Origin of the sequence: Corynebacterium sp. c8Ua_99 (genome assembly GCF_039907185.1) — a bacterium.
Lineage (GTDB): Bacteria > Actinomycetota > Actinomycetes > Mycobacteriales > Mycobacteriaceae > Corynebacterium > Corynebacterium jeikeium_D.
Window position 1 is genome coordinate 57,672 of the sequence record NZ_JASBOG010000006.1, and the last position, 57,671, is coordinate 115,342.

Genomic DNA, 57,671 nt, shown 5'->3' on the forward strand with positions numbered 1-57,671 from the left:
GTGGTCTGCAGCACCGGGTTCGAGCGGGGTCATCGCGCCAAGTGGTGCCGGAAAGCTCCCGCCTAGGGCTTCGTAGAACTCCACGGTCGGAGTCTGGTGGTGGACGGCATTGTAGGTACCGTTTTCATAGAGCGTCTGCCCCAGTCCTGGAAGTTCGAGGGAGAAGGCATCGAGCGCAATTTCGTGTAATTCGACGGTGCCACAGGATTCGGACAGCGAGTGCGCGTAGCGCAGACCGCCGAAAGTCACCGTTGTCGTGGCCTCGACGTGAGATGGCAAGTACGGGTTCTGTCCCTCCTCCAAATCAGGGTCTGGATTGATGGTCTGGGCAGGCGGGTCAAAAGTACGCCCAGTATCGGCTTCTACGCCGCTCGGCACATCAACCGCGAGAATGGGAACTTTGCCCAACCGCGCTTCGCGCACCAACCACGCGGCCTCTTCACGCAGCGCGCCGTGACCTCCGAGCCCCACGATGCCGTCGATGATCAATGCGTAGTCTTCACTAATCGACCACAGAATCTTCGATAAATCCGTCTCCCGGTCACACCCCAACGGCAGCACCCGCCCACCTGCGAGTTCAAAAGCTTTCAGCGCCCGTTCATGCGGCTTCGAGCCCAGCAAAACCGCATCCACGCCATGCCCATCCGAGGACAAGTTTCGGCCAGCATAGAGTGCATCGCCACCATTGCCTCCCGATCCGACCAACAGCAGCACGCGACCGCGACCAGGCTCCGGAGATGCCTCTGAGAGCATCCGCTCCGCCACCTCCGACACAGCGGCGGCTGCGTGGCGCATGAGTTCGTCGTCACGCGTTTGTGCGTCCAGATAGGGCTGTTCCGCGGCGCGAATTTCGGCAGCTGTGTAGCAGTACGTCATAAACCCAGCCTACGATTAGCCCCTATGGATGACTACTCCCCGAGCACGCGAGTTTTCGGCCCTCTACTGCGCGCCTTTCCGCAGGCATACCTGCGCTCGTTGCGTCATCCCGAATGGATCCCCCACGGCGTGCAGGACGTTCGCGAAATCCTCGACGGCAAAGTCACTCCTGACCTGGACAGATACAACGGTCGCACACCAATTGTCCTGGTTCACGGCACCTGGATGAACTCGTTCAACTCCTTCGCCATGTTGGGGCCGTTCCTCGCCCGGAATCGCCCCGTATTCTCACTCGATTACGGCTCCGACCCCGCCGCGCTGGTCAGCCGTCTCCGTAGCGTCAAAGCCACCACCGATTTGAGCGATGCGCTCGCTGAAGTCACCGACCTTCTCGACCGCTTCCGTGCCCACCTCTCCCTACCCCGCATCGACCTCATCGGTCATTCCCAGGGCGGTCTACACTGCCGCAGTTACGCCAACGCGAGCATCGATTCGCTTTACGACGACGCCCTCAACCATGGCCTCAACGAAGAAGAAGCCGAGCAGTACGCCTCCGACAACAGCCCCGTGCGGGCAGTCATCTCTCTTGCGGGAAACCACCGAGGCACTACTGCGTGGGGCATGCGCCGAAGGCTCAGTGCCCTTGAGCGATGCGGCCTACCGATGCACAAACTCGTCGACCGCCTTGTCGGCCGTGCCTGCATTCAACAGCTGCTGGACTCTGACTACATTGCGACTCTGAACCGCGCAGCGCGTGGCATTACCCGACGTGGTCCGCACTACCTGAATATCGGCACCCCTTTTGACACCGTGGTTCGCCCGTGGACCGGCGCCTTTTTGCCCGAACAAGAGGGTCACCACATTACGAACGTCAACAATGCCACTGGCGGTGGCGACTGGTCTGATCACCTCGCACTGCTCTACTCCCCCAATACGCTCGAACGCATTCACGAGTTCTTGGAGGAACTGGATGGCGCTGAAGCTGGTGATGTCCCGCATCATCCGCGACAGCGAGTCCTGCCTATGTACGGCGCTCTGCCGACAGGTCTCGGGCGGCGGAGTCTCGGGCGGTGGGGTCTCGGACGGAGGGACCGGATCTAATTCAGCACAGAATTTTAGAACGTATTTCCAGAATTCTATTGACAGTTTTTCAAACAGGTGTACGATTTAGGTTGTAGGGAAAATTTGTAAGCGAAAGTTCTTTGTCTGGTGCACAGAAGTCGGCGGGACTGGTTGACACAGCCTCCACCACGCTTCTCTCCACCACAGAACACAATCTTCAATTCTCCGGCGGACACGTAGTAATCAGGGGGATAACCAATGTCATCGCCGCCCACAGAACTTCCAGCACCAGGTCAAAAGCCCTCATGGGCCAACCAGCAATCCGACGACCCGATTAGCATCGCGGCCCGTGCCATCAACGCCGCAGACCTTCAACTCATCGATATCTGCGCTCCCGGTGACGAGGTCGATGTCAATCACCATCTTGCCCGCATAAGCATTCGAACCGGCCTTAGCCGCGGCAAGTGTTCTACGCTGTGCGAAATTGCGCTGATGTTCGAACGCCTACCAAAAGTCCGGGCTCTCATCGAATCCACCTTCTGTTTCTCGTTAGCCCATCTCCGCGCCATCGCCAATGGCGTTGCCGGGCTGTCACCAGATCGGTTCGACACGGTAGAGCCCCATCTTTTGGAAATGCTCACTCCGACGCGACCTCGACAAGCAATGGTTGGTGTCTACACGCTGTCTCGTCTAATCGGCGACTTGGTTTCTGAGTACAACGACTGCGCCCGCAACGACGGCACCCAACGGGTTCCAGAAGGCGAAGCGGTCGCACTCGCCGACACGGGCGATGGCAAGCACAAAAAGGTCACAGCAATCCTTGAAAACGACCGCGCGACCGAGCTCATGGCAAGAATCCAGGGGATTCGCAACACCGCAATCAATCGCGGTGAACAGTGCACGCAGGCGGAAGCGCTACTACAGCTGGCACAGAATTCGACCAATGCCGAGATTGTCATCAATGTCTACCGCGAGGTCGGCGGTGGGCCAGCATGGATTGATGGCGTCGGCTGGTTGAGCGAGGTAGCCACCGAAGAATGGATTGCTCGCGCAACTCACATCCGTATCTCCGCCGATAGCAAGGTGGATGGTTACCGCCCCACCGAGAGCCAGGTGGCTCGCGTCCGTGGGCGTGACGGTACCTGCCGCTTCCCCGGCTGCGACGTCCCGGCAGCCAAGTGCGACCTGGACCATATTCAGCCGTATAACTACGACAATCCCGAGCAGGGCGGGCCGACTGACACGGAGAATCTGCACTGTCTCTGCCGCCGACACCACAACCTAAAAACGCACGAGGGCTGGAACATCGACAGGTACCCCGACGGAACAGAAGTGTGGACTTCCCGTGATGGAGACACCGCGACTAGCATTCCAGTTGGGCCGCTAAAGAACGTCGGCAAGCAAACTTTTCATCAGCGCGTGACACGGAAGATGAAGACGATTCAGAAACGCAACCTCGATTGGATGTTGTCATTTTGCGACGTACCTGACGAGGTCTGGGAGCTAACAGAGGAGGAAGAAAAACGCATCGAGTCCCTCACGGATGAAGAACTCGATGCGGAGATTGAGCAGTACCGACGAAAGCAGGACGAACTACTCGACGGTGACTGACTTAGCCAGGTTGCGCGGCTTATCGATGTCCTCGTTACCGCACTGGCGAGCGATCTCAGCTGCCAGGAACTGCATCGGAATCGTAGACAACAGCGGCTGGAGCAGCGTGGACGTCTCCGGGATTTCAATCAGGTAGTTCGCAAAAGGAACCACCGACTGATCCCCTTCTTCGGCAATCACGATGGTCTTGGCACCTCGGGCTCGAATCTCCTGGATGTTGGAGACAATCTTGGAGTGCAGCACGGCGCGCCCCTTCGGCGATGGCACTACGACGACGACCGGAAGATCATCCTCGATGAGTGCAATTGGGCCATGCTTGAGCTCGCCTGCCGGGAACCCCTCTGCGTGAATGTAGGCAAGCTCCTTGAGCTTCAGCGCACCCTCAAGTGCGACTGGGAAACCAACGTGTCGGCCGAGGAAGAGCATCGTCGGAATAGCACCGATTTCCTTGGCCGTGTCGATGAACTCATCGCCCTTAGCGACGACCTTGTCAATCAGTGCCGGGATGGTCTCCAGCTCTTCAAACTCGCGAGTGACCTCGTCCGGGTACTTAGTGCCGCGTGCCTGGGCAAGAGCCAAACCGACCAGGTAGTTTGCGGCTACCTGCGCCAGGAACGACTTGGTTGCAGCAACACCAATCTCCGGGCCGGCGTGCGTATAGAGCACGGCGTCAGACTCACGTGGAATCTGTGCACCGTTGGTGTTACAGACAGCCAGCACGCGGGCGCCCTGGCTCTTTGCGTGTCGCACGGCCTCAAGGGTGTCAGCAGTCTCGCCCGACTGCGAAATAGCGACCACCAGCGTCTGGCGGTCCAGCACCGGATCGCGGTAGCGGAACTCGGACGCGACCTCAATCTCGACCGGGATACGAACCCAGTGCTCAATGGCGTACTTGGCCAACAAACCGGAGTGGTATGCGGTACCACAGGCGACGACGAAGACCTTCTCGATGTCACGCAGATCTTGGTCACTCAGGCGGGACTCGTCGAGAACGATGCGGCCGTCAACGAGGTGACCGGCCAACGTATCGCGGACGGCGGCAGCCTGCTCGTGGATTTCCTTCATCATGAAGGAGTCATAGCCACCCTTTTCGGCTGCGGCGAGATCCCAGTCGATGGTGAATGGTCGACCCTGCTGCTCGTTGCCGGCGAAATCCAGGATGCGGTAATCATCTGCGGTGATGATGACGACGTTGTCCTGCCCCAGCTCCACGGCCTCGCGGGTGTGCGCGATGAAAGCCGCAACGTCAGAGCCGAGGAACATTTCGTTTTCGCCCACTCCGACAATCAGCGGAGTGGAGCGACGAGCAGCGATGATGCGATCCGGGTGGTCTGCATGAGTAAACAACAGCGTGAAAGCACCCTCGAGGCGGTTGAGCACGGACAGCGCAGAGGCCTCGAAATCACCAGCGGTAGATCCGCCGTCGGAACCGTCCAGGGCACGTGCGAGCATGTGCGCGGCGACCTCGGAGTCGGTTTCGGACTTCAGCTCAATGCCGGCATCCTCCAGCTCCTGACGTAGCGGAGCAAAGTTCTCGATAATGCCGTTGTGGACGATAGCCACCTTGCCGTCATAGGACTGGTGTGGGTGGGCATTCTCATCAATTGGGCGACCGTGGGTAGCCCAGCGGGTGTGCCCAATTCCGGTGGTTCCAGTGATTTTGTCGCGCCCATCCGCATCAAGGGCAGCCTCGAGGTTGGCGAGTTTACCGGCCTTCTTCTCTACAGTGATATGCCCCTGATCGTCGACAATGGCAACCCCCGCGGAGTCATAGCCACGGTATTCCATGCGTCGTAGCGCATCGACAGCAATATCCAGGGCGGGCTGATGGCCCACATATCCAACGATTCCACACATGCCCTACAGAATAACCCGCGAAGCGGAAAATCGTCATAACGAAATAGACATTCTCGCTCATCCTGGCACTTTTTCAGCAAAGGTATGCACCTTATAGTTAAGCTATTCACTGTGGCTGACAACTTGAAGACTCTGACATCTAATCTTTCCAAGCGTGGACCGCACCGCGTCATGGTCGGTGACCTAGCTTTTACTGGCCTGCCGGGAAAGGTCTACACGCCTGCCGAGGGCAATGGCATCCCCGGTATCGCCTTCGCACACGATTGGCGCACACCGATTGAGGAGTACCACGCCACGCTGCGTCACCTAGCTTCGTGGGGCATCGCGGTCGCTGCTCCGGACACCGAAAATGGCATCGTGGCAGATCACCGTGGTCTCGCCAACGATTTGGAGACAGCGCTCCAGATTCTCGCTGGTGTCCGCCTCGGTGAGGGCAAGGTCGTCGTCCACCCGAAGAAGCTTGGCGTTGCCGGTCACGGCATGGGCGCGGGTGTAGCCGTCCTCGCCGCTGCTGGTCACGACCTCATCTCCGGCGTTGGCTGCGTCTTCCCCGCAACTACCGCGCCTTCCTCCAGCGCCGCTGCAACTAATGTCTCGGCCCCGGGCCTCGTCCTGGCCCCTGGCGAGGATCAGTGGCTCGATCGCGGCAACCCGGCTCGCCTGGCTGTTCAGTGGAAGGGCGATGTCGTTTACCGCGAAGTAGACAAGGCTGACCAGGGCAGCTTCTCGGAAACAACTCTTCTCCGTCGTCTAGCGGGCTTCTCTTCCTCCAAGGTGAAGTACCAGGAGGTCGCGCGCGCCGCACTCACAGGCTTCCTGCTGGCCACGGTCGGTGACGACAAGAAGTACTCAGATTTCGCAGACCCGACCGCCACTATCAAGGGCACAACTAACCGCGACATGGAGTGGCTCATCAAGGAGCTGCCGGAAAACCCGGAGCACTCGCTGATTCCCGGCAAGTAGTCACTAGGCCACGCTTCAGGACACGCCCCGAATCGACTTCACCGTCGGCGTCCCTTTCCCCGCCCGCCCGAACAACCGCGTAACGGTTCCCTTCGGTCGGGCGGTTTTTTGTTGCTTTTCGACGCCCGCCGCCACCTCCCTCTCCTTAATTTCGCGTGCTTTACGACGCTCCTCCAAACCCTGCAATTCTTTCTGTGCCCTCTGTACCGCCGTATCGAACTCCTGCCTAGTCATTGCAGCAGCGTCGTAATAGGCCTGCCCAATCCGGTCATATTTCGCGGCATGCTTACTCCCCATTACCACTCACCTGCCGTTGGCGAATTGACCGCGCCCACAAGCTCCTGGGCGTTGGGCTGCTCAGGGGGCTCGGGCACAGCTGAAGCAGATTCCTGCACTGATGCTGCCGAATCCTGGGCTGGTGCTGGCTGCGGCTCTGCTTGTGGTTCTGGCTGCGGTTCCGCTCGCTGTTCTGCTTGCGTCTCCTGTGGCAGCTCGATTCCCAAGTGCTTTAGTTTCTCAGCTGGAGGAGGCGGTTCAGGAACATTTTCAGGTTCGGGCTCGGGTTCAGGTTCGGGCTTGGGTTCAGGTTCGGGCTTGGGTTCAGGTTCGGGCTTGGGTTCTGGTTCGGGTTCCGGCACACAGTCCTCCGGCGCAGGAGCTGGTGCTGGTGCTGGTGCTGGCGCAGGTGCCTGTTCGCACACTGGCTCTTCCGTCTCCGTGCACATGTCTAAGTTGAGCAGTGAGGACGCGACACTGCCTGCAACCCCGACAGCTCCCGCAATTCCAGCGATACTGGCCGCCCCGGCAGCGCCAATGGCACCTCCAACGGATATTCCAGCAGCAACGCCTGCCTCTATCCCAATATCAACGTTGGCAACGACCCCAATTCCACCAGCGGTAGCACCGTTGCCACCGGTTACAGTAGCTCCTTCGCCACTCCCAGACTCAGCCACCTCTGCACAGGCCGCCGAGGTAGCACCCGAACTGGCTGGAACAGTAGGAGGCTGCGGCGGGGTGGCGACCACCGCGGCCTCAGTGTCACACGCTGCCTGCTCAAGACACTGCTCGATGCAACTATTACGCGCATCGTAGAGCTGACCAGTGGAGTCGACGAGACTGTTACACACCTGCTGGGCCACTTGTGCGGCTTCGGCGCCGACCTCCGGATCGTCGACAAGCGCTTCGCACTGAGAGAGGATGCCGTCGGTTTGCTCAGCCATATCTTCGGCCTGCTTCTCGCAATCCTCAAGGACCTCGTCGACTTTCTTGCCGCACTCGCCGACGCTCTGCGCGCCATTGGCGGACTGCTCATCCTGATTCGCACAGTCCTGCGCAGCTTTATCGCAGCGCTCCTTGGCGGCGTCGGCGGCATCGCCTTTCAAACCGCCCCAATCGAAAGCCATAGCAATAGTTATCGCGGAGGCTATCAACCCCACGGAGTTAGAGAACTTGGACAGGGCGCTGCCCTTCCAGCCGTCAGCGCGTCGCACCTTATCCAAGACTTTGGGCAGATTCTTGCCGATGCCGCCAACCCCGCGCTTGGCTCCAATACGGCTTCCACGGCCAATAACACGCACCAATATCGGAAGAATTCGAGCAACCCATGGCATCAGTCCACTACCTCAATTCCACCGAGGTCGGCGCTCCCGGCGCTGTCACAGCCTGCAAAGACACGCCACTGTTCCCGCACTGCCGGAGCATGATTGCCAAGTCCCGCGTACATCGATTGCCCGTGCTCACGCAGCCTCGCTGCCGCCTGCTGCAGACGGCGCCCCTGGGCGGCAAAACCCTGGCCACAATCTGCTGGGGAAATATCAGGAGCGCTTCCCCACCGCTCATGGCCTTCACGGCCGCGCTGCTCGATCTCTCGGGCAGCCGCTGTCACTGCATCTTCCGAAAAGTGCAGCAAGCCTCCGCCACTGCCTCCAGTAAAACGTGCGGACACGAAAAATCCCCTTCCCCGCGAAAAACAGTTCTTATTACTGTTAGGCGCGAAAAAAGAGGATTCGGTTCCGTCTAAGTACTAGCGCGGGTGCCCCCGGGGGCTAACGAGCGCGGTAGATGCGCTTACACCCCTCAACACCGGTGAAGCTGAATGGGCCGGTGCCAATCAGGGCGTCGTCTCCCAGGTTGGAGTACTCACCCGGATCTTCATGCGTCACCTGAGCGTGGCGGTAGTAGGTCGGATCATCGAGCTTCACGCGTTCAGCCAGTTCACGCGCATTATCTGCGGCGCGTAACTGGGACTCGTAGCCCTCGACCACATTGCCGGTGAGGAACTCAGCAACCGAGCCGGAACCGTAGGAGACAACAGCGACCTTCTTACCAGCCAGGTCCTTCTCGGTATCCAGCAGCGAGAGCAGGCCGAAGTAGGCCGATGCGGTGTAGGAGTTACCGATGATGCGGTTGTACTCGGTGGTTGGGCCGAGCTGGCGGGCCTCGTCCTCCGCGGTGAGCTCCACACCGTTATTGGCCGAAAGCTGCCGGTGCGCCTTGTAGGCCATCTTGGTAAACGGCTGGTGGTAGCTGAAGTAGTCAATCTCGCTGAAGTCCACACCGCCGCGGGCACGGTAGTCCTCGTAAGCACCCTGAACAGCGTCGATGTAAGCACTAATAGAGAGCTTGCCCTCCACCAACGCCTGGCTGCGGTGGTTCGGCCGCCAGAAGTCCATAACTTCGCGGGTAAAGACGCCCGAAGCCGCATCGATAGCCAGGATGCGCGGATTAGCGGTCACCAGCATGGCTACAGCACCTGCGCCCTGGGTCGGCTCCGCAGCGGAGTCCAGGTCATAGCGGGCAATGTCGGAGGCGACAACGATGACCTTCTCCTCCGGATTGCGGGCCACCAGAGCGCACGCGAACTGCAGCGCCGCGGTACCGGAGTAGCAAGCCTGCTTCAGCTCGACAGAGCGCGCGTGCGGGTCAAGACCGACCAACTCATGCACATAGACAGCAGCGGCCTTCGACTGGTCGATACCGGTCTCAGTGGCGAACATGATGGTGCGCACGCCGTCGATACCGTGGCGGTCGACGATCTTCTTCACCGCGGTCGCGGCCATCGTCACCGGATCTTCATCAGAGGCAACCACGCTGGAGCGTTCCTGCCCCAGGCCCTTGTGGTACTTTGCCGGTTCCGCTCCGAGTCGGGGCGCAATATCGGCGAGGTCAATGCAGTACGAACCCGTCGCAAAGGCGATGTCATCAATACCGATCGGGGTCACATTGCTTGTTGTCATCAAAACCGTGCCTTCACTACCTCTACAGATTTTTAAGAAATAACGGGCAACGAAACATCCCCCATGTCATCAGAACGGCCATCAGAGCAGTCATCAGACCACGGGATATTTTGCCCACAAAATGTTAATTGCCTACTACAGAAATCTAGCGCGTTTACCTGAGATTTGTCTTAGGTTTTGCGAATTGTCGCAAACGACTATTCACAAACCACTACTTCGCACGCTCGATAGAAACGTGCGCCTCCATCAGCTCACCCGGGTTCGTCTGTGCCGCGAGCAGGGAAAGCTCACCACACCAGACGATTGCCGCGCAGCACGCTGCTAGACGACGGGCATTCTCGCCCGGCTCACGGTCCTCCTTGCAGCCCAGCGCCGTGAGATTCTTCTCCACGAAGTCCAAGCCCTTGCCGTTGCCCACGGAACCGACGATCAAATGTGGCAGGGTGCAGCTAAAGCGCACGGAGCCGTCGTCAAGCGCCTCTACCTGCGTCAGCCCCTGCGAGCCTTCGACGATATTCGCAGCGTCCTGACCGGTAGCGAGGTAAAAGCCCAGCAGCATATTGGCGTAGTGCGCATTACCGCTGCGCAGCGAACCGGCCATGATGGAGCCGACGAGGTTCTTGCGTTCGTTGAGCTCAGCCAGGCGCTTGGCAGTTGTGCGCAGACGCTCGCGGACAACCGGCTCCGGAATGACGGCCTCGGCGATCACGTACTTACCGCGGCCCAGAATGCCGTTGACTGCGGAAGTCTTCTTATCGGTACAGAAGTTGCCCGAGATCGAGCCATAGCCCAACTCTGGCATCTGTTCCATCAGGTAGGACATCAAACGCTCAGACGCCAGCGTGGCCATGTTGTGGCCCGAGGCGTCACCGGAGAAGAAGTCAAAGCGGACAAAGAGAAGACGCGATGCGATCTGGAAGTGAATATCTACCAGCTTGGCAAAACGCGAGGAGGACTCCACGACCTTCTTCAGCTCGTCATAACGAGACAGGATGTTGTCGCGCGCAATGACGGCATCAGCTGCCGAGTCGAGAGTGAAAATCACCGATCGGGTCATCTTCTCACCGACGAAAGTGCAGGTAATGCCACCTTCGATCATGCGGGAGACCTTCGCACCGCGACCACACGACGGCCACAGCGGGGTCTCGTAAGTCGCCAGCGGAATCTTCACCTCGTCATTCATGACGTTGCCACTAATGCGCACCGGACCAATCCAGCTCAGCGGTACGTGTGCATATTCCAGGTCGTGCGAGCTCTTTTCAGCCATTGTCCTAAGCGACCCTTTCTAGCTGCATGCAGCTTCGGTTCCCAGCTTCTGTAAATTTCAGCTGTCTTAAATTCTACGGTCAAAAAACTGTGGTCAAAGTTGAGCGGCCAGCTTCAGCGGCAACGGCTGGATGCCAGCGGTTTGCCAGCGCGCGGTGATGTCCGCGGCAGTCTCCTCGGCATCGGCATCTTTTGAGACTCCCACCAGCGCGATTCCACAGTCACCACCACCGGAGCCACTGCTCTTGCCCGCGGCCCCCGCGCCATCGGCGATGTCGGCGAGCGCTTTCAGTTTCTCCGTCTCGATGCACACAGCACGCTCACGCTCATAGTCCTGCAGCAGCGTCCGATTCTCACGCAGGCAGGCAAACGCCGCCGTGTGGTCGCCGTCGGCAAGCGCCTGCCAGAGTCTTTCGCTTATCGACGAGACCCCGCGCACAAAATCACGGTCTGCGCCACCGGCCTTCTTCAACTGCGAGTCCGTCTTCACCGGACTGCCCGTCCAGCCGACCAACAGTTGTAGCCCACCGAGGTCGGTGCGGGCGTCAATGCGAAGATTCGGCCACGGTGCCGCCACGGCAGCGACAGGATCAGCCGCCACGAGCTCTGCGAGCGCCGTCGGATTCGGCCGGCGATAGAGCACCACCCCGCCGTGCGCGGAGCACGCGATATCGCCGCCGGAACCAGCTGCACCAGCCAGAAGCGTGGCCACCATCGCAATCTTGTACACGTCCAGTGAATCCAGCTCCAGACCTAGGTGCGTCCCCAGCGCACGAGTTACAGCCACAGCGACAGCCCCGGAGGATCCCAGGCCATACTTCGCACCACTGTCGGCGTCATCGAGGTCTGATTCAATGACGATATTGATGGGACTCTCTGGGATATTTTCCAGCTCACCCGCAGCAATGCGATAGACCAGGGAAATCGTATGGGTCGCGATGTCATCTGGTGCATCGATATCAATGGCACGCCCCTGCGGGCCGTAATAGCTGGAGTACACGCGAGAGACCGGCTGCGATGGTTCGGCACCGTGGCACCGAACCGTCACATAGCGGTTGACTCCTGCGATGACAGCCAGCCCCTCGACATCCATCACCGCATACTCACCAGTGAGGTACAGCTTGCCGCAGCCACGGCCGATGGACTCGCCTTCGATAGGTCCGCCTTTAGCGTTGCTCAACTACTCCCCCAGCTACACCAGGTAAGCGCCAGGGCCGGAACCGGAAACCAGCACGTCAATATCCTCGAACTCTGCGCGGAAACGATCCGCGATGTTCTCGGCATCGCCGCTGCGGCACAGCACCTTCACGTTCGGCCCGGCATCCATGGTGGCGTAACACTCGGTGCCCTCGTCACGCAGCGTAGCGACGAGATCGAGAGCCGCCACTGAATCCGGATTCCAGTAACGCACCGGAGGCAGAGCCCCCAGCATGGTGGCGTGCATGCGCATGGCGTTGGCCTCAGCGAGCTCACCGACCGCAGTGAAGTCCGCAGCGGCAATGGCGGCCTTCATGTCCTCGATATCACGAGGCACCTGCTCCACCCAGGCCGGGAAGAACGGTGATGTCTCGACCGTGCGACGCATGGCGGCACGGCTGTCAATCTTCTTGCGCCCCGGGGCCAAAACCGCCACGACCAGGGAGAGATCCAGGCCGGAATCCGGCAGAGCCACTGCGTGGCTGGAAGCATCGTCATCGCCGGGCAGCCACTCAACGAGGCCGCCGAAAATAGAGCGACAGGCCGAGCCCGAACCGCGACGGGCCAGAGCCGAGAGCTGTTCCGGGGTGTAGTCCAGGCCGTAGGCCTTCGCCGCGGCCAGCGCGAGAGCGCCAAAACCCGACGCGGACGAAGCCAGACCCGCACCCGTCGGAATCTCGTTGGTGCTGGTCACCTCTGCGAAGCTAGTGCTGCCCGCACGCTCGCGGACCAAATCCAAAAACTTCTGGACACGGGAGAGGTCCTTGCCCACCATCTCCTGGCCGTTCAGAGTGCCCGAGTCCGCGGTGACGCTGGGATCGTCGATAAGCGACACCGTGGTCGTCGTCGGAGCGATGCCCAGAGTAAGGGACAGCGAACCTGTGGCCGGTAGCTGCACGGCCTCATCGCGCTTGCCCCAGTATTTAATCAGGGCGATGTTGGGATGAGCGACGGCGGTAGCGGTCGTGGTCACGAGGGATTTACCTCCACAGTCCAAGTAGCAACGGCATTGGCGCCCATCATGGCATGGCTAATCAGTTCCGCGTGATCGGCGGACTCTGCCAGCGCCATCACACAGCCACCGCAACCGGCACCAGTGAGCTTTGCCCCGTGGGCACCTGCCAGTCGGGCGGCAGTGACGAGATCGGTAATGGACTCATGCCCAACACCTAGTTCCTCTAGCGCTTCCTGCGCCGAGTCCATGCGATGTCCCAGACGGGCAAAATCGCCCTTGGCCAGGTTGTGCACCGCGCCATCGGCCAGCTGCCCCAAGTGGTCCAGCAACTCTTGGCCGTGGACTCGGTGGGAATCGACGAAACCACGCACGCGGGCAACGGCCAGCGACGTCGAACCACGCACACCGGTATCCCCCAGCACTAGCCACATCTTCTTGGCCACCTTCAGCGGATGGAACTCACCCTGCTTGAAGTAAACCGGACGCGATGCGCGGGCAACCGTGGCATCCAGGCCAGAGGGGTTACCGTGCGCCAGACGCTCAGCTTCCTGCACCAGGTCAAAGCGCTGACGCTCGGTCAAAGTGCCATCGGCGAGGTCACGCACTGCGTCGATAAGCGCATGTGCCACTGCGGCAGAACCACCCAGCCCTGCGGCGGGCGGGATACCGGAGCGGAGACGAACCAGCAGGTCGCGTTCGGGAATACCGAAGGTGCGCAGGCCAGCGCGGAGTGCAGCGGCGATGGAGGCAAAGCGCTCCGGCAGCTCGTCGATGTCAATGACCTCGCCGTCCATGGAAAACAGGACTGGAGAATCCTCCACGCGGTCAATCCACGCCATCGTGCGCAGCGACGTCACCGGCAGTGCGATAGCCGGCTTGCCGTAGACGACAGAGTGCTCGCCCAACAAAATCGACTTGGCATGGCCTTCACCGAATGCGGCACCCTGTTCATTGGCCAGGGCATAGAACTCCCCGGTCTCCAATTCCTCGGACTTGTCGAGGCCGAAGTCGTCGACGCTGGCGTTTTCTACGCTGGTCACGAAGCTACACATCCTTTTCCGAAACCGACTGCGCGGCAGCCTGCGCCTCCGCTGGGCCATGGATACCCGGCACACCCGCAATGTCGAAACCGTACTTGGAGAACTTCTCCGCCCCGACACCCCAGACGTGGTTAAACCACTCCGTCATCGGTTCGTTCGCACGACGTTCTGCGAGCTCCTGCGGGGTCACGTACACCACTTCATCGACCTCATCGGGGTTGATATCCACCGACTTCGGATCGACGATGCCGGCGTACACGTGGTTGTACTCGTGCTCCGCCAATCCCGAACGATCATCGATGACCTGGTAGATAACAATGCCGATTTCCTCCAACTGGGAGACATCCGCACCGAGCTCTTCCTTCGCACGACGCTCAACGGCATCGGCCACCGGCTCCCCCGGCAGTGGGTGCGAGCAGGTCGCATTCGTCAGTAGCAGTGGTGAGTGATACTTCGACTCCGCACGGCGCTGCAGCAGCATGCGTCCCTGCTCATCGAAGAGGAAAAGAGAAAAAGCACGGTGCAAAATTCCCGGTGGAACGTGTGCTTCAAGCTTGCCGACGGTACCGAGAACCCGACCGTCACGATCGACCACCTCTACCTGGATGTCGGCTTCACCCGGGGCAAAGCGGGCTTTAATGTCCTCTGGCGCGTCATTCATTTCCACACTCCTGACTCTAGACTGCGGCCACAACCGCAGCTAACTCCCCGGCAATCTTGCGGGCCGATTCCGCATCGGCGGCCTCCACCATGACGCGGAAGAGCTCCTCGGTGCCGGACGGGCGCAACAGCACGCGACCGGTGGAACCCAGCTTCTCCTCGGCTGCATCGATGGCGGCCTTGACCTCATCAGACTCCAGAATTGCGGCCTTGTTGGACACCGGCACGTTGATAAGAGTCTGCGGCAGCACCTTCATTACGGAGGCCAGCTCAGCCAGAGACTTACCGGTGCGTGCCATCCGCGCCATGAGGTACAGACCCGTGAGGGTGCCGTCACCAGTGGTCGCATGATCCGGAATGACCACGTGTCCCGACTGCTCACCGCCGAGCGAGTAACCGCCAGCGTTCAAATCAGCCAGCACATAGCGGTCGCCGACCTTGGTGGTACGCAGGGCGATATCGTTTTCCTCCATCGCCAGCTTGAGGCCGAGGTTACTCATCACAGTGGCCACCAGCGTGTTGTGGTGCAGTAGCCCCTCTTCCTTCATGGCGACGGCCAGGATGGCCATGATTTGGTCACCATCGACGATGTTGCCCTGCGAGTCCACAGCCAGGCAGCGGTCGGCATCGCCATCGTGAGCCAGCCCCAGATCCGCGCCGTGCTCCAGCACTGCCGCGCGCAAAACCTCAATGTGGGTGGAACCGCAGTTGTCGTTGATGTTGTAGGAGTTCGGCTTGTCGTGAATAGCGACGACGTCGGCACCGGCGGCCGCGTACGCCATCGGGGCGGCCTGCGAAGCAGCACCATTTGCACAATCCACCACGATGCGAATGCCGTCGAGCTTGGTGCTGACCGCACGGGAGAGGTGGAACAGGTAGCGGTCGAGCCCGTCTGGGGCCTCCTCGATGACACGACCCACTCCGGTGCCCGTGGGGCCGGTCTCCGGCAGGTTGTGGAGAGCGTGTTCGATTTCCTTCTCCACCGCGTCGTCAAGCTTGGTGCCGCCCGCGGCGAAGAACTTGATGCCGTTGTCCGGCATGGGGTTGTGAGAAGCCGAAATCATCACACCCATGTCGGCACCGTAGTCGTCGGTGAGGAAAGCGACAGCCGGAGTGGGCAGCACGCCGACACGCAAAACGTCGACGCCCTGGGAAGCCATGCCGGCAGACAGCGCTGCGGCGAGCATCTCACCGGAGACACGCGGATCGCGGCCAACAATGGCCAGGGGACGACGCCCCGACGGATTCGTGCCGCTAGTCAGCACAGTGGCCGCAGCAGCACCCAGCCGCATTGCCAGCGGTGCGGTCAGAGTCTTATTCGCCAAACCGCGGACGCCATCAGTTCCGAAAAGACGTGCCATTGTTGCTAGACCACTCCTTGGGGGTTTTATGAGTTTTGGTATCGCGGACTATTGCATTGTCAATGCTGTATTACTTTAGCCGGTCGCGCAGGCGAATCCAGACTAGCCACAGGACACAATTGGCTGCGGGTCATAAACCGTAGTCTGAGTTTCACGCGATATTTCCGCGCCCGAGAGGTCCCGAATGACGCGTGTGTCGGAAGTGGTAAAGCCCTGCGCACCCGACGACGGCTGGCAAGAGCTGCCACTGACCTGCATACGCTGCGGTTGCGTGTATGCCCAACGGCCACCATTGATGGACTCGACGTTGACCTTCTTCACACCCTTGATGCGCACAGTGACGTCGGAGCCAGTAGTAACAGCCTCGATGAGAATCGGAGTGTCGGAACTGTTCTTAAACGCTAGGTCGATTGCGCCCTCGTACACCGTCGCCTCACGGCCGGCCGGGTAACGCGAAATGTAGTAACTGTGCGGGGTGTGCGCGACATCCTCCATGCCCGCAAAGTACGAAGCATTGTACAAAGTGGTGGCGAACTGGCTAATGCCACCGCCGACAGCCTTATCCGCATGGCCGTTGAGGATGATGCCCGACTCGACAAAACCCTGCGCAGTACCGCGCGGCCCCGTGTAGCCGTTCAGGCTGAATGTATCGCCCGGCGCCACGAATGCGCCGTTGACCATCTGCGACACCAGGGCAATGTTTGTTCCCGATGCCGAGCTGAAGCCACCGGTGGTGAACTCACCAATGACATCATCGAAGGTGGCACTTTCCGCTTGTTCGGTGGTGTAGGTGGCGGGCTTGTCCTCGTAGACCGCATCGAACTCGCGCTTATCCGTCGAAGTCACACGCTCGGCGAAGTCCTTCATAGTTTCATCCCACTTCACGGCTACGCCATCAACCGAGGGGACCACTTCACGCGCACCACCGCTAAAGCGTATCGACGCATTGCGCTTATCAACCTCGGAAGCAGCCAGCCCCTCCTCGAGGATCTCGCGTGCGCGGTCGACATTGATATCGGCGGCCAATCCACCGTCGCGCGGCACAAAGCTGATGATTTCAGCCATGCGCTCCGGCGGAATTACACCATCTTTGCCATCGCGGCCCTTGGCAACAATGGGGCCCGACACCGCATCGGCGGCCTCTCCTTCAGCTGCCTCACGGACCTGATCCTCACCGATAGCCGGGTCGTGCGCGGTGGTCTCTACATCGATGCCCTCCGGCGACAACCACTTGGCGGCCAAATCCCCGCTGACCGCATTGCGGTCGACATCTTGGCCGATGACCGGTGGAGTTGTTTCCACGCGGCCGTCGACAAGCTTGACCTCACCATCGACGGGAGCAATAGTCAGTTCGCCGACGAGACGGTCGACCTGCGGCTCGAACTTAGAGCTGTCGATATCGCTGACCAAATCCAGCTCACGGGTAGTAAAGAAACTGCGCACCCAGGTAACTGGGTTCGCCGTCTGCTTGCCCGCCTGCGCGACCGTCTTCTCCCAGTCGATGCTCAGCCCCGCGTCCTCGGGCAGAACCTCCGCCGTGCGTTCGCCGGCACGCAACGCCACTGGATGAGTGGAAAGATCACCGAGCTGCTCTTCGAGCTTCGCCTCAGCGTGATTCGCGCTCAGCGTGCTGATATCAATCCCCGCAACGGTCGACCCGCGCGGGACATGGTCCTTATTCAGCACGTAATCGACAGCGTAAAACACACCGAAGAGCGCGAAGATACCGAGGACGATGCCGAGGAAAATCTTTAATCCGCGGTGACTGGAGGAAGACTTTTGTTTGGCCACAGCCACTTACTTTACCGTGGAAACACTACTAACTAGATTTTTATTAGATTCCGCAGGTGTCCGGAATGCGTTTCTTGTTCTTCGCATACTGCTGGAAAGCATCGACCACGGCATTGGCATAGACCTCAGCGCCATCCGGGGTCGGGTGGATAAGGTCCGCGCGCAGCTTGGACACATCGTCACGCACACCATGGCACCAGTCAGCCACATAGACATTGTCGCGCTTCTTTGCCGCGTCGAGGACTTCCTTCTCCGACTGAGGCATCCACACGCGATCACCGTACGGGTTGATTAGGACAATGATGCGGTCGTCACCCAGCGAATCGAGAATCTCATCCAACAGGTGTTCGTCCGATGCCGCAGCCGACTGGTTGATACCAAGACCCAGCACAACGAATGGATCGAGCGTACCCGCCGCCTTCATACTGGCGATAATCTCCGGCGCGGCCGGATAACCACGGGAAACTGCCGCATCGATGTAGATGCCGGGCAGCTTCTCCTCCAACGCGGACGCCGAGGCGAGCATCACAGAGTCGCCGATAGCGGTGATCTGGTCACCACGCGGCATAACGCGCTTGGCCAACTCGGCTTCCTCCGCCTTCTGAGCCTGCGCACGGCGCTCAGCTGCCTCCTGTAGCTGTGCCTCCAAACGCGTCATCTTCGGCGCCGTAGCCATTCCCACAACTGCACCAACCACGACGACCAGCGCCAGCCCTGCTGCAACGCGCGGCTTCCAGGAACCGGCAAACTGCGTGCCCGAAAACTGCGCCATCCAACGGCGGTAACCCATCCGGCGAATTGGCGATTCCACATTCTTGTATGACCAGTTCGCCAAAAGCAGCGATAGCGCAATACCTGCGCAGGCAGCGAGGTTCTCATACTGCATGGCCTCACTGCGCTCCAACAGTTCGCGGATGAGCACGATGACCGGCCAGTGCCACAGGTACAGCGAGAAAGAAATCTTTCCCAGCCAGCACAGTGGCTTGAACTCAAAAATCTGACGCACGGGTGAGACACCGCGAACGACAAGATAGAGAATCGCCGCCGACAGCAACGGCGAACACCAACCCACCGCGGTAAGTCGCCGACGCGGTATCCGACATCATCAGCAAAACCAACGAAAGGAAGATCAGCGGCAGCGAGGCCACTACGAAAGCCTGGGCGGAACTGCCAAAGAAGTCCCGCAGCAGGGGTTCTGTGCGTGGCCAGGAGTCCGCTTCCGCGCGTGACGACGTCGACGTCAACCACAATGCGAGGGCCGCGCCAAACAGGAGTCCAAAGGCGTGAGTATCGGTGCCGTAGTAGACCCGCGTGGGGTCGACCTTCGGATCATAGAGCGAGACCATCCACACGAAAGAAGCAACCGCCCCAATGCCCGCCACTGCTGCCAGCTTGCGAGATGCCAGCTTCAGGGCGAGAAGAGCCACAAAGATCAATGGCCAGAGCAAGTAGAACTGCTCCTCCACCGACAGTGACCAGTAGTGCGCTAACAGCTGCACTCCGGAATCCGCGAAATAGGACTGAGAACCCGCAATCTGCGTCCAGTTATTGACGAAAAAGACCGTGCCGAGAAACTGCGTCGACAAGCCAACAGCGGGATCCCCGCCGACCAGACCTGCGACGGCGATGGAAATAAACAACACGAACATCGCAGCCGGAGCGATGCGGCGCAGTCGACGGAGCCAGAAGTCCTTTAGATCGATGCGCCCAGTGACCGCGCGTTCGCGCACCAGAAGCGAGGTGATAAGAAATCCGGAGAGCACGAAGAAGATATCCACACCGATGTAGCCACCGGGCAGCACATTATCGAAGTAGTGGTAGATCACCACTGTGGCAACGGCCAGACCGCGCAGCCCATCAATGCCTGGTACGCGTCGAATGCGGAAGGGATGCTTCGCCACCGACGACGAGCTAGAGGAGCTCTTCGCGTCGGAGGTCTTGGTGGCTGTGGTGCTCACCGCCATACGGTTTCCTTCTTCCCATCGCACTGCAATCGCACTTTCATCGCACTGCAATCGCACCGCGATAAACGATTCTCGCGGCAGTTTTTAACGGATAAAAGTCTAACGTACGGGGCTTGTCCCAAAAATGCAGCCATGCCTGGTCACTGCGGACTTTAACCAAAAAAGCACCTCGGCTTGCGTGTAATACGCAAACTGAGGTGCTTTTCGAAGCAGTAAAGCTTAACGCTTGGAGTACTGCGGTGCGCGACGGGCCTTGTGCAGACCAGCCTTCTTGCGCTCGACAGCACGAGCGTCGCGGGTGAGGAAGCCAGCCTTCTTGAGAACGCTGCGCTCCTCCGGGTTGAACTCGTTCAGGGCACGAGCAATAGCCAGGCGCAGAGCACCGGCCTGACCGGACGGGCCACCACCGTTGATGTTGGCCTTGATGTCGAACTGGCTCTCGCGCTCGACCAGGACCAGCGGATCCTTGATCTCCTGCTGGTGCAGCTTGTTCGGGAAGTAATCCTCGAGCTCGCGGCCGTTGCAGACAATCTTGCCGGAACCAGCGGTCAGAACGACGCGGGCGACAGCGCGCTTACGACGACCGACAGTCTGAATCGGACGATCCAGGGTCAGCGGTGCAGCCGGAGCAGCCTCAGCCTCGGTCTCGGTAGCAACTGCGTCGCCGATGGAAGAGGTGAACTCTTCAGTGGCAGCAGCAGCGGCAGCCTGAACATCATCGTAGGAAGCCTCGGTGGCCTCTACGTTCTGGTTCTCATTGACGTCCTGTGGGTTGGTCACTGTGCCACCGCCTTGATCTCGTAGTTTTCAGGCTTCTGACCGGCGAACGGGTGCTCGGAACCGGCGAAGACGTGCAGCTTCTTGATGGACGCACGCGAAAGCTTGTTGTGCGGCATCATGCCCTCAATAGCCTCAGCGATAACACGCTCCGGGTGAACCTCGAGGGAACGACCCAGGGTCATCGACTTCAGGCCACCCGGGAAGCCCGAGTGGCGGTAGCGCATCTCACGTTCCCGCTTGTTCGAGGAGACGTGCACCTTATCGGCGTTGATGATGATGACGTGGTCACCGCAGTCGACGTTAGGGGCGAAGTAAGCCTTGCCCTTACCGCGCAGCAAGTCTGCGGCGTGAGTAGCCAGACGGCCGAGAACAACGTCGGTAGCGTCGATGACGTACCACTTGCGCTCGATGTCACCGTCCTTCGGATGGAAAGTAGACAACATGACTCCTTTTAGGGTCCGTGTAGATTTGCCAGCCACCGTGCACACTGTTGTTATTCCCCGGCGGCCGGTGGAGACCCGAGGCAACATTCACGTGTGCGCACACAGTTTGACTACTCTACCTTGAGATGGCACTAGAACAAAAAATGCCAAAGCCAGTCTCAGCCGCAAACTGCTGAGACTGGCCTTTCCCCCCTGGAGTGCTGCTAGCAAGAGTACTTCAAAGGCAGATACCTAACTGAAGATCTCAATTGAGCAATGTCCTCCCCTCCCCCGGTTACATAGCTCAATCAAAAGTGCCTCAAGCAGGAACCAAGCTATCCCCAGCTAGCTGCCGCGCGGCGGTTAATATCCGCCATTCGCTGGCTACCTGCGCTGACCGTATCCGCGATAGTCGTGAGAATCATATTGAGCTCCTCCGCTGCTGTGTCCCATTCACGCTGAGCCTCCTGGTAAGAATCCGAAGAGTCACCCTCCCACGTAGAGACCATCGGCGCGATGCGCTTCTTCAAATCTCCGAGCAGCCCGTTGATGGTGCCAGAAGTGGACCGAATGTCATCGGCAGCACCGTCGATGCCGCCAAAACTGTACCTAATTGGTTGCATTAAGAACCCTTTCCCCAAAAGGTGATGTGTGTTGTGTGATTCAGTGTTGTGGTTGTGCGATTCGATAAAACGTTTAGAGGTTCAGCAACGACGCACCCGCTGCTGCCACCTGCTTGAACGACGACGCCCCCTCGTCCTCGCCCGCATCGAAGCTGCTGGAATTTGCGCGGATGTTATCCGCGATATCCGTCAGCGCATTGGATAGACGCATAGCTGCGTCATCCCAACGAAGCATCAGATCATCGAAGCTGTCTTTAGCCTGGCCCTTCCATTCCCCCGCCAGACCGTCCACGACGCCTCGAATGCGACCCAGCTCGCCCTGTACTTCCGAGTTGACGCCATCGACGTCCCCCGCGGTAGTGGTCATTTGATCTGATTCGGCTGCAAATAGGTTTGCCACTGTTTCCCCCTTATTCGTGTTGAGTGACTGATTAACGACGGCATTTTTACCTCCCCGCGCGAGCCAGCCAGCTTCCCGCGTTAAAAACCCGTCATATTGTTTGGCGCGAAAAACCCCGATTCGGTTCCATTTTGGTTTTCCAACCTTTACCCCTGCCTACCCCCCCCGCCCATCCCCTGGTCACCTTCTCTACGCCCCTTGCGTATTACGGCACCGGCCGAGCGCTTACTACTGCCTGGTCGCATACGGGTCGTACCGGCGCAATAGTCCTTCCTCTGAACTGGCACCCCACACTGACTTGAGTTCCGTCCATCACTTTGTGATGCCAGAGCACTATCGAATTACCTGACGGCAGCCGCTCCTCGACGACTACGACATCGGTGCCCAGTACTTGTCTGCGTTCCGGCGCGGACTTTGTCTCATCCCCGGCAACGGAGCTGCTCAAAGCGGCGGCTAGATGTTCAAGCGCCATGTCCTGCGAAAGCGGGCTAGCGAGCACCAAGACGCGCATATCTCCGCCATCCACCGCAATCAGACGGTCTAACGGACTTGCCGAGTCAAGCTCCCACCCGCCGGGAAACCGAGCTTCCACGCCCGCATTGGTCAGTTTGACTATTGGAGCAGAATCGGGAACCGGTTTCGATGTAGGTGGAGGCTTAGTTACAGGTGGCGTAGTAACAGGAGCAGCCTGTGCGTGCGACGTCTCACGCTGCTTCTGTCTTCCCTCGTTCTCGCTGGCTATGCCGCCACTAACGAGCCATGCAGCGATCCCAACAATCAGAACCACCAGCGTCAACAAACCAACGGCAGCTACTGACACAACTGTGCTTTGCTTCGACGCTGAGTTGACTTCTGCCCTGGCTGCAGGACGCCGCCCCGCGAAATCCTCCGACCGCTCCACTTCACCGACTTCAGCGTCGCCGATGTTTTTCAACCAGGCCGGATTTACGCACTCCCCGAGCCGCGAGGCTGGGCAGTCGAAGACTAGAAATCCACGGTCGCGCAGACGATCGACTAGTAGAGCTCGCCGCGGGTTCGCTAGCCCGGGTGGAACCTCGCCGACGATGAACTCAATATCCTCCTGCCAGCGGGGCGGATACTCGGTGATACCGCGCCCACCACTAACTTCCACATCATCGGGTATCCCCTGGGGCGCATCCGGATACATGGTCAGCTGATAAGCCAGCGCAATGACTGTTTCCACCAATGGTGCGCTGTCGTTCGCTCCGACCAAATGTGTCATCCGACTGGCAATGTGGCCCCCGCTCAGACGAGTGACACAGACACGCGTTTCCTCTACTTCCACCAACACGCTATGAGACACAGTTGCCTCATCGAGTTCCACAACGGCGTCGGCAAGCGTCAGGATGTACGGATTGAGTTCAGCAGCCAATAGCGCGGAGGCCAACCGGCACTGTCGCACAGCACCCCAATAGCTGGGCACAATGACTGTTTGCATGCTCTCGAGAAGCGGTCTAGGGCCATGCACCGCCGGTTCTGCGGTGTCTGCAGGTGCCGCGAGTCCCCACAGGTGCCAGGTGCCGTGGCGCAGCGTCGGGGTCTGGGTGGTGGAGGAAGATTCGACCCGAATCATCAACTGTCCTCCTGGTCACCAGCGGTATCCAACCACCCCAACTGCACAACCTGCGGACTCTGGCCGTGCGCCACCCAATAGCCACGACCCGGCGGCTGTTCGCAGGGTTTTACGCCGAGGATGGGGCCGTCATCACGTGTACCGTCCATGACAAAGACGCTGGCCCCCTGATCCTTAACCGCACCCATGACCGGGTCGTGGAGGGAACGCAACGCCCCGCTGATTCGACGGGCGAAAAAGATATTGAGCCCAATGTCGGCGGCGTGAGCGATGACTTCTGCCAGCGGCTGCAAGGGGTTACCCCGCGAGCCGGCCACGAGGTCATAGTCGTCCACGATGACATTGATGGTTGGACCACTCCACCAATTTCGGGCCTTCAACTGCGCTGGGGTGATATCCGGTTGCGGGAGACGAGCCTTCAGTACCTCTGCCAGCTCTGCCAGCATGGGTGTCGCCACCGCAGCCGAGCCCGCATAACCGGCCAGCCGCTCTTGGGGCACGGCCTCCATTAGCCCACGGCGGTAGTCGATTACGACGAATTTCGAGTCCGACTGCGAGTACCGCAACTGGTGAACGATACCCCTCAACGCGGCGGTTCTGCCACTGCCTGCCGAACCGAATATCAGCAGGTGACGATCCTTTTCTGGGTGGAATATCACCGCGCCCAGACCGGCTTCTTCGAGCCCCACTGCAATCGCACCTCTCGTCGCGGCCGCTGGTCGTGGCAAACGCGCAATATCAATCCGCCGCGGCAACAACTGGAGCTTTGGTGCCTGCTCACCGTGCGGCGCCGTCTCTGCAATCCGCTTGGTGTCCGCAGCACCGGTGAGAGCTACCAACATCGCAAACCCGCCCGGCGCGACTCCGCGTCCTGGGCTCTCCGGCACCAGCTCCGCCGCCTTACGATCAATCATTGAATCCATCGACTCCGCCTGCCGCAGCTCAATCCGAGTACCAATCAGGTCGCGAACGGCAGGTCTCATGTCCGTCCAGCGATAGGCCGTGAGCAGGACATGAATTCCCACCGCCAATCCATCTGCAACCAGCGCCTGCACATCGTCACTCAGCGCCGGAAACTCCGTTTTGAACGCACCCCAGCCGTCAATGACCAACACCGAATCCGGCTGTCCTGCCGCCCGTGCTACTTCCGGAGAGAGCCATCCATTAGTGCGAAAGAGCTGTTCCCGACGACTTACCTCACGACGCAAGAAACCAATCGTACGGCGAATAAGCTCCTCGTCTCCGCGGTGTGCAACCGACGCGACATGCGGCAACTCAGCCAGGTCGCTCAAGCCGCCCGCACCACAGTCGACGATATAAAAATGCAGGTCACGGGCGCTGATGCCGTCGGCAAGCGCGAGGATCGCTGTGCGTGCGGCAGTGGTCTTTCCTGACCGCGGCGCTCCGACGATTGCCATGTGCCCGCCGGTCGTGCGCAGGTCAATACGCAGTGGGTCCTGACGCTGAAACAGCGGCTTGTCCACCAGCCCAATCACACCGGTCAATCGCTGTCGCGGCAGCTGCTCGTCGGGCTGAAGCTCGATGGCCTCCGGTAGTGGCGGCAGCCACACCCGATGCGCACGTGTCGGTACGTGCGACACCGCTGCCACCACGGCACCGAGCACCGTCTGCTCCGATGTCTGCGCAGGCGGGTCCACCATTCCACCATCGCTTAACGACGCACCGAAAGCCTCCCGCGTCCAATTTTCAGCGGTAAATTCAGTGACAGCTGCGACCTGCCCCTGCAGCCTCTGCTCTGCCCCAGCCGTCGCACCGTCAATAGGCTGCGGACGGACCACCGGGCCGGAAACATACGCCGACCGAAACCGCACCGGTTCGGCGGCAGCAGATTTGATATACCCAATGCCCGGGATGGCCGGCAGATGATAGGCGTCCGGAACACCTAGCACGCTGCGGGACTCCGCGACGGAAAAGGTCTTCAACCCAATGCGATAGGAAAGATGGCTTTCCAGCCCGCGCAAGCGGCCTTCCTCCAGACGCTGACTGGCCAGCAGCAAATGCATGTGCAAACTGCGCCCCAACCGACCAATCGCAACGAAGAGCTCAGCAAACTCCGGGCGTGCGGAGAGCAGCTCTGAAAACTCATCCACCACAATCAGCAACGCGGGCATGGGTGGCGCATCTATCTGCCCAGCGCGCCGGGCTTGCTCATAATCGCTGACACCGGCGAAATTCCCTGCAGCGCGCAGCTGCTCTTGGCGCCGCGTCATCTCACCGCGCAGTGCGTCTTCCATGCGGTTGACCAGGATAAGCTCCTGCTCCAAGTTGGTAATCACCGCCGAGACATGAGGCAATTGATCCAGTCCCAGAAACGTCGCCCCGCCTTTGAAGTCCACCAGCACAAAGTTCAACTGATCCGGGCTGTGCGTAGCTGCGAGCCCTACCACGGTCGTTCGGAGGAATTCCGACTTACCCGACCCTGTGGCACCAACGCACAGACCGTGTGGCCCCATGCCGCCCTCAGCACTCTCCTTAAAATCCAGATAGACCGGAGCACCACCGTCATCAGCTCCAACAGGAATGCGCAGACGAGCACTGCCGTAGCGCGGTCGGTAGCGCAGAGTTGTCGGAGGCGGGTACAGCCCGAGCTCCTCCATGACCGGGTCTTCCGAGGTCTTAACAGAATCATCTGCGCTTGTTGGCACTTCAAAACGCGCCAAGCTCCGCCCAAGCACCTCCGCTTCTGCTGGACTCAGCTGATCAGGTACGCCAATCTCCTCCCGTCCGGACGCGGTTTCCGCATGCACAGCAGTAGTGGAAACAACCAGCGCGATGCCATGGTGAACCGCTGCCTCCCACAACGTTGACTGCGCTTCCACGACGGTCAGCAAAACTACCGAGGTCTCCGACCCCGCCGCGTCAAAAATCGGTGTCAGTTCAGTGACATCTAGCTGTCCGTTCGAATCCGTCAGCACAATCAGCACAGCAGCTGGCAGTGTGTCGATAGCCGTGAGCAGCTCAGTCAGCTGCACACACGTCGCCGCCCGCAACCGCGCTGGGCCACAGGCATCAGTAACTGCGGGGTGTCCGTGGTGTGGCGTCCATTTCAGCCATTCCCACTCATCTCCCACAACTGCAATCAGGCAATCCTCCGGATGATGCAGCGCAGCAGCTTGGGCGACCATCGCTCGAGCCAGCCCCTGCGCCGCGGTATCTCCAGTGAGCGCGATAATCTCAAAGGCCGACACATCTATGGCAAAGGGCACTCCCTCAACCTGACGAGCCGATCGAATAACTTCCCGCAGTGCTACGGCGGAAACCGGATCCAGTTTCTCGGGCGCCGGAATTGCCGGTGGTGTTACAGGCGTTGCGGGCTGCTGCGTTGCCACCCCGATGCGCAGCTGCAAGAAATCCGAGTCCCCCTTTCGACGCTCGCACGCCCGCCCCATCGCCCCCAGCTGCCACAGAGTTCCAGGCCGAGGGTGGATAAACTGCGCCGATTCACGCTGCATCCTCGCTGCTTTCGCCACCGCGCGGCGAATACTGGACAAATGCCTCTGATAGTCCTTCCGCGCCGGTGCCATGTCCTTATTTCCCGCCCCGCCCGACACCATCATGCCCACAGTGGAAAACACCATCATCAGCGGAAACATAAACGACATCGGGTTACGTCCCATCCCAGAGACAAACATCAACACCACCATGCCGACCACCGCCACGACCATGATTAACGGCATGAGTGCACGCATCAGCGGCACCGGCTGTGGCTCCGGCGCTTCTGGAGGCGCATCCGGCGCGATTGTGCCTGTCATAGGCTGCGGCCCCGCTTTTCGGGTAGCCGAAATCTCCGCCTGTGCACTAGTCACAAAAATCCCCCCGCTATGTGTCGCCCCTTGTGTTCACTCGACGGCCAATCCCCCGACCAATCGGTGTACGCATAGCTTAAATCACACTCCGGATTCTCGCAGCGCATGACCGAAACTGATAGCGGGGGCACGCGCAGTTACTACTCCGAGTAGCGCTCTAGCGAGTTGTACGACACTCTAGAGGGACTAAAGCATGCAGAATTCATGGGGGAAATACATGCTGGGGGAACTCATTCGCGTGCGCATTGATGCCGCACACATGCCCGAAGACACCAACCGAGCACACGCAGACCTTGCGTTACCGACCAACGTCGCAATCGCCGCACTTGTACCGGATATCCTGCAAATTTTCGATATCGACATTGCGGACTTCCCGCTGGCGCAGTGGCAGCTACGAACCGCCACCGGCACGATTTTGCTTGCCGACGACACTCTGAACGAAGCCGGTATTTCACCAGGTGAGCGTCTCGTGGTTATCAACGATCCAGGACCTGTACCCAAACCTCGACTCTTCGATGCCGCCGATGCCATTACCGACACCACCTATACCGACGGTATCGGGACGGCTGATTTGGTTGTTGGCTGTACCGCAGCCCTCGTGGCCACAGCTTCAATCGCAGCTGCCTCATTGAGCTTGAGCAGTACCGATTCCACACTGGCCGCGGCAATCAGCTTCATCGCGCTGCTGGCAGTAGCCGGTGGACTGCGCCTGGCTCTGTTGCGTAGCGCAAAACCGGCGATTGTCATGTCCCTGGAGCTGCAAGTGCTCATTCTGGGCACCTCTTCGGGGCTCTGCTTCGTTGGCCTCGACCTACACCGCATACTCACCGACTGGCCGCCGACTGCTGCGATTAGTGTCGCGCTTGCCGTCATCGGTTTGATTTTTCTCATTTCCAACACCGGCGACGGCGACAACCGCATCACCGTTACCCTGGGCGCGACGAGTCTCAGTGCTGCAGTTACCTTCGGTATTTACGCTGCGGCTGTCGCACTTTTCCACAACTCGGTTCAATCAGGAGCGCTCACCGCTGCTAGTGCAGTCATCCTGATACTGCTGGCACCTTCCATCGCTATCAAGGCTGCCGGTATTCGCGTACCCAAAGTCCCTGCCGCCGGCGAGAGCTTCGATGACAGCGAAACTCCCGAAATATCCCACAACGCACCTAAGCGAGCGGGGTGGATTCTCGATGGCATCCTCTGCAGTGGCACCGGAAGTCTCAGCATCTTCACCCTGGTGGTACTTTTCTCCGGAGCCTATGCGAACAAGTGGTGGCCTCTAGGCATGGCTGCTGCTGTCATAGTCTTTTGTGCAATTCACTCCCGTGGCCAAGCCCGGAAAGTAGCTTCCACCTGTACTGCTTTAGCTGGTCTTGCCGTCATTGTGGCCGTCGCCTTTCAACAGTGGTTCGAGGGCAATTGGCCAGTCGCCGCTGGCCTGGTCGTCCCCATGCTTGCAGCCACCGCCTTAGCCGCATTTCCCGCGTCACGCATCTCACCTACAACGCGCCGCATAGCTGAGCTAACCGAGGCCTGCAGTATCGCCGTTATTTTGCCCATTGCGGCCATCATTGCCGAATTCCCTGAGTTCGTAAGTGGGTTCTTCCAGTGAAAAACCCACTTTTCATGAATGCCATAAAAACTCGTCTCACCGCCACGGCCGCACTTTCCACAGTGCTTATCTCGACGTTGACGGCGGCCACCGCAGTAGCACCGTCGGGCATCGCACCAATAGCGGCTGCCCAGAACAGCCAGGACTGCGTGGCCACGATGCTGTCGTCGGAAAGCGCACTGCATGAACCGACGGTGATCGAAAAAGCTCTTCGGTTTCGCCAAGCATGGCAACTGACGACGGGTGCGGGGATTACGGTGGCGGTAATCGATACCGGGGTCTCACCCAATGAGCGCCTGGGCGAGGTTCTCGACGGTGGCGATTTTGTCGACGGCAACAGCGGGTTCGTAGACTGCGACGGTCACGGAACTCTAGTAGCCGGCATTATTGCAGGCCGGCCCGGTGCCGATGGTTTCGCGGGACTCGCGCCCGACGCGCACGTGTTGTCGATAAGGCAAACGGCCGATGGCGAAGGCAATTTGGAGTCGCTGGCACAAGCTATCGACAGGGCCGTCGCGGAGGGCGCGCGGGTCATCAATATCTCGCTCACATCGTGTGCCCCGGCAGGCGTAATGCCCCAAGGTGCAACGGATGTTGCCGAGAGCGTCGCTCGCGCGGAAATCTCGGGCGCAGTAGTGGTCGCAGCGGCAGGCAATAAGGGCGATAGCTGTCAGGACGGATCCGTAGCGTGGCCCGCAGTCCTGCCGGAGGTAATCGCAGTATCAGCAGTACAGTTCGACGATGCTGGCCAAGCACAACCCGCGGAGTATGCAATCACAGGACAATGGGTCAATGTTTCCGCTCCCGGCGGCCCCGTACTCGGCCCCGATCCGCGCACCCCTACCGGTCTCATAGACCGCCACGTGTTCGGGTCCGGGGATAACACCCGAGCTCAACAGATTGCCGGCACCAGCTTTGCCACACCAGCCGTGTCGGGCACAGCTGCCCTACTGCTGGCACGAAACCCAGAGCTTTCCCCAGCACAGGTTCGCGACATCATCCTTAATTCCGCGAGCCCAATTAGTTCCGGGCTCGGCCTTGGTCGCGGCATCATTGCACCTTATGACGCTCTGATTTGGACCACGGTGGACACTGCCGCGCAGCACGCAGCCAACCCCGCGGCCGCACCGGCTCCACCGGATCTGCTTTCTTCGCAGGAGCGCAATGCACCGCTCCGGGCGACTGGACTGCTCCTGATATGCGCACTGGGCCTAGGTGCCTGGCTGCTCTCGCGCCCCAGACAGCGGCCCTAGCGCCGCCTGCTTACTCAGCTCAGGGCCTCCGCGCAACGCGGCCAGCACTTCCCAGTCCACTGGTCGCGTGCCACCGCTATCGGCATTGGTTGATGCATTAAACCCGAGGGCAGCCAACGTCGTGCGATCGTGCACAGCAAAGCGCATCCCCTCTGGCGAAATGACGTGTACGGCCCCATTTACGCTTACTGCAATTGAGCTGCGCTTACGACTGCGACCATCCACGAAACCGTCGACGGCCGCACCCGAACCGTCGGCATGTGGGTAATCCACGTGCCGCCCCTCCGGAGCATGCTGCGACCACTGCACCAGAGCTTGCGGCCGTCCTGCTATCCGGCCGGCACACAACCAGCCATCAGCATCGGCAAACGTCAACGGCTTTTCAGGTAGTCCCGGGACTGCTGGTGCATTCGCAACGGGAACTGCCGCCAGCTGCCCCTCACTGGCCTGCAGAACTGGGCTATGCGCAGCTAATAGCTCTCCTAGCACCGGGGAGAGAATCGCGGCACCGTCGTCAAGCACGATAACGCGCCGCTGCCCGACCTCAACCACATTGCCGACTGTGTCGAATGGAGCGGCGAAGTGCGTGGGTGCGCCGCGGTTCGGGATTGCTGGCGCGGCCAGAATCGGAACCTCCGGAATCGTTCTGAGCAACGCAGGGCTGACAGGCCGGACTGCGGCGCGTTCCAACCCCAGCGCTCGAGAAACAGCGGCGTGCTCCGGGTGGTTGACATCCAGCCGCGAGCGGTAGCCCTGCGTAATCAGCCAGAGGTTTTGGCCATCGGCAACGACGGCACTGTCCGAGTGGGTTCGGGTAAGCTGCTGCGGTTCCCCACGGACTTCTTCAAGACGCGCAAGCGACTCTGCAACAATCCACGGCTGCCCGAGGTCTTGCACCGTCCGCTCGCATAAAGACAGTGCCAACTCCGGCGCACCTGCACTGCCCCTCTTGGCAGCTCCCGAGGCACCAGAGCCTGCCGGCGCGGCCGGAACTGCTGGTGCGCCCTCAATCCCGACAGCAAAACTGATGTCCTCTTTGTCCAACTCGCTACTGCGCACCCGCTTCGGCTCAGCAGGATTGCCCAAAATTAACCGCGCCGATGCGAGATTCGCGACTGGATGCAATCGACCATTGACACGTACATGCAGGCCCTCCGACCCCGATACGACAATCAGCTGCTCATTGGAGCTCGAACCGCCCTGCGGCCGCACCAACGACAGCACCGCAGTGCCGGCGGCCAGTAAAACCACCAGCGCACAGCCGATAAACAGTGCTCGCGTACGCGTGCGCAGAGGATCGTGCAGCATTCGCGAATCCGCACGCACAAGCGCATGCTCAATCCGACGAATCAAGAATCGATGACCGCTGACCTGGCTAGGCGTAGTCGGCGTACGTGGCATGAGTTTCCCCCAAAACTATTCCCCCAAATAATCTCTACCCTGCAGAGTAAGCCAGGCCGCGCTACTGTGCGACCAGGGGAATTTTAGTGGGGAACATATTGGGGGGATTTTCACATGCCATTGTCATTGTGGCTGCTCATTACAGCAATAACCATCACTGCAGGCGCGCATGTCCCTGTGCGCGGCCGCAGCCTTCGCGACCGCCTGCGACGCACCGAACCAGGACAACTCATCGGGCTACGTCTCACGCCAGGCCTGCGCAGCCAGCTAAGCGCTGCGGATATCGTCTCGCTTGCCGACGACAGCCCAGTGACCCTGGATGCGCTGTGCTTTTATCACATTGCGCCGGAAGTCCGCGGAGAGCATGCGCACCGCTACTTCCGAGCAGCCGAGCGCTCCGGCACAGCCCCTGAACCCTGGACACATCTGGTGGCAACTCTTCCGGTGGAAGCCTCCGCTGACAAAGCCCTACGCTTCCTCATCCACCGGCTGGGAACCCTTGGTATTCGCGCACGGCGATTGACGGCACCGGAATGTGCTCTGACTGAGAGCTCTGCGGAGGTCGTGCAGCTACGCCGCACTGGACGCTCTCATCATGTGGCGGCGTTGGGACGCAAACCGCACCTGTGGTTAAGCCGACAACGTGACATCGCTATCACTAATGGTCCGGCGCAGGTCATAGGGGCCGGGAGCAGCGGACAAACCATCACAATGTGTCCCGCGAACCTCCCCCGATTGGAGGTCGACTGCGGCAATCAGGACATTTGTGAGCTGCTCATCGGAATGCTCTCGCTCGGCTATCGAGTAGGAATTCGCACGTCCCGTCCACATTTCTATACTGTGGCTCTTGATCTGGGCGCAGTACTTCTCGCTCGAGCTGGAGACGACACCGTCGATGTGGTTGTTGTCGAAGAGTATGAGCCCGACCTGTGTACTGGAATCGCGAGAATCATCGAGGTCAGTCGTACAGGTTCACCCACGGCAGCAGCAGCGGAAATGCCAACTTCGTGCCCTCGACTGGTGATGGGCGAATTCACCTGGACGCTATCTACCGCCCGCACTACCGATGAACTGCAGCCACTGGCTATGCGGGCAACTAGCGGTTCAGGCCCGGAATCAACGCACCCAAATCTGGCAGACCGCCCGGCGCCTGGGAGCCGTCAGGCTCCCCCTGCCCCGCTGGGTCATTCGGAGCGCCATTTTCTTGGCCACCAGGCTGACCGCCTGCTGCAGGAGGCACATCCTCCTTCGGCATCTGTGCACCGGTGACATTGCCATTGTCGATAGTGGCAGCGCCCGCTGGTCCCGAGCACTCCAGAGTAGACGGGCCATAGGCCGCGCAGTTGTAACCGAATGCGCTCAACTGAGAATTCGCTGGCAGCGTCTTCATCTCACCCGCCGGCGGGAACGTAAGGACCTCGTAAGTAACTCCCCCCGGGTTCCAGGACACAGCATTGGCGGGAACCTTGTTCCCCGTGCCGTCATCGACCATCGGAGGATTGGCAAGATTCACCTGGCAGGCCAAGTAGGCGTCACCGCTCAGATCGTTGAGGAAGCAGCGTGTCGTGCCATCCTCCAACTGAAAGAGTCGAGTATTTGGGCCGTCCGCCGGGGTGTAATCCGCATCATTGACCTGGGTGATTGCAGGAGTTTCCGTCGGCGTCTCTGATTTTGTCGGTGTCGTCGACTCCTCAGTCGATTTCGGCGGAGTCGAGGATTTGGTCTTTGCGGAAGAACTGACGGAGCGATTCGAGACTTCCGGCTTAGCCGGCTCGTCGTCTCCACATCCGGCCAGCGCGAAAGTCATCATCACACCGGCTGCGATCGTTGCCATAAATTTATTCATCCGCATGGTGTCCTAACCTACCCGACCATCGCTCCATCCCCTAGTAGCCGAGGGAGGAATTACTTCCGGAGAACTAGCCCGCATCTCGTCGATGCGCTCTGGCGTAATCACATCATTGAAGGCGAAGATAGTTACTTCCCTATCTCGATAAACAGGGGTTACCCCTGGAGCTACCCAGAGCCCTTCACCAGGAAACTCTAAATCCTCCTTGGAATCCCAAATACCCGGGGGTGACAAATAGATGAATCCCACGTTCAGCTTTCGGGCTGAGCGATCGACATCGTTCACCCCATCCGGCCGGTCGGGGTCTGGAAAACCGAGGTAATCAGCGTGCCAATACAGCATTGAGGTGGCAGTCCACTTATTCGCCACTGGCCAGTCATAGTGCGGGAACACTACTGGCAAGTCATTGCGAGCGTACATCCAGCTGGACCCCTCCGGCGGATTGGTAAACGTGCGGTACTTATGTGCCTCCGGCTGCTCGGCCAACCAATCAAATGCCTTCAAGTCAGCCTTGGAAATGATTTGCCATTCCCTAGGGCTCTTGTAGGCGAAATCCGCAGCGCTAGCATTAGACGCCACTCCATAGACCACAAGTACAGCAGAGCTCACCGTCGCTAAGCTCAACCCCAGAACCCGCCCCGTCGATGGCACCTTTGACTCACTAATTCGAGCCGCCCACGCGCAGCCCCACGCAACGGCGATACCCGCAAACGCGGAATACAGGTACGCGGTGACCATCACCAACCGGTGAGGCGTGGAATAGTGAAGATCCGTGTACAGCGCGAGAATATCGCCCGGCACGCCACCAAAATGATTGAGCGCGTGGGTCGTCATCAACACCGAAACAAACCAGGCCGGTACTACCCACACCCGTCGGCGCGAAGTACCTGCGAAAACCAAAACCGCCATCCCGATGAAACCGAGGATGATAATTGGCCAAAACGGCCGGAATTCCTCAGTGTGGCGAGTCAGCATTGTGGCGCCTCGATACCACGCATCGAAACGATCGAGGTCGTCTACTTCGGCGCTAACCGCGCGCACATCCTCGGTCTGAGAAGTTCCCGTAAGCCACTGCGGCAGGAGAACTGCCACTGCTGGCACGAAGGCGGCTGCAATCACCGCGACGTCGTAAAGCCTGGCGCGAACCGCACCCAGTTCAGGATGCGCGGGACGCGGCAGGCGGTAGCACAACCACCAGATTGCACCGAGCATAACGACTGTAGGCACCGATGCCGGATGGAGCTCTCCGATACCGATTATCGAAAGCGCGGCGCTCAAGATGCGCTGAGGTGCGTGCGGGAGCGACGTAACAAAGGCAAAAACGGTAATCGCTAGTGCAATCGAGACCTGGTACGGCCAGGCCCCCACGAAGACCCCGACGGGCATCAATACCGGAAGCGCTGCGGAAACAAGCGCTGCAACCCCCGCGGCAACGGCAGTGGACAGCTTTCGGCGATCAATAATTCTCCAGGTGAGCGCCGCAGCCGCCGTGGGTATGGTCACGGCCGGAATGATAATGCCGAGGTAATTGACTGCCTCGGTGATTGGTAGACGGACAATCAATACCCAAAGCGCACCGAACGCATGCCATGCGGCGGGATAGTAGGACACCGCCTGAGTTTCCACATTCTGGATCTCGCCCATCCTAGTGGCCGAGGCCATGCCGTCTTCCGTAATCGAACGGAGCACACTTGCATGCCAGAGTGTGTCCCAGCCTTGCTGGATGGTCGCCATCCCCTCGGACATTGAAGCGATGCGGCCGATAGCGCTCCACGTGAGAACCGCCGCTGCGATGATGACCCCGATACTTGCGATTAGCCCATAGCCCAACTCGCGCCATCGACTTGCGGCGGGCGGCTGCGTCTCGGCCGACACTGAGCGATCGACACTACCGCGCCGCCGCCGAATCAAAGCGCTGCCGCCACTCCAGCAAAGCGCGAGAAGTAGTGTCACGGCCCAGCAGATAGACGCACTGACCAAGGTGAAGCGCACATCGATAGCGCCGAGCGCCCACCCTGCAGTACCTGCGATACCAAACGTCACCGCAGGACCGAGGGCCAGAGCCCACGGAGTACGAACGCCGCTGGCTCGCACTACAACAGCGCCGGGGATTACGAGCAGCGCAACCAAGCTAACAATTGCCCACACCACTACCGAACACTCCTCCTACGGTCACTTTCTTCAGGGAATATTACCGAGAGCTTGTACATTTAAGCCTCGTCCACATCTGTCCGGGCATCACGACGCTCGCGGGTCTGCTCCGCCCTGGCCGCCAAATCAGCATCGCCGGGGTAATCAACACCTACCAGGCTGAGCCCACGCGCCTCTGCCACCGGGACCAACGGGGAACGCTTCTCTTCACTCAACAACTGTTCAGTGAATCCAACCGCACGTCGCCCCTCACCGACACTAAGGCAGGCCCCAACCAGTGAGCGCACCATAGACCAGCAGAACGCGTCGGCAGTCACATGGGCCTCGTACAGCTCTGGTTCTTCCCGCGTAGATACGTCGAACCACTGGAACTGCTGTAAATCTCTAGTGGTCGTCGCATGCGGCTTGTGTCGGCAAAAAGCGGCAAAGTCATTGAGCCCCAGTAGGGCATCAGCCGCCACCTGCATGCGGTTGATGTCCACTGACCGCCGCCAGTGGGCCGTATCGCGAGCACGGGTAGGAAGCGGGCCACTGACGCAACTAGTGACACGGTAGACATAGTGCCGACGTAACGCGGAAAAACGGGCATCGAAACCCGGGGGCGCAAACGAGGTGCCCCTAAGCGTCACGTCCGCGGGCAATAGTCGCGCTACACGACGAACCAAATTACCCGGATCCCCTGCGATAGAACGTGTGTCTAAACAGGAGACAGGAACATCTGCGTGAGCCACCTGCCCGGAGGCATGGACACCAGCATCTGTACGACCGGCCACAGTCAGTTGCACTGGAGTGCGCAACACCTTCTCCAGAGTGGATTCCAACGTCGCCTGCACAGTCCGCACCGGTTCTCCCGTGGGCTTATCGCGCTGAGCAGCCCAACCGTGGAAATCTGTCCCGTCATAAGCAATGTCAAAACGCAACCGAACCAGGTCGGAGTCGGTGCTCCCCATAGCGGCACGATCGGGAGAATCGCACGGGGCATCCGGAGTCGTTGGAGTAAGTGATGTCACGGTTAACAGATTGTAGCCGGGACCCCGGATTAGAGAATCAGCAGTTTCCACCGCAGGGTCTCCGTATAGCTCTCAATGTTGGTGCGAAATCCGTCGGTGTAACCGGAGGCAGAACTGGGGACGGGCGCTATGCACCGTCGTTAAGCACAAAGAACCCCCGGGAGAGCGTTCAGATATGAACTGCTCAACGGGGGTTCAAAGCTGTGAAGGCCAGAAGCCGTCGGCGAGGGGAATTACTCCTCCTCTGCAGCCTCAGCCTCAGTAGCCTCAGCCTCTTCGGCCTTTGCCTCTTCAGCCTGCTTGGAAGCAGCGGCGCGAGTTGCGCGAGTTGCCTCAGCAGTTGCGGTCTCTTCCTCAACCAGAGCGATCAGAGAAATCGGGGCATTGTCGCCCTTGCGGTTACCCAGCTTGATGATGCGGGTGTAGCCGCCGTCGCGATCAGCGAACTGCGGACCGATCTCGTCGAACAGCTTCTTAACTGCGTAGTTGTCGTTAAGCAGCTTTGCAACGTTGCGGCGATCTGCGAGAGTGCCGCGCTTTGCCTTGGTGATCAGCTTCTCAACGTACGGACGCAGCAGCTTGGCCTTGGTGTCGGTGGTCTTAATTTTGCCGTGCTCGATGAGCTGCTTCGCGAGGTTGGCCAGAATCTTCTTCTGGTGCGAAGCGGAGCCGCCGAGACGGGAACCCTGCTTAGGGGTAGGCATAGGTATCTCCTCGTTTTAATGAAGTCGCGTCGGTGAACTACTCGTCGTAGCCAGCGCTTGCGCCATCAGTCCAGTCAGCGTCATCGCCCGAGGCAGCGTCCAAATCAGCGACAGCAGCCGGGTCGAAGTTGTTCGGGGAATCCTTCAGAGCGAGGCCAAGCTCAGCGAGCTTCTCCTTGACCTCATTGATGGACTTGTCACCGAAGTTGCGGATATCCAGCAGATCCGACTCGGTACGAGCAGCGAGCTCACCGACAGTGTGGATCTCCTCACGCTTGAGGCAGTTGTAGGAGCGCATAGAGAAGTCCAGATCCTCAATCGGAGTCTGGTACGCAGCGACATCCTCAGCCTCGCGCGGGCTCGGGCCAATCTCGATGCCCTCAGCAGCCTCGTTCAGCTCACGTGCCAGACCGAACAGCTCAACCAGAGTCTTGCCTGCCGACGCCATCGCGTCGCGGGCGGTGATCGAGTTCTTGGTCTCGACATCGATGATCAGCTTGTCAAAGTCGGTGCGCTGCTCAACACGAGTAGCCTCCACCTTGTAGCTGACCTTCAGAACTGGCGAGTAAATCTGGTCCATCGGAATGCGGCCGATTTCGCCACCGGAGTTCGGGGTCGCCGGCACGTAGCCACGACCACGCTCAACAATCATCTCAATATCCAAGCGACCGGAATCATTGAGAGTAGCGATGTGGTGGTCCGGGTTATGAATCTCCACACCTGCTGGGCACTCAATGTCTGCAGCGGTCACCGCGCCTGCACCTTCGCGACGCAGGTAAACGGTAGCCGGCTCATCGAACTCGCTCGAGAGCACCAGACCCTTGATGTTCAGGATGATATCGGAGACATCTTCCTTCACGCCCGGGATAGTGGTGAACTCGTGCAGCACACCGTCAATGCGGATGCTGGTGACTGCAGCGCCCGGAATGGACGACAGCAACGTACGACGAAGGGAGTTACCGAGGGTGTAACCGAAACCCGGCTCCAGCGGCTCGATAACGAACCGGGAGCGAGAGGAATCAATGTAGTCCTCAGTCAGCGTTGGGCGCTGGGAAATGAGCATTTTCGAAAATCCTCCAGGTGGCGACCGCTATATGACGCCATAGGGAATGAATGGATGCAAGCGAAGTTGGTTATTACTTCGAGTAGAACTCGACGATCAGCTGTTCCTGAAGCGGAATGTCGATCTGTGCGCGTTCCGGGGTCTGGTGCACGAGGATGCGCAGGGACTCAGGAACAACCTGAAGCCATGCCGGGACGACAGCGTCGACCAGGTTCTCCTGTGCCTCTTCGAACCAAATCATCTTCTGCGACTTCGGGCGCACGTCGATGATGTCGTACTGGCTTACCTGGAAGGACGGCACGTTGATCTTCTTACCGTTAACGGTGAAGTGGCCGTGGGAAACCAGCTGACGAGCCTGGCGACGGGTACGAGCCAGACCAGCGCGGTAGACAACGTTGTCGAGACGCGACTCCAGCAGGACGACGAGGTTATCGCCAGTCTTGCCCGGACGACGGTGAGCCTCGGCGTAGTAGCGACGGAACTGCTTCTCCATCACGCCGTAGGTGAAACGTGCCTTCTGCTTCTCCTGGAGCTGGAGCAGGTACTCCGACTCCTTGATACGAGCGCGGCCAGCCTGCCCCGGAGGGTAGGGACGACGCTCAAAGTTCATGTCGCCACCGACGAGGTCGACGCGGAGACGACGGGACTTACGGGTTGCGGGACCGGTATAACGGGCCATTTCTGTTCTCTCCTTACCCTATTCCTAGACGCGACGACGCTTCGGCGGACGGCAGCCGTTGTGCGGCTGAGGGGTCACATCCGAGATCGAGGACACCTCAAGGCCAGCGGCCTGGAGGGAACGGATGGCGGTTTCGCGGCCCGAACCCGGACCCTTAACGAAAACGTCAACCTTCTTCATACCGTGCTCCATGGCCTTACGAGCAGCGTTCTCGGCGGCCATCTGAGCAGCGAACGGAGTGGACTTACGAGAGCCCTTGAAACCGACGTGACCAGAGGAGGCCCACGAGATAACAGCGCCCTTCGGGTCCGTGATGGACACGATGGTGTTGTTGAAGGTGGACTTGATGTATGCGTGGCCCTGAGCCACGTTCTTCTTTACAACGCGACGGCCGGTACGACGGCCGCGTGCGGACTTCGGAGCTGCCATGTTTTACTTCTTCTTTCCGGCGATCGTCTTCTTCGGACCCTTACGCGTACGAGCATTGGTCTTGGTGCGCTGACCACGGACCGGCAGGCCACGACGGTGGCGCAGACCCTGGTAGGAACCAATCTCAATCTTGCGGCGGATATCAGCCTGAACCTGGCGGCGGAGGTCACCCTCGACCTTCCAGGTAGCTTCAATCACGTCACGCAGCGCAGCAACCTGCTCATCGGTGAGAGCGTCGGTGCGCAGATCCGGAGAGATGCCGGTCTTCTCCAGCAGCTCATTGGCACGGGCGGGGCCGATGCCATAGATGTAGGTAAGAGCGACCTCCATACGCTTGTTGCGTGGCAGGTCAACTCCAGCAAGGCGTGCCATACGGCAATTTCCTTCCGGTTGATGCGGTGGTTTACTCCACTGCCATCCTTCCCAGACCCGGCTTACTCGGTCGGACGCCGAGTCGCGCAAGTGTTATAGAAAGGCTCCAGCCACCGTTGCCGGAGGTATTCTCGCTTACTTCTGTGGAAAAGCTTTCATAAAGAACCGCCGCGCTAATCTGCTGAGACACCCGGTCTCAACATCACGCGGCCGTCACCAGAAGCAGCTAGGACGGTGGAGTTTCTGTCTAGTTAGTAAATAAGCCCATAACCACTACCAACAGTGGTCAGGTCGATTTACTTGTAGCGGTAGACGATTCGCCCACGCTCGAGATCGTACGGAGAAAGCTCCACTACGACTCGGTCTTCCGGGAGAATACGGATGTAGTGCTGGCGCATCTTGCCACTGATATGGGCGAGCACCTTGTGCCCGTTGTCCAGCTCCACTCGGAACATCGCGTTCGGCAAGGGTTCGACGACGCGACCCTCAACCTCAATTGCGCCTTCCTTTTTAGCCATGTCCTCCACGTCTCTCTGGCGGATACCCGGGACAATCCCGGCACCAGTTGGGAAATCTCTACTCTGCCTGGTGTTTTAGCAGTTCCGTGCAGGGATAATCATCACTGCAGCGACACTGCGCCCACACCATCGCCCAACTTTACACGCGACCTGCGTTTTTACCAAATACGACCACTATGGGACCGCCTGCAAGCGATGGCAGGCGGACTCTCTCTCCGCGTTCAGAATTCATCGCAGCCTTTATGGCGACATTCTGACCTTTCGCGTAGCCCCTCCCGCACTAGTTATTCATTTCGAGGAGTCAAAATACGGGGGCCGTCCGCTGTGGCGGCAACTGTGTGCTCCCAATGGGAGGCCGGCATTCTATCGGCGCTGACGACCGTCCAGCCGTCGTCAAGCTCATCACTCCCCCACTCGCCGCCGAGAATGAGCATCGGTTCAATGGCCAATACGGAGCCTTCGACGATGCGGGGACCCTTTCCAGCTTTGCCTTCGTTGGGAAGGAAGGGGTCCATGTGCATCTCACGCCCAATACCGTGCCCGCCGTACCCATCGACGATGCCGAGTTCAATATCGTGGCGCAGTTCAGCCTCACGGGTGGCCATTTCAAGCGCATACGAAATATCGGTGAGGCGAGCGCCCGGCACCATGGCCTTAATACCTTCGGCGAGGACCTCTGATGTCGCAATGTTCAGTTTTTCGACATCGTCACTCAGCTTTCCGACGCCGAAAGTAAGTGCCGAATCGCCGTGCCAGCCATCCAGGATTGCGCCACAGTCAATTGAGACTAAATCACCATCGGCGAGAACCGTAGACGAAGACGGAATGCCGTGGACAATCACTTCGTTCACTGATGCGCAGACAGATGCCGGGAAGCCTTCATAGCCAAGGAAGGACGGCGTTGCGCCAGCATCGATAATGACCTGGTGCGCAATCTCATTGAGATCTGCCGTGGTGACCCCTGGCTTAGCGGCGTCTCGGCAGGCTAGCAATGCACGACCGACAATCTCGCCGGCCGCTTGCATCGCATCCAATTCTCCCTCGGTGCGGGCAGGAACTACTTTGCGGCGGCGTGGAAAACTCATCACGCTGGTTGAGTCTACTCTGACTTAAAAGGGAACCACCGGCTAGCCGCACCCCGCCACCTACGAGGGCGCCGCTCGGATCGCTGCTACTTCCGAGAAATTTACACCCAAAGATGAGCTGCCCTACGATAACTGGCATGCATTCACTGTTGAAGTCCGCGCAGACTGCGGGCGTTGTTATTGCTGCCAGCTCGCTTTTCCTGATTGGCGCATGCTCAAGCAACCCCGAACCGTCGCCAGCGCCGACTGTCCCCTCCACTTCCCCTGCCACGGAATCGCCGGAGGCCCCTGGAAGCACCTCGGGTTTCATGGGCGCCTCTGCACTGCCTGAGTCGATTCAAAACTTCACACCTGATGCAATTAAGGAGGCGATTGGCAGCTGCGTCGAGTCGGATGACTCTAAACCCGTCATTTTTGGCAGCGAGAGCGTACATGGCTTCACCTGCGTAATGGCAGTTGGCGACGGTGGCACCGCAATGCTCAGTACGGCCGAGGACCCGGCCACTGTCGAGCGCATTAACGAAAAGGCTGAGTCCGTCGAAAACTACGCACCATACGAGCTACCCGGCAAGCACGCATTTAGCGGCATCAGCAAGGGGTCCCCTTTCGTTATGGTTATCGACGAGGATAACCGCATCTACCAAGAGTTCGTTTTCGCGAATATTGGCGCCGAGGCCGCACAGCCACTTATCGACGAAATCATTCAGGACTTCCAGTAGCCCTCACTATCGGCTGCCCCCCCCCCGCCCCACCCCAGCCCCAACAGCCACACACAAAAGCCGCCCTTCCAAACCTCAACGGTTCGAAAGGGCGGCTTCAACAACCATCTACAACCGGCAAACCCATCGGCCCCAGCCAGCGAAAAAGCTAGAGCGTCTAGTTACCCGGTGTGCCAGGAGCCTAGTTCAGCTTCTCCAGCTCAGCCATCGTGCGCTCGTTAATCTCCTCAACGGATCCCTCAGCGGCAATCTTGATGATCTTCTCCGAGTAGTAATCCAGCAAAGGAGCGGTCTCATTGGTGTACACATGCATGCGGTTGCGGATGACCTCTTCAGTGTCGTCTGCGCGACCACGGGCCAGCATGCGCTCGACGACGACATCCTCAGAAACGTCGAACTGTACGACCGCATCCAGCTCAGTGCCGAGGTTGGACAGCAGACGCTTCAGCTCTTCTGCCTGACCAACAGTGCGTGGGAAGCCATCCAACAGGAACCCCTTGGCAGCGTCGTCCTCATTCAGACGGGACTCGACCATACGCACAGTCACGTCGTCCGGAACAAGGTTGCCGGCGTCGATGTAGGACTTCGCCTCAATGCCGAGCGGAGTGCCTTCACCGATGTTTGCGCGAAACAGGTCACCGGTGGAGATGTGCGGGACACCGAGCTTCTCCGAGAGGATAGCTGCCTGAGTGCCCTTGCCTGCACCGGGAGGACCTACAAGTACGAGTCGCATTACTTCAAGAACCCTTCGTAGTTACGTTGCATCATTTGGCTTTCAACCTGCTTGACCGTCGTCAGCGCAACACTGACCAGAATCAGCAGGGCTGTACCTCCAAACATACCGCCTGTACCGGAGTTCGCGTCGCCAAGCCCCATATCAAGAGCGACATTTGGCAGAACAGCAATCAGCGCCAGGTACAGCGAGCCGACAGTCAGCAGGCGAATCAGGACGTAGGACAGGTATTCAGCAGTCGGACGTCCCGGGCGGAAGCCCGGAATGAATCCACCGTATTTCTTCATGTTCTCCGCCTGCTCGTGCGGGTCGTACTGCACGGAGGTGTAGAAGAAGGAGAAGAAGATGATCATCAGGAAGAACAGCAGAATGTACTGCCAACTGGACGGCGCCAGCAGGTACTGAATGACATTGCGCTGCCACCAGTTGTCCATGTTCGGATTCGACTGACCGGACTGAACAATCTGGGTAATCAGAACCGGCACGTAAATCAGAGAGGACGCGAAGATGACAGGGATAACACCGGCCTGGTTCACCTTCAGCGGCAGGTAGGTGGAAGATCCGCCGTACTGGCGACGACCAACCATGCGCTTTGCGTACTGCACCGGAATACGGCGCTGTCCCTGCTCAATGAAAATAACGCCGATGATGAGAATCAGCACGGCAACAATCACGGTGGCGAACACGACACCGGTGGTGGAGCGCAGAATGTTCGCTCCCTGCGCCGGCATACCAGCGGCGATACCGGAGAAAATCAGCAGCGACATACCGTTGCCGACGCCTCGGTCAGTGATGAGCTCACCCATCCACATGACCAGCACGGCACCGGAGGTCATCACAACGACCATCACCACGAGGTCAAAGACACCCGCATCCTTAACCAGCAGCGACTGCGAGCCACCCAGCAGGGCACCTCGGTCTGCCATGGCCACAATGCCTGCAGACTGCAGCAACGCCAACGCCACTGTGAGGTAGCGGGTGTACTGGGTCATCTTTGTCTGACCCGACTGCCCTTCCTTCTTCAACTGCTCGAAGTGTGGAATCACCACCGTGAGCAGCTGGACGATAATCGAGGCCGTAATGTACGGCATAATGCCGATGCCGAAAATCGCCATCTGCAGCAGAGCGCCACCTGAGAACAGGTTAATCAGCGAGTAAACGCTGGACTGATCTTTCGAAATCTGCTCGAGCTGCGCGTTGACCAACTGGTAGTCGATACCAGGGGTTGGAATCTGCGAGCCGATTCGGTACAGAATGATCATCGTCAGAGTGAAGAAGATCTTCTTACGCAAATCGGGATCGCGCAACGCCGCAATGAGACCGGAAGCCACGTGCATCCTCCCGAGGTCAAGAAATCCGCTTCTCCCACGCTTTTCCCGAAAGACTTACCCGCTTATCCGCCAGTAGTCTCCCGTTTTAGTTAAGCAACGCGGATGACGTATTCCTCAAACCTTTAATTGACAGTATTTGACGTAGTGAGTCTACCAGCGTTTCTCCACATCGTCGCAATACACCTCCATATCACCGTTAGTACAGCGCCCCGCCAATCACCTCTTTTCGCTTGACGACGATCCCAGCGCCCCCTCCCCTCTGAGCCCACGCCCCCTCACTGTGCCTCACCCAATTTTCCCAGACAAAACTTGAACAGTGTTAAAGTTTTGCTCTGTGAGTACCTACAGCATCCGCATGCGATCCAGCGCCGATGGCTGCCATATCTCTGGCGCTGAGCGTCTTGCACCGGCCGTCGAACTACCTCAGCTGGCTTCTGCAATGACTAGCCGTGCACTTCACCACGACAAGGGTCGAGCCGACACAATTCACATCACTGTGGACAAGGTTGAAGAGTCGACTATCGGCACCGTGTCCGCGTTGACTCCCTTTCTAGAGTCGAACCCCAGCCCTGAGGACGCACGCAATCTCATTGCTCAACGCCTACACGCTGCAGGCATACAAGCAGCCGACATCGCCGTCGAAATGGCCTATTCACTCACAGGTCTCCGCGGTGCCGCTCTCATCGATGCCTCCTCCGGTGAACGGCTCGACCCAAATCCTGCCCGTGGTGTACGGGTTTCCACTTTTGATGCCATCTCGCACCCCAGTAAGGACTGCACCAAGGATCATTTTCACGAGGCGCTCATCCTCGCATCTAAGGTTCACAGCGCCCCGGGTATCGTCGCAGAAATCTGCCTCTCCGATGACCCCTTTTACACGCGGGGATATCTGGCGCTGGACGGAATCTTTCACCGTATCCCCAATATCAAGGACCACGGCAGCACTCTTGGTACTCGCATCTTCATCGTTGAACCCGGCACCGATATCCCCGAGCTAATCGATTACCTGGAGAACGCGCCGGTCTACGTCGAGCTCCCAGCTGACGCCAGTTCCTCGCCGGACGTGACCGCCCCCAACAGCGACCTCTCAGCAATCGCCGCCCAAAGGAACTCGGCCTGGGCCGCTGAAGGGCTTGCCCGCACACTGCGCACTTTCGAAACCGGACAACTGCCACACAGCCGAATTGACGGAACCGACTATCTACTGTTTTCTTCTTCGGACTACCTCGGCCTGTCCACGCACCCTGAACTCATCTCAGCTGCCACCGAGGCAATTGGACATTTCGGCACCGGGTCCGGCGGCTCTCGCCTGACCACCGGCACTAGCATCCACAGCGCACTTGAGAATGAACTGGCGCAGTTCTTCGGTTTCGACGATGCCGTTCTCTTTGCGACTGGCTACCAGGCGAACCACTCAACCATCGCTGCCATCGCCACCGCCGACGTGGAAATCTTCTCCGACGCCGCCAACCATGCTTCCATCATCGACGGGTGCCGCAATGCCCGAGCTAACGTCACGGTCTTTCCACATGCTGACTACCAGGCACTCGACCGTCTCCTCGCAGCATCGAGCGCCCGCCACAAGCTTGTCATCTCCGACTCCGTGTTCTCCATGTCAGGCGAGGTCATCGACGGCCCCGCACTCGAGCGCACCTGTCGCCGTCACAACGCATGGTTGATGCTTGACGACGCCCACGGCGTCGGCGTTATCGGAGAGCAAGGCCGTGGCACCGCAGCGCACCTGGGCATTCACCCGGACATTGTGGTCGGCACCGCGAGCAAGGCTCTCGGTGTCGAAGGAGGATACGTTCTCTGCTCCGCACCAGTTGGCGACCTGCTACGCAATCAAGCCCGTAGCTTCGTGTACTCAACGTCGATGAACCCCGGTTCCGTCGCAGCTATCCGCGCCGCGTTGAAGCAGTTGGAGGCTGGGGACGTCGTCAAGCGATTGCAGCGTAATATTGCGCGCGTCCGCTCCCTGGTTGACGCACAGTCAGACCCCGCATCTGCAATCATCCCACTGCCCGTTGGCGACGAGGCCGAAGCGATGGACGCCTCAGCACGGTTGGCGGAGCTAGGCGTGTACATACCTGCGATTCGCTACCCGACGGTTCCCCGTGGTGAGGCAATGTTGCGATTGACCATTACCGCGCTCCATACGGACGCTGACATCGACCGACTGGAGCAGGCTCTGCGCCACACCGGCCTGCTGTAAGCGGGCGGTTTGCGCTGCCCTCCCCTCCCCTTTCCTCCCCCTCAATACAAAAAGAGCTCTTAACCACTTGGGTTAAGAGCTCTTTTGTTAAAGCTTAAATGCTTTAGGCCTCAGTGACAGAGCCGCCTGCAGCCTCGATCTTGGACTTTGCGGAGCCCGAGAACTTGGTTGCGGTGACGTTGACGGAGACGTTGATGTCGCCGTCGCCGAGGACCTTCACCGGCTGGTTAGCGCGGACAGCGCCCTTTGCAACCAGGTCGGCGATGGTGACGTCGCCACCGTTCGGGAACAGACGCTCCAGATCCGAAACGTTGACCACCTGGAAGGTGACCTTCGCCGGGTTCTTGAAGCCCTTCAACTTCGGCAGACGCATGTGAAGTGGCATCTGGCCACCCTCGAATGCTGCCGAAACCTGCTTGCGGGCCTTGGTGCCCTTGGTGCCGCGACCAGCGGTCTTACCCTTGGAAGCCTCACCACGGCCGACGCGAGTCTTCTTCTTCTTAGCACCCGGAGCCGGGGCCAAGTCGTGGAGCTTAATTGGTTCGCTCATGGTTTACCTACTCCCCCGCTACTTCTTCAACCTCGACCAGGTGACGCACAACGTTCACGAGACCGCGCACAGCCGGAGTATCCGGGCGAACGGCGGAATCGTTGATGCGCTTCAGGCCGAGGGTGCGCAGCGAATCCTTCTGGTTCTGCTTGGTACCAGCGGTACCACGGACCTGGGTAATCTTCAGTGCCATGGAAATCACGCTCCCTGACCTGCGCGTGCGCGCAGCATACGTGCTGGGGTGACCTCTTCGAGGGACTTGCCACGACGTGCGGCGACCTCTTCAGGGCGAACCAGCTGCTTGAGGGCATCAACGGTTGCGTGAACAACGTTGATGGAGTTGTTGGTACCCAGCGACTTGGACAGAACATCCTGAACACCGGCGCACTCGAGAACCGGGCGGACAGCGCCGCCGGCAATCAGACCGGTACCCGGAGCAGCCGGGCGCAGCAGGACGATGCCAGCAGCGGTCTCACCCTGAACCGGGTGGGTAATGGTGCCAGCAATCATCGGGACGCGGAAGAAGTTCTTACGAGCCTCTTCAGCACCCTTCTGGATAGCTGCCGGTACTTCCTTGGCCTTGCCGTAGCCGACGCCGACCATGCCCTCGCCGTCACCGACGATGACCAGAGCGGTGAAGCTGAAGCGACGACCACCCTTGACGACCTTGGAAACTCGGTTGATAGTTACTACGCGCTCGATGTACTGCGAACGCTCGTCCTGCTGGCGACGGTCGTTACCGCGGCCACCACGACGGTTGTTGTTCTTGTTGTCAGCGGAGTTACGTCCGCCTTCGCGCTTATCGCGTTCCGACATCACGCATTCCTTCCGTTGGACTTGTAAGTGCGCATTAGAACTTCAGACCACCTTCACGGGCAGCCTCGGCCAGAGCAGCAACGCGGCCGTGGTACTGGTAGCCACCGCGGTCGAAAACGACCTTCTCGATGCCAGCATCCTTAGCGCGAGCAGCAATCAACTCGCCGACCTTGGCGCTCTTGGCCTTCTTGTCGCCCTCGAAGCCACGGAGATCTGCGTCCAGAGTGGAAGCAGCTGCCAGGGTACGACCGATGGAGTCGTCGATAACCTGAGCGGTGATGTGGCGGGAAGAGCGGTGCACGACGAGGCGCGGTGCCTCGGAGGTGCCGCGGACGTTCTTGCGCAAGCGTGCGTGACGGCGGGCGCGGGCGACACGACGACGAGTCGAGATGTCCTTGCCTACCGGGAGGCGCTTTTCGTTGGTGTTGCTCATTACTTACCCGTCTTTCCGATCTTGCGACGGATCTGCTCGCCATCGTAACGAATGCCCTTGCCCTTGTAAGGATCATCCTTACGCAGACGACGGATGTTAGCTGCGAGCTGTCCGACCTGCTGCTTATCAATACCTGTGATCGACAGCTTGGTGGTGCCGTCGACGTCGAAGGTGATACCTTCCGGTGCTTCGATCAGGACTGGGTGCGAGTAGCCCAGGGAGAACTCGAGGTCCTTGCCCTTCTTGGCGACACGGTAACCGACACCGAAGATTTCCATCTTGATGGTGTAGCCCTCGGTCACACCGACAACCATATTGTTAATCAGCGAACGGGACAGGCCGTGCAGGGAGCGGCTCTTACGGTGGTCATCCGGGCGGTTGACCACAATCTCATTGTCCTTCAGCTCAACGGTAATTGGAGCCGGGATAGAGACAGACAGCTCGCCCTTCGGGCCCTTGACGGAAACGTCCTGGCCGTTGACCTGGGCAGTAACGTTTGCCGGGACAACGACAGGGTTCTTACCAATACGAGACATTGTGTAGTTCCCCCTTTACCAGACGTAAGCGAGGACTTCCCCGCCAACCTTCTTCTCGTAAGCCTGACGGTCAGTCAGCAGGCCCTGAGACGTGGAGATGATAGCCACGCCCAGGCCGCCGAGGACCTTCGGCAGGTTAGTGGACTTTGCGTAAACACGCAGACCCGGCTTGGAGACGCGACGCACGCCAGCGATCGAACGCTCGCGGGACGGACCGTACTTCAGGTTCAGGGTCAGGGTCTTGCCGACCTTGGCATCCTCGACTGCGTAGTCCGCAATGTAACCCTCAGACTTGAGAATCTCGGCGATGTTAGCCTTCAGCTTGGACGACGGCATCGAGACAGAGTCGTGGTACGCGTTGTTAGCGTTGCGCACGCGCGACAGCATGTCGGCGATTGGGTCAGTCATGGTCATGGTTAGTGACCGCTTCCTTTCTCGCTGCGGTTCCTTCCCACCTCGTGGCTAACTCCAATGACCGCGCAAACAGCAACTGCCACACGGCAAAAGCTTAAGTTGGAGCGATTTCCAATATCGTGATTCCGGCGATTTAAGGGCTACTGTTCGCCAACTCGGTTCAATAGCCGAGTCAGCTCGCCACCCAGGTGACGCCAGAGACGATGCGAGGCGAGGGGCCTACAGCAAAGTTCTTACATTTTTACTGCCGCACCTCTTATAGAGGGCAGACCTGGTGATACTAACAAATACAGGCCGAAATGCAAAAACGCCGCAGACGGACGTTAGTCCGCTCGCGGCGTGAAGCCCCACCAACTAGCGGTGGAACTCAATTCCTAGCCGACATGGCGCCGGCTAGAGGAAATTAGTAGAGCTGGTCGGCGATGATGTTACCCATTGCCTTTTCACCAGCCACCGTCGGGTGGTTGGTCATCGGACCCATCACCGGGTCTGCGAAACCGGCGACGAAGCGCTCATCCGGGTTCGGGTTGCAGGTACCGTGGCCGAGGGTTGCCTCGTAGACGTCAATGAAGCCGGCACCTACGTGGTGAGATGCGGAGCGAATGCTGTCACGGAATGCACCCTGGATCTCGCTGGCACCCGGTGCCGGGATCGGGAAGGTCTGGTTCGGGGTGTTCACCAGGCACAGCTGGTCATCAGTGGCGTACTCAGGGTACGACGCCAGGACGACCTGAGCGCCCGGGGCAACCTGGTGGACGCGGTCAGTGAACTGACGCAGCGTCTGCTTGAACGCGGAAGGAGCCTGCGGATCCGGCTTTGCGACAAGCTCGCCTGCCACGTCAACCCACTGGACCCAGTCCATGCCGCCGTACATCAGGACAACCTTCTCGGTGCCCTCTCCGATGTCGCCGTACTGGATGGAAGCCTCCAGGTATGCGAGGAGCTGACCCGGGAAGCCGCCAAGACCGTTACAGGACCAGTCACCCAGGGACTTGTTCAGCTTCGTAGCTGCGATCTTCGGCCAGTTTTCCATGTCGGTAGCGCAGTTGGCGACCAGTACGTTCTGCCCCGGCGCCAGGCCACGCGGGCCACCCTTACCGGCATTAGCGGTGAAGGAGTCACCGAAGGTGACGATCTGCTTGACGCCCTTCGGGCCGGTGTCGCCGATACCCGGAATCGGAATGTTCGGCATTTCCGGCAGTGCCGGCTGTGCGTTGGCAGCACCTGCACCCAAGCTCAGACCCAGAGCCGCAACAGTTGCAATAGCAGCCGAGCGGACGGCCACGGAGAAGTTCTTCATGTAGTTAATCCCTTTGCGTTTTAACTTAAGAACCGCTCTGTGTAGAACCACTGGCTCAATCACACAGAAGCTGAAGTCACTTAAGTCTTGCCCAAATTGATAACGACCACAATGCATTTTGGCGGCCGTCACTATGACGAATGGCAGTTTACAACGAAATCATCACAAACGCCTAACTTTCAACTGAGAAACCTTGTGGCTTTACTAATTTCCAACCCCCAAAAAGGGTCAACTTTCCCACCAGCAACACTGGTAACTTTTACGCAGGCCCCGCACAGCGACCTCACTCCCCCACGAACATAAGCAGTTAACAGAGCAGCAAAAAGCCCCGGAGGCCAAGCGGCATCCGGGGCTTCAGGCAAAAGCTACCGAAGAGGCAAAACTACTTCTTGAACGGGAAGCCCAGCTCGCGCAGCAGCGCGCGGCCTTCCTCGTTGTTGGTAGCGGTGGTCACGACGGTGATGTCCATACCGCGCGGGCGGTCGATCTTGTCAACGTCGATCTCGTAGAACATGGTCTGCTCAGACAGGCCGAAGGTGTAGTTACCGTGACCATCGAACTGCTGATCAGACAGACCGCGGAAGTCGCGGATTCGCGGCAGAGCCACGGTCAGCAGACGATCCAGGAACTCCCACATACGGTCGCCACGCAGGGTGACGCGAGCGCCGATGGCATCGCCTTCACGGAGCTTGAAGTTAGCGATCGACTTGCGAGCACGACGGGTCTCCGGCTTCTGACCGGTAATCAGAGTCAGGTCGTTGATAGCACCGTTGATCTGCTTCTTGTCCTGAGCAGCAGCGCCGACGCCCATGTTGACGACGACCTTGGTGACGCCCGGAATCTGCATGACGTTCTCGTAGGAGAACTCTTCCTGCATCTTGCCGCGAATCTCATCGCGGTAACGGGCCTTCAGACGAGGGGTGTAATTTTCGCTCATGCTTAGATGTCCTTCCCGGTACGGCGGGAGATGCGAACCTTCTTGCCGTCCTCATCGAAGCGGTAACCGACGCGAGTCGGGGTACCATCTTCGTCGACCAGCATGACGTTCGACACGTGAATCGGAGCTTCCTGAGTGACAATGCCACCCGAGGAAGCGCCGCGCTCCGCAGCGGAGTTTGCAACGTGCTTCTTGATACGGTTAACGCCCTCGACCATGACCTTGTCGCGCTTCGGGTAGGCCTCGATGACCTTGCCCTGAGCACCCTTGTCCGGACCGGAGATAACCAGCACGGTATCGCCCTTACGGATCTTCACTTAAATCACCTCCGGTGCGAGCGAGACAATCTTCATGAACTTCTTGTCACGCAGCTCACGCGCGACCGGGCCGAAAATACGGGTGCCCTTTGGCTCACCGTCGGCCTTGATGATGACAGCTGCATTCTCGTCGAACGAGATGTAGGAGCCATCCGGACGACGGGTCTCCTTCTTCGCACGGACGATAACTGCCTTAACAATTTCGCCTGCCTTGACGTTGCCGCCCGGAGTAGCTTCCTTGACAGTTGCGACAATGGTGTCGCCAATGCCAGCGAAGCGTCGGGTCGAGCCACCGAGAACGCGGATGCACAGAATTTCACGTGCACCAGTGTTGTCGGCAACGCGCAGACGGGATTCCTGCTGAATCACTGCGTTTCTCCTGACCTGGTTGCATTGTGCGTCAGATTTCCGTCCTAAACGCACGCGGTCTTTATGTCTTGCGTTTACGCTTTACGACGGAAGCACCTGCTAGAGGTAGCTTTCCTATCGCTTTGACCTCGTGCTTACTACGGTTCTAGACCGTTGAGAGCAGCACGCAGTCGCTTCGCGCAACCTGTGTATTATGGCACGTTCGTGCGGGACAACAAAATCCCTTAGTTTCATGCCCCCAACATGGTTTATGCCTTGTGCGGCAACCCTATACTGAGACAGTGACAAATCAACATTCCGGGAGCGCTCAGACACAGCCAGCACAGACGCTGCCGGTATCGCTACTTGCCGGCTTGGCCTTATTATCCGCCGCCGCCCCGTTCGGCGCAGATACATATCTGGCATCCTTCGTGGAGATTGCACGCGAGTTCTCCACGACCGAGTCGATGGTTCAGCTCACGCTGACAACCTTCATGATTGGCATGGCTGCTGGACAGCTCGTCATTGGCGCTCTCTCCGATAGTTTGGGCCGCAAGAAGCTGCTTCTCATTGCGACTTTGGTGTTCTTGGGCTCGTCAATCCTCTGTGCAGTAGCACCGAATATTGGCACGCTTATTGCAATGCGCCTGTTCCAGGGGTTAGCTGGTGGCTCCACAGTTGTTCTGGCTCGTTCTGTAGTACCAGACCTCTTGACGGGCAAGGCATCAGCGAGAGCTTTCTCCACGCTGATGGGCATTTCCTCCATCGCCCCGGCAATCGCTCCCCTTGTGGGCGGTTTTCTAGGCCCCGCATTCGGCTGGCGCAGCGTGTTCTGGTTTCTCGCAGCCATCAACGTCGCGATGGTCGCGATTGTGATCCTGATGGTTCCGGAAACCCTGCCGCCTGAGCGACGCTCCACAGGCGCTCTGCGCAATCTCCTGCCCAATACTGGCAGGCTGCTGCGGCGGCCAGTATTTGTCGGCTACTTGTTGGCTTTCGCTGGTGGCTTCTCGGTGATGTTTTCCTATATCGCTGCGTCACCCTTTATCTTCCAGGAGCTGCTGGGGCTCACCCCTACTCAGTTTTCTCTCGTGTTCGCATCCAATGCAGCGATGTTGACATTTGTGTCAATCCTCAACGGCAAGATGATCAACCGGCTTCATCCCCGCAAAGGCATTTTAGTTGCCCTTACGGTCATGCTCGTGACGTCGATAGGCCTGATTATTAATGCCCTCGTCGGGATTACCTTCTTCACTACTTGGCTGTTGCTGTTCATTACGGTACCGATGATGCCGCTAATCTTCGCCAATGCCACGGCACTCGGAATTGAGGAGGTTCGAGATATCGGAATTGGCTCAGGTTCCGGTCTCATGGGCTTCACACAGTTCCTCGCGGCCGCCACGGTTTCCCCGTTGGTGGGGCTTGGTTCCAATCTTCCCCTCTCGATGGCTATTTCGATGTTGACCTGTGCATTGATTGCACTGACCGCGGTGTTGACATTGACGCGCGCCGACCTCCACAAACGCTCACACCGACTTCCATAAGAGCTACGCGCGCGAGAGGACTCCCCGCGTTTCACTTCACTGGTTGAGAATGTGCCCGAATCGGCATTAAATCGATGGTGAGGCCTCGTACCACCCGTAGGCATGGGGCTGACATGGGAGAAAGGTCCTGCCATGACCACGCATGCACATCCTCATGAACCACATAAGGCATCTGAGTCGGCGAAGCTCAACTGGCTTCGCGCCGGAGTCCTCGGAGCCAACGACGGTATCGTCTCCACTGCTCTAATCTTGCTCAGTGTGATTGCAGCAGGTTCCTCTCGCGAAGCCATTCTGACTGCTGGCGCCGCGGCCGTTATCGCTGGGGCTATCTCGATGGCCCTGGGTGAATACGTCTCGGTTTCAACCCAGCGCGATACTGAGCGGGCACTGATTGCCAAAGAAAAGGCCGAGCTTAAAGACTTTCCAGATGAAGAGCATAAAGAGCTCGTGGGGATTCTCTCTAGCTACGGCATCCCAGAACATATCGCCGAAGATGCTGCCCACGGCATCGCACAAAGCGATCCGCTGGCGGCTCACCTAAAGCTGGAATTGGGCATTGACGGTGAGGAACTTACCAACCCCTGGGCTGCTGCCGGTTCTTCGGCACTGTCGTTCCTACTCGGCGCCATCCTGCCGATGATTGCGGCACTGGTTTTCACCGGCCCCACTTCTGGCGCAATCGCAGTCACTGTTGTCACCATCGTGACTCTGGCTCTAACCGGCTACATCAGCGCCAAGCTCAGCTCCACGCACTCCGGCAAGGCTGCTCTGCGCCTGATAATTGGTGGTGCGCTCGGTTTGATTGTGTCCTACTTCGTCGGTCTGCTCTTCGGGCAGGCTGTCGGATAGACCGTCAGATAGGTGCCCGGTTAGCACGCGGCGAAGCTCAAAAACTAGTCAACATAGCTGGTCTTCGTCTGGTTCAACCAGGCGTAGACCGCGCCGATTCCCAGGCCACCACCTACGAAGTTGCCCAGCCACACGGCCACCCAGTTAACAGTAATGTGCAGACCATCGAAGCCTGCAGGATGCGGATCAGCGAAAAAGGCCAAGGAAAACAACGAGAAGTTCGCAATCACGTGCTCGAGTCCGAGCCCGACGAACACTGCAATGATCGGCAGAATCACAACGAACTTCGAAATGATTTCCTTGGCTTGTAGCGCACCTAAGACAGCCATATTGACCACGAAGTTCGCACCCATCGCCTCTACGAAGGCACCGAAGAACGGCTTGGCCAGCTTCCCCTCAGTCAAGGTGGAAATCAGATGTGTGTCATCGATCCCACCGAGCTTGGCGCTCTGGCTGAGCACCAGCGCCACAATCGCCGCACCGATGAAGTTGTAGAACGTAGCGACGGCCACCATTCGAAAGGCAACTCCCCACGCCATGCGCCCGCGTGCGGCGGACCAGGACACAAACATCATGCTGCCGGTCGCAAGCTCTGCACCGAGCACCACAATGGCGAACAGCCCAAGCCCGAATAGGCACGCAAAGACCAGTCCCCCAGTCCCCGGCGCGACGCCCTCTGCCACTTGACCAGCGACCGCAGCGAAGGCCGTTCCGAGCGTCAGGTACATACCCGCCAGGACCGCTCGCACGGCAAATCGTCCGTAGTCCTGCGTCAACAGTTCCTGTTTCTTGTCGCCAGCCGTATCCAGCGTTTCGTATAGCGTCACCGCCGAAGCCTTTCCCTGCGTGCCGTTAATTGCAGTTATTCGCATAAAAGAATATCGACAGGCTGACGCGGAATCGCAACCGCTTTACGACGGTCACAGCGCCCTACCCCCCCCTTAGGCGCTGCAACCAGGAACTGCGATTCACCGTCGAAGAGAGGCAGATTTACTTCTTCTCTGCGGTAACAGCAGGTTTCGCAGCAGTTTCTGACTTCGGCTCGTCCTTCATGGTTGAGGCAATGGCCGAGGCACCCATGCCGATGTAAAACGGCCAGCGCAAACGTAGGTTCACACCGAAGATGGCCGGCTCGGTAATACCGAATAGCGCCGACATACCGGAGGCGCCAGCCAGACCTTTAAGCTTCTCACTCTTGGCCAGGAAGTACACTGCCAGCGCGGCACCACCTTGGGCAATATTGGCCATCGATGCCGTCGCGAAAATGAACGAGCCGCCCTGGTCCCACAGCATGTACTCGATTGGTGGGAAGGACTGGTGCAGGCCAGTAATGACAATTGGCGAGTAAACCAAGCCGAACAAGAAGCCGCCCACAGGTCCCGCGAATTCGTACAGATTTGCAAGACCAATACCCAGCCATTCACCTGCAGTGCGCAGTACTGGACCAATGGCGGCAAAGGTGATGAAACCAGTGATGAGCAACGTCAACAGTGGTGTCAGCATAAAGTCGACAGTGCCCTTGAGACGCTTATGGAAGAACTTCTCAATCGTTGCCAGAATCCATGAGATAACCAGAATCGGCAAGATGAATCCCACCCTCCGGGCCGGAGGGAGCAAGCGCACGGACGCGGTTCTGCGATGGTATACGGCGTCCGTCTGCCTTCAAGTTTCCGGTATAAAAGAGCCACACATCATCACCATCAACAGCCGCGCCGCCCGAATAACAACCATGCTTGTCATAGGGCATGTCCGGATACAGCGCATCTGGATGATGACGCCACCGCTCGGCTGTCGTGAGCGACGCGGACGCATGCCCCCACCCAGTTCTCTTCGGCGCATGTGGAAAGCATGGATCATGCTGGTAGAACACATGCAGTGTCTCGCCGTCCACGAAAAGGCCATTCGGGTCATTCAGTCGGCCCTGTGGCGGTGACAGATGGTAATTCGGCCGATAGGTCATACCCCCCCCGATATTATTGAAGTCATGGCTATTTGTGTTTGCGGCGAAGGTCTGGTTGACCTCGTTCCGGTATCTCCTGGCAGCCTCAATAACCACGTGCCGGCGCTAGGCGGAGGCCCCTACAACGTCGCGGTCACGGCCTCTCGCCTCGGTGCGGATGTTATTTTCCAGTCCCGCCTGTCTACGGATGGATTCGGAAATGAGCTAGTCAAGCACTTGGAAACCGAAGGGGTCGACACCACTTACGTTCAGCGTGGCCCAGAGCCGACCATTCTGGCGGTAACCACCATCCACGACGATCGCTCTGCAACATACACCTTTTACACCGACGGCACGGCCACCCCACTTGTGGAGCCGAAGCTCATCGATGCGAATATCAAATGTTTTGGCACGCTGTCGCTGGCGCTGGAACCGGGTGCCAGCCGATACGCGGAATTGCTCAAGCAGTTCGCAGCCAACGACACCCTAGTCGCTTTGGACCCGAACATTCGCCCCATGTACGCAACGGATGCACACCGCGAATTCCTCATGGGCTTGCTCCCCTACGTCAATTTGTTGAAGCTCTCGGATGAGGAAGTCGAGTTCCTTGGCGAAGAGGCGCTGACTAAAGTTCCGGCCGCTGTCATCACCCGAGGTGGCGATGGGCTCACTTTGCTTGCCGACGGAAACCGCATCGATGTCCCAGCCGTCAACGCGAATGTCGTTGACACCATCGGTGCTGGGGACACAATTATGGGCGCGCTGTTGGCACAGTTCGACGAGCGTGGCCTAACAGTCGCTGACCTGACTTCCGTATCACCAGATCAGTGGCGCGAGATTCTGCACTATGCGGCCGCTGCGGCTGCCATCACTGTGTCCCGCAAGGGAGCGCAGCCGCCGACGAAAATCGAGGTCGAAGAACTCCTGGCTAAGGATTCCTAGTCCGCGCTGCTTGGCCCGCTCTATTTAGCTCGCTCAAGCACTGCGACCAGGAATTGAGACTCATCGTCAAAGGGACGAAGATCCCACGTGGAATAACGCTGAATCACGGTGAGCCCAGCCTTCTGCGCAGTGGTTTCAAA

General features: G+C 59.2%; 54 protein-coding genes and 3 pseudogenes (2 of these 57 cut by a window edge). 11 read left to right on the forward strand and 46 right to left on the reverse strand.

Going from position 1 to position 57,671, the window contains the following annotated elements; all coding sequences use genetic code 11:
• Positions 1 to 876, reverse strand: partial view of a bifunctional ADP-dependent NAD(P)H-hydrate dehydratase/NAD(P)H-hydrate epimerase gene (locus QKE19_RS05005; RefSeq protein ID WP_016422108.1) — the 5' portion only. 795 nt of this gene lie to the left of the window's left edge; only the first 876 of its 1,671 coding nucleotides appear in the window; the start codon lies at positions 874 to 876; the stop codon falls past the left edge of the window.
• Positions 877 to 900: 24 nt separating this feature from the next.
• On the opposite strand from QKE19_RS05005, the gene QKE19_RS05010 reads away from it, so the two are divergent.
• The gene (locus tag QKE19_RS05010) at positions 901 to 1,977 is read left to right on the forward strand and encodes an alpha/beta fold hydrolase (RefSeq protein WP_347890504.1); all 1,077 of its coding nucleotides are present in this window, start codon (positions 901 to 903) and stop codon (positions 1,975 to 1,977) included.
• Positions 1,978 to 2,196: 219 nt separating this feature from the next.
• Positions 2,197 to 3,549, forward strand: coding sequence for an HNH endonuclease signature motif containing protein (locus QKE19_RS05015; protein WP_347890505.1), 1,353 nt, complete (start codon positions 2,197 to 2,199; stop codon positions 3,547 to 3,549).
• Here QKE19_RS05015 and glmS read toward each other — a convergent pair.
• Positions 3,532 to 5,406 (reverse strand): glutamine--fructose-6-phosphate transaminase (isomerizing), encoded by a 1,875-nt coding sequence (gene glmS, locus QKE19_RS05020; protein WP_049193252.1) that lies wholly within the window; start codon positions 5,404 to 5,406, stop codon positions 3,532 to 3,534. The two genes, QKE19_RS05015 and glmS, sit on opposite strands and share 18 nt — an antisense overlap.
• Before the next feature lie 111 nt (positions 5,407 to 5,517).
• Between glmS and QKE19_RS05025 the strand changes: the two genes are divergently transcribed.
• The gene (locus QKE19_RS05025) at positions 5,518 to 6,369 is read left to right on the forward strand and encodes a dienelactone hydrolase family protein (RefSeq protein ID WP_049169967.1); all 852 of its coding nucleotides are present in this window, start codon (positions 5,518 to 5,520) and stop codon (positions 6,367 to 6,369) included.
• 15 nt (positions 6,370 to 6,384) lie between these two features.
• Here the strand turns inward: QKE19_RS05025 and QKE19_RS05030 are convergent, their stop codons facing one another.
• From QKE19_RS05030 to eccCa, 18 genes and pseudogenes are all read right to left on the reverse strand, one after another.
• Positions 6,385 to 6,666, reverse strand: coding sequence for a hypothetical protein (locus QKE19_RS05030; RefSeq protein ID WP_049190377.1), 282 nt, complete (start codon positions 6,664 to 6,666; stop codon positions 6,385 to 6,387).
• Positions 6,666 to 7,946 carry a procyclic acidic repetitive family protein gene (locus QKE19_RS05035; RefSeq protein WP_253689089.1) on the reverse strand — a complete coding sequence of 427 codons (1,281 nt, stop codon included), beginning with the start codon at positions 7,944 to 7,946 and terminating at the stop codon, positions 6,666 to 6,668. The genes QKE19_RS05030 and QKE19_RS05035 overlap by 1 nt, the downstream gene beginning before the upstream one ends.
• 32 nt (positions 7,947 to 7,978) lie before the next feature.
• Positions 7,979 to 8,314 carry a hypothetical protein gene (locus tag QKE19_RS05040; protein WP_347890506.1) on the reverse strand — a complete coding sequence of 112 codons (336 nt, stop codon included), beginning with the start codon at positions 8,312 to 8,314 and terminating at the stop codon, positions 7,979 to 7,981.
• A 100-nt stretch (positions 8,315 to 8,414) separates the two neighbouring features.
• Positions 8,415 to 9,605, reverse strand: coding sequence for a hydroxymethylglutaryl-CoA synthase (locus QKE19_RS05045; RefSeq protein WP_048731506.1), 1,191 nt, complete (start codon positions 9,603 to 9,605; stop codon positions 8,415 to 8,417).
• Positions 9,606 to 9,816: 211 nt separating this feature from the next.
• The gene (locus QKE19_RS05050; protein ID WP_049190384.1) at positions 9,817 to 10,872 is read right to left on the reverse strand and encodes a hydroxymethylglutaryl-CoA reductase; all 1,056 of its coding nucleotides are present in this window, start codon (positions 10,870 to 10,872) and stop codon (positions 9,817 to 9,819) included.
• 93 nt (positions 10,873 to 10,965) lie between these two features.
• Complete coding sequence (locus QKE19_RS05055; RefSeq protein WP_347890507.1) at positions 10,966 to 12,051, reverse strand: phosphomevalonate kinase; 1,086 nt, start codon at positions 12,049 to 12,051, stop codon at positions 10,966 to 10,968.
• Between the two features lie 12 nt (positions 12,052 to 12,063).
• Positions 12,064 to 13,041 carry a diphosphomevalonate decarboxylase gene (gene mvaD, locus QKE19_RS05060; RefSeq protein ID WP_016422097.1) on the reverse strand — a complete coding sequence of 326 codons (978 nt, stop codon included), beginning with the start codon at positions 13,039 to 13,041 and terminating at the stop codon, positions 12,064 to 12,066.
• On the reverse strand, positions 13,038 to 14,063 hold the full coding sequence (gene mvk, locus QKE19_RS05065) for a mevalonate kinase (RefSeq protein ID WP_101687816.1): 1,026 nt from the start codon (positions 14,061 to 14,063) through the stop codon (positions 13,038 to 13,040). Before mvk ends, mvaD begins: the two co-directional genes overlap by 4 nt.
• A 4-nt stretch (positions 14,064 to 14,067) precedes the next feature.
• Positions 14,068 to 14,724, reverse strand: coding sequence for an isopentenyl-diphosphate Delta-isomerase (gene idi / locus QKE19_RS05070; protein WP_016422095.1), 657 nt, complete (start codon positions 14,722 to 14,724; stop codon positions 14,068 to 14,070).
• Between the two features lie 16 nt (positions 14,725 to 14,740).
• Complete coding sequence (gene glmM / locus QKE19_RS05075) at positions 14,741 to 16,084, reverse strand: phosphoglucosamine mutase (RefSeq protein ID WP_347890509.1); 1,344 nt, start codon at positions 16,082 to 16,084, stop codon at positions 14,741 to 14,743.
• 102 nt (positions 16,085 to 16,186) lie between these two features.
• On the reverse strand, positions 16,187 to 17,875 hold the full coding sequence (locus QKE19_RS05080; RefSeq protein ID WP_347890510.1) for a VanW family protein: 1,689 nt from the start codon (positions 17,873 to 17,875) through the stop codon (positions 16,187 to 16,189).
• A 43-nt stretch (positions 17,876 to 17,918) separates the two neighbouring features.
• Positions 17,919 to 19,839 (reverse strand): annotated as a pseudogene (locus QKE19_RS05085) (acyltransferase family protein).
• A 219-nt stretch (positions 19,840 to 20,058) separates the two neighbouring features.
• Entirely contained in the window at positions 20,059 to 20,619 is a 561-nt protein-coding gene (gene rpsI, locus QKE19_RS05090) for a 30S ribosomal protein S9 (RefSeq protein ID WP_016422091.1), read from the reverse strand.
• A complete protein-coding gene (gene rplM, locus QKE19_RS05095) occupies positions 20,616 to 21,059 on the reverse strand; it encodes a 50S ribosomal protein L13 (RefSeq protein ID WP_005509852.1) in 444 nt (147 codons plus the stop codon). The genes rpsI and rplM overlap by 4 nt, the downstream gene beginning before the upstream one ends.
• A gap of 317 nt (positions 21,060 to 21,376) precedes the next feature.
• The gene (locus QKE19_RS05100; protein WP_016422090.1) at positions 21,377 to 21,664 is read right to left on the reverse strand and encodes a WXG100 family type VII secretion target; all 288 of its coding nucleotides are present in this window, start codon (positions 21,662 to 21,664) and stop codon (positions 21,377 to 21,379) included.
• Positions 21,665 to 21,737: 73 nt separating this feature from the next.
• Complete coding sequence (locus tag QKE19_RS05105) at positions 21,738 to 22,064, reverse strand: WXG100 family type VII secretion target (protein WP_005510029.1); 327 nt, start codon at positions 22,062 to 22,064, stop codon at positions 21,738 to 21,740.
• Between the two features lie 205 nt (positions 22,065 to 22,269).
• On the reverse strand, positions 22,270 to 23,658 hold the full coding sequence (locus QKE19_RS05110; RefSeq protein ID WP_272707972.1) for a type VII secretion-associated protein: 1,389 nt from the start codon (positions 23,656 to 23,658) through the stop codon (positions 22,270 to 22,272).
• Complete coding sequence (gene eccCa / locus QKE19_RS05115) at positions 23,658 to 27,485, reverse strand: type VII secretion protein EccCa (RefSeq protein ID WP_347890511.1); 3,828 nt, start codon at positions 27,483 to 27,485, stop codon at positions 23,658 to 23,660. The genes QKE19_RS05110 and eccCa overlap by 1 nt, the downstream gene beginning before the upstream one ends.
• A 193-nt stretch (positions 27,486 to 27,678) precedes the next feature.
• Between eccCa and eccD the strand changes: the two genes are divergently transcribed.
• Together eccD and mycP are read left to right on the forward strand one after the other, a co-directional pair.
• Entirely contained in the window at positions 27,679 to 29,094 is a 1,416-nt protein-coding gene (eccD, locus tag QKE19_RS05120) for a type VII secretion integral membrane protein EccD (protein ID WP_239272332.1), read from the forward strand.
• Between the two features lie 14 nt (positions 29,095 to 29,108).
• Positions 29,109 to 30,347 (forward strand): type VII secretion-associated serine protease mycosin, encoded by a 1,239-nt coding sequence (mycP, locus tag QKE19_RS05125; protein ID WP_246822239.1) that lies wholly within the window; start codon positions 29,109 to 29,111, stop codon positions 30,345 to 30,347.
• Here mycP and eccB read toward each other — a convergent pair.
• Positions 30,306 to 31,748 (reverse strand): type VII secretion protein EccB, encoded by a 1,443-nt coding sequence (eccB, locus tag QKE19_RS05130; RefSeq protein ID WP_347890512.1) that lies wholly within the window; start codon positions 31,746 to 31,748, stop codon positions 30,306 to 30,308. The genes mycP and eccB overlap by 42 nt on opposite strands.
• Before the next feature lie 114 nt (positions 31,749 to 31,862).
• On the opposite strand from eccB, the gene QKE19_RS05135 reads away from it, so the two are divergent.
• Complete coding sequence (locus tag QKE19_RS05135; RefSeq protein WP_347890513.1) at positions 31,863 to 33,017, forward strand: hypothetical protein; 1,155 nt, start codon at positions 31,863 to 31,865, stop codon at positions 33,015 to 33,017.
• Positions 33,018 to 33,606: 589 nt separating this feature from the next.
• Here the strand turns inward: QKE19_RS05135 and QKE19_RS05140 are convergent.
• The 9 genes from QKE19_RS05140 to map form a co-directional block, all read right to left on the reverse strand.
• On the reverse strand, positions 33,607 to 35,748 hold the full coding sequence (locus QKE19_RS05140; RefSeq protein WP_347890514.1) for a DUF6541 family protein: 2,142 nt from the start codon (positions 35,746 to 35,748) through the stop codon (positions 33,607 to 33,609).
• Positions 35,749 to 35,807: 59 nt separating this feature from the next.
• On the reverse strand, positions 35,808 to 36,698 hold the full coding sequence (locus tag QKE19_RS05145) for a tRNA pseudouridine synthase A (RefSeq protein WP_048731480.1): 891 nt from the start codon (positions 36,696 to 36,698) through the stop codon (positions 35,808 to 35,810).
• 293 nt (positions 36,699 to 36,991) lie between these two features.
• On the reverse strand, positions 36,992 to 37,462 hold the full coding sequence (gene rplQ, locus QKE19_RS05150) for a 50S ribosomal protein L17 (protein ID WP_016422080.1): 471 nt from the start codon (positions 37,460 to 37,462) through the stop codon (positions 36,992 to 36,994).
• Positions 37,463 to 37,499: 37 nt separating this feature from the next.
• Positions 37,500 to 38,525 carry a DNA-directed RNA polymerase subunit alpha gene (locus tag QKE19_RS05155; RefSeq protein WP_016422079.1) on the reverse strand — a complete coding sequence of 342 codons (1,026 nt, stop codon included), beginning with the start codon at positions 38,523 to 38,525 and terminating at the stop codon, positions 37,500 to 37,502.
• Between the two features lie 73 nt (positions 38,526 to 38,598).
• Positions 38,599 to 39,204 carry a 30S ribosomal protein S4 gene (rpsD, locus tag QKE19_RS05160; RefSeq protein WP_005509964.1) on the reverse strand — a complete coding sequence of 202 codons (606 nt, stop codon included), beginning with the start codon at positions 39,202 to 39,204 and terminating at the stop codon, positions 38,599 to 38,601.
• A 24-nt stretch (positions 39,205 to 39,228) separates the two neighbouring features.
• On the reverse strand, positions 39,229 to 39,633 hold the full coding sequence (gene rpsK, locus QKE19_RS05165; protein WP_016422078.1) for a 30S ribosomal protein S11: 405 nt from the start codon (positions 39,631 to 39,633) through the stop codon (positions 39,229 to 39,231).
• A 3-nt stretch (positions 39,634 to 39,636) separates the two neighbouring features.
• Positions 39,637 to 40,005 (reverse strand): 30S ribosomal protein S13, encoded by a 369-nt coding sequence (rpsM, locus tag QKE19_RS05170; RefSeq protein ID WP_005509836.1) that lies wholly within the window; start codon positions 40,003 to 40,005, stop codon positions 39,637 to 39,639.
• A gap of 296 nt (positions 40,006 to 40,301) precedes the next feature.
• The gene (gene infA / locus QKE19_RS05175) at positions 40,302 to 40,523 is read right to left on the reverse strand and encodes a translation initiation factor IF-1 (RefSeq protein WP_016422077.1); all 222 of its coding nucleotides are present in this window, start codon (positions 40,521 to 40,523) and stop codon (positions 40,302 to 40,304) included.
• 284 nt (positions 40,524 to 40,807) lie between these two features.
• On the reverse strand, positions 40,808 to 41,608 hold the full coding sequence (gene map / locus QKE19_RS05180; RefSeq protein ID WP_070429842.1) for a type I methionyl aminopeptidase: 801 nt from the start codon (positions 41,606 to 41,608) through the stop codon (positions 40,808 to 40,810).
• 137 nt (positions 41,609 to 41,745) lie between these two features.
• Here map and QKE19_RS05185 point away from each other — a divergent pair, with 137 nt between their 5' ends.
• Positions 41,746 to 42,327: a hypothetical protein gene (locus QKE19_RS05185; protein ID WP_070429843.1), complete on the forward strand. Its 582-nt coding sequence runs from the start codon at positions 41,746 to 41,748 to the stop codon at positions 42,325 to 42,327.
• 181 nt (positions 42,328 to 42,508) lie between these two features.
• Here the strand turns inward: QKE19_RS05185 and QKE19_RS05190 are convergent, their stop codons facing one another.
• Entirely contained in the window at positions 42,509 to 43,060 is a 552-nt protein-coding gene (locus QKE19_RS05190) for an adenylate kinase (RefSeq protein WP_005509947.1), read from the reverse strand.
• A complete protein-coding gene (secY, locus tag QKE19_RS05195; RefSeq protein WP_088611995.1) occupies positions 43,060 to 44,391 on the reverse strand; it encodes a preprotein translocase subunit SecY in 1,332 nt (443 codons plus the stop codon). Before secY ends, QKE19_RS05190 begins: the two co-directional genes overlap by 1 nt.
• 334 nt (positions 44,392 to 44,725) lie before the next feature.
• Between secY and QKE19_RS05200 the strand changes: the two genes are divergently transcribed.
• A complete protein-coding gene (locus QKE19_RS05200) occupies positions 44,726 to 46,606 on the forward strand; it encodes a 6-carboxyhexanoate--CoA ligase (RefSeq protein ID WP_242451363.1) in 1,881 nt (626 codons plus the stop codon).
• A gap of 103 nt (positions 46,607 to 46,709) precedes the next feature.
• Here QKE19_RS05200 and rplO read toward each other — a convergent pair whose 3' ends face one another.
• From rplO to rplN, 10 genes are all read right to left on the reverse strand, one after another.
• Positions 46,710 to 47,156, reverse strand: coding sequence for a 50S ribosomal protein L15 (rplO, locus tag QKE19_RS05205; RefSeq protein ID WP_016422071.1), 447 nt, complete (start codon positions 47,154 to 47,156; stop codon positions 46,710 to 46,712).
• Between the two features lie 7 nt (positions 47,157 to 47,163).
• The gene (gene rpmD / locus QKE19_RS05210) at positions 47,164 to 47,349 is read right to left on the reverse strand and encodes a 50S ribosomal protein L30 (RefSeq protein WP_005509843.1); all 186 of its coding nucleotides are present in this window, start codon (positions 47,347 to 47,349) and stop codon (positions 47,164 to 47,166) included.
• 5 nt (positions 47,350 to 47,354) lie between these two features.
• Positions 47,355 to 47,972 (reverse strand): 30S ribosomal protein S5, encoded by a 618-nt coding sequence (rpsE, locus tag QKE19_RS05215; protein WP_005510059.1) that lies wholly within the window; start codon positions 47,970 to 47,972, stop codon positions 47,355 to 47,357.
• A 34-nt stretch (positions 47,973 to 48,006) separates the two neighbouring features.
• Positions 48,007 to 48,405 carry a 50S ribosomal protein L18 gene (rplR, locus tag QKE19_RS05220; RefSeq protein WP_005510009.1) on the reverse strand — a complete coding sequence of 133 codons (399 nt, stop codon included), beginning with the start codon at positions 48,403 to 48,405 and terminating at the stop codon, positions 48,007 to 48,009.
• On the reverse strand, positions 48,405 to 48,941 hold the full coding sequence (gene rplF / locus QKE19_RS05225) for a 50S ribosomal protein L6 (RefSeq protein ID WP_005509895.1): 537 nt from the start codon (positions 48,939 to 48,941) through the stop codon (positions 48,405 to 48,407). The genes rplR and rplF overlap by 1 nt, the downstream gene beginning before the upstream one ends.
• Before the next feature lie 15 nt (positions 48,942 to 48,956).
• Positions 48,957 to 49,355: a 30S ribosomal protein S8 gene (gene rpsH / locus QKE19_RS05230; RefSeq protein ID WP_005509822.1), complete on the reverse strand. Its 399-nt coding sequence runs from the start codon at positions 49,353 to 49,355 to the stop codon at positions 48,957 to 48,959.
• Between the two features lie 403 nt (positions 49,356 to 49,758).
• On the reverse strand, positions 49,759 to 50,655 hold the full coding sequence (locus QKE19_RS05235) for a GDSL-type esterase/lipase family protein (protein WP_347890517.1): 897 nt from the start codon (positions 50,653 to 50,655) through the stop codon (positions 49,759 to 49,761).
• A 382-nt stretch (positions 50,656 to 51,037) separates the two neighbouring features.
• Positions 51,038 to 51,592 (reverse strand): 50S ribosomal protein L5, encoded by a 555-nt coding sequence (gene rplE / locus QKE19_RS05240; RefSeq protein WP_005509901.1) that lies wholly within the window; start codon positions 51,590 to 51,592, stop codon positions 51,038 to 51,040.
• Between the two features lie 2 nt (positions 51,593 to 51,594).
• Positions 51,595 to 51,909 (reverse strand): 50S ribosomal protein L24, encoded by a 315-nt coding sequence (gene rplX, locus QKE19_RS05245; protein WP_101738904.1) that lies wholly within the window; start codon positions 51,907 to 51,909, stop codon positions 51,595 to 51,597.
• Entirely contained in the window at positions 51,910 to 52,278 is a 369-nt protein-coding gene (gene rplN / locus QKE19_RS05250) for a 50S ribosomal protein L14 (RefSeq protein WP_016422069.1), read from the reverse strand. It abuts the gene before it with no gap.
• A gap of 281 nt (positions 52,279 to 52,559) precedes the next feature.
• Between rplN and QKE19_RS05255 the strand changes: the two genes are divergently transcribed.
• Together QKE19_RS05255 and QKE19_RS05260 are read left to right on the forward strand one after the other, a co-directional pair.
• Complete coding sequence (locus tag QKE19_RS05255; protein WP_347890518.1) at positions 52,560 to 53,801, forward strand: multidrug effflux MFS transporter; 1,242 nt, start codon at positions 52,560 to 52,562, stop codon at positions 53,799 to 53,801.
• 132 nt (positions 53,802 to 53,933) lie between these two features.
• Positions 53,934 to 54,650 carry a VIT family protein gene (locus QKE19_RS05260; protein ID WP_049190620.1) on the forward strand — a complete coding sequence of 239 codons (717 nt, stop codon included), beginning with the start codon at positions 53,934 to 53,936 and terminating at the stop codon, positions 54,648 to 54,650.
• 44 nt (positions 54,651 to 54,694) lie between these two features.
• Here QKE19_RS05260 and QKE19_RS05265 read toward each other — a convergent pair whose 3' ends face one another.
• From QKE19_RS05265 to QKE19_RS05275, 3 genes and pseudogenes are all read right to left on the reverse strand, one after another.
• Positions 54,695 to 55,522, reverse strand: coding sequence for a formate/nitrite transporter family protein (locus tag QKE19_RS05265; RefSeq protein ID WP_347890520.1), 828 nt, complete (start codon positions 55,520 to 55,522; stop codon positions 54,695 to 54,697).
• Between the two features lie 190 nt (positions 55,523 to 55,712).
• Positions 55,713 to 56,237 (reverse strand): annotated as a pseudogene (locus QKE19_RS05270) (PTS transporter subunit EIIC); the annotation flags it as partial.
• A pseudogene (locus QKE19_RS05275) lies at positions 56,236 to 56,610 on the reverse strand (glycoside hydrolase family 32 protein); the annotation flags it as partial. The pseudogenes QKE19_RS05270 and QKE19_RS05275, both read right to left, overlap by 2 nt.
• 24 nt (positions 56,611 to 56,634) lie before the next feature.
• Between QKE19_RS05275 and QKE19_RS05280 the strand changes: the two are divergent.
• Positions 56,635 to 57,531 carry a carbohydrate kinase gene (locus QKE19_RS05280; RefSeq protein ID WP_347890522.1) on the forward strand — a complete coding sequence of 299 codons (897 nt, stop codon included), beginning with the start codon at positions 56,635 to 56,637 and terminating at the stop codon, positions 57,529 to 57,531.
• Between the two features lie 20 nt (positions 57,532 to 57,551).
• Here QKE19_RS05280 and QKE19_RS05285 read toward each other — a convergent pair whose 3' ends face one another.
• Positions 57,552 to 57,671: the 3' portion of a class I SAM-dependent methyltransferase gene (locus QKE19_RS05285; protein ID WP_049193221.1), read on the reverse strand. 540 nt of this gene lie beyond the right edge of the window; 120 of the gene's 660 nt are visible here — the last part of the coding sequence; the start codon falls outside the window, past its right edge; the stop codon is at positions 57,552 to 57,554.

Coding starts and splice junctions, on each gene's coding strand:
- rplQ (WP_016422080.1), bottom strand. CDS start 37,462: ATGCCTACCCCTAAGCAGGGTTCCCGTCTCGGCGGCTCCGCTTCGCAC.
- rpsE (WP_005510059.1), bottom strand. CDS start 47,972: ATGTCGGAACGCGATAAGCGCGAAGGCGGACGTAACTCCGCTGACAAC.
- QKE19_RS05030 (WP_049190377.1), bottom strand. CDS start 6,666: ATGGGGAGTAAGCATGCCGCGAAATATGACCGGATTGGGCAGGCCTAT.
- QKE19_RS05190 (WP_005509947.1), bottom strand. CDS start 43,060: ATGCGACTCGTACTTGTAGGTCCTCCCGGTGCAGGCAAGGGCACTCAG.
- QKE19_RS05050 (WP_049190384.1), bottom strand. CDS start 10,872: ATGGCTGAAAAGAGCTCGCACGACCTGGAATATGCACACGTACCGCTG.
- map (WP_070429842.1), bottom strand. CDS start 41,608: ATGAGTTTTCCACGCCGCCGCAAAGTAGTTCCTGCCCGCACCGAGGGA.
- rplF (WP_005509895.1), bottom strand. CDS start 48,941: ATGTCTCGTATTGGTAAGAACCCTGTCGTTGTCCCGGCAAACGTTACT.
- QKE19_RS05145 (WP_048731480.1), bottom strand. CDS start 36,698: ATGGGGAGCACCGACTCCGACCTGGTTCGGTTGCGTTTTGACATTGCT.
- rpsK (WP_016422078.1), bottom strand. CDS start 39,633: ATGGCAGCTCCGAAGTCCGCACGCGGCCGTCGTACCGGCCGTCGCGTT.
- infA (WP_016422077.1), bottom strand. CDS start 40,523: ATGGCTAAAAAGGAAGGCGCAATTGAGGTTGAGGGTCGCGTCGTCGAA.
- QKE19_RS05100 (WP_016422090.1), bottom strand. CDS start 21,664: ATGCAACCAATTAGGTACAGTTTTGGCGGCATCGACGGTGCTGCCGAT.
- idi (WP_016422095.1), bottom strand. CDS start 14,724: ATGAATGACGCGCCAGAGGACATTAAAGCCCGCTTTGCCCCGGGTGAA.
- eccD (WP_239272332.1), top strand. CDS start 27,679: ATGCAGAATTCATGGGGGAAATACATGCTGGGGGAACTCATTCGCGTG.
- rpmD (WP_005509843.1), bottom strand. CDS start 47,349: ATGGCACTGAAGATTACCCAGGTCCGTGGTACCGCTGGTACCAAGCAG.
- rpsD (WP_005509964.1), bottom strand. CDS start 39,204: ATGGCCCGTTATACCGGTCCCGCAACCCGTAAGTCCCGTCGTCTCCGC.
- QKE19_RS05135 (WP_347890513.1), top strand. CDS start 31,863: ATGCCATTGTCATTGTGGCTGCTCATTACAGCAATAACCATCACTGCA.
- QKE19_RS05185 (WP_070429843.1), top strand. CDS start 41,746: ATGCATTCACTGTTGAAGTCCGCGCAGACTGCGGGCGTTGTTATTGCT.
- QKE19_RS05045 (WP_048731506.1), bottom strand. CDS start 9,605: ATGACAACAAGCAATGTGACCCCGATCGGTATTGATGACATCGCCTTT.
- QKE19_RS05010 (WP_347890504.1), top strand. CDS start 901: ATGGATGACTACTCCCCGAGCACGCGAGTTTTCGGCCCTCTACTGCGC.
- rpsM (WP_005509836.1), bottom strand. CDS start 40,005: ATGGCACGCCTTGCTGGAGTTGACCTGCCACGCAACAAGCGTATGGAG.
- QKE19_RS05265 (WP_347890520.1), bottom strand. CDS start 55,522: ATGCGAATAACTGCAATTAACGGCACGCAGGGAAAGGCTTCGGCGGTG.
- glmS (WP_049193252.1), bottom strand. CDS start 5,406: ATGTGTGGAATCGTTGGATATGTGGGCCATCAGCCCGCCCTGGATATT.
- QKE19_RS05110 (WP_272707972.1), bottom strand. CDS start 23,658: ATGATTCGGGTCGAATCTTCCTCCACCACCCAGACCCCGACGCTGCGC.
- rplE (WP_005509901.1), bottom strand. CDS start 51,592: ATGAGCGAAAATTACACCCCTCGTCTGAAGGCCCGTTACCGCGATGAG.
- mycP (WP_246822239.1), top strand. CDS start 29,109: ATGAATGCCATAAAAACTCGTCTCACCGCCACGGCCGCACTTTCCACA.
- QKE19_RS05260 (WP_049190620.1), top strand. CDS start 53,934: ATGACCACGCATGCACATCCTCATGAACCACATAAGGCATCTGAGTCG.
- QKE19_RS05015 (WP_347890505.1), top strand. CDS start 2,197: ATGTCATCGCCGCCCACAGAACTTCCAGCACCAGGTCAAAAGCCCTCA.
- QKE19_RS05155 (WP_016422079.1), bottom strand. CDS start 38,525: ATGCTCATTTCCCAGCGCCCAACGCTGACTGAGGACTACATTGATTCC.
- QKE19_RS05235 (WP_347890517.1), bottom strand. CDS start 50,655: ATGAAGAACTTCTCCGTGGCCGTCCGCTCGGCTGCTATTGCAACTGTT.
- eccB (WP_347890512.1), bottom strand. CDS start 31,748: ATGCCACGTACGCCGACTACGCCTAGCCAGGTCAGCGGTCATCGATTC.
- QKE19_RS05280 (WP_347890522.1), top strand. CDS start 56,635: ATGGCTATTTGTGTTTGCGGCGAAGGTCTGGTTGACCTCGTTCCGGTA.
- rplR (WP_005510009.1), bottom strand. CDS start 48,405: ATGAGCAACACCAACGAAAAGCGCCTCCCGGTAGGCAAGGACATCTCG.
- glmM (WP_347890509.1), bottom strand. CDS start 16,084: ATGGCACGTCTTTTCGGAACTGATGGCGTCCGCGGTTTGGCGAATAAG.
- rplO (WP_016422071.1), bottom strand. CDS start 47,156: ATGAGCGAACCAATTAAGCTCCACGACTTGGCCCCGGCTCCGGGTGCT.
- rpsH (WP_005509822.1), bottom strand. CDS start 49,355: ATGACCATGACTGACCCAATCGCCGACATGCTGTCGCGCGTGCGCAAC.